Below are 44578 nucleotides of genomic sequence, written 5' to 3' on the forward strand. Positions count from 1 at the left end.
GTCTCCTGGCTTCCCGTCTACCACGACATGGGACTCATCGGTTCGGTCATGGGCACCGTGCGACGTGGCGGCACCATGGCCCTGATGTCACCCGTCACCTTCATCCGCGACCCCTACCGCTGGCTCGAAGCCATCAGCGAAGACAGGGCCGTGGTCAGCGGAGCCCCCAACTTCGCCTACGACCTGTGCGTGGAGAAGGTCACCGACGAGCAGGCCGCCCGGCTCGACCTCAGCAGTTGGGAGGTGGCCTTCAACGGCGCCGAGCCCGTACGCGAGGACACGATGCGGGCCTTCGCCGACAAGTTCGCCGTCTCCGGGTTCCGATCCTCCTCGCTCCTGCCCTGCTACGGCCTGGCCGAAGCGTCCCTCATGGTCACGGCCGGACCCCACGGTTCCGGTATCCGGGTCTCGGCCCCGCCCATGGAAGGGGCCGGGGGCGGGGCCGCCTCCGACGTGGTGGCCGGCGGCGCGGTCCCCGCCGCGCATCGGGTCGAGGTCGTCGAACCGGCCACACGAACCTCGTTGCCCGAGGGCGAGGTCGGGGAGATCTGGGTCCACGGGGCCAGTGTCGCCCAGGGCTACTGGAACCGTCCCGACACCGAGGACGACCCCTTCGGGCTCACCCTGGCCGACGAACCCACGGTTCCCTTCCTTCGCACCGGAGACCTGGGTTTCCTTCGGGACGGCCAGCTGTACGTCACCGGACGCAGCAAGGACTTGATCATCGTCCGCGGACGCAACCACTATCCGCAGGACATCGAACTCACCGCCCAACGCTCTTCGCCCGCGCTTCAGCCCAACGGTGGCGCGGCCTTCGCCCTGGACGAGGAGGACGGCCGGGAGCGGGTCGTCGTCGTGCAGGAGGTCCGGAGCGGTCAGGACGTGGACCTGGACGAGGTGACCCGGAGCGTCCGTGCCGCGGTCGTCGAGGAGCATGAGGTGCGCGTGGACTCCGTGGTCCTCGTCCGCTCGCTGACCATCCCGCGTACCACCAGTGGCAAGATCGCCCGGCGCGCCTGTCGCAAGGCCCTGCACGAGGGCACGTTGACGGTGCTCGCCGAACTGCGTTCCCAGGAAGGGGAACGGCTCCTCCCCGAGGGCGAGGAGTCCGACGGCGACGCCGATGGCCTCGCCGTCTTCCTGCGCGAGTCGATCGCGGCGGTGCTCGACGTGTCCGCGACGCGGATCCCTCTGGACCGCCCCCTGGTGGAGCTGGGCATGGACTCCCTGGACACCGTCCGACTCCGACACCGCGTGGAGACCCAGCTGCAGGTGGACCTGGATCCGGAGGACGTACTCGCCCTCACCATCGACGAACTCGTGCTCCGGGCCTCGACCGCTTCGCGTGTCCCCCCGGAGGAGGTGATGACCGACGGACCCACCGACCACCCCCTCTCGCACAATCAGCGAGCGATGTGGTTCCTGCACCAGTTCGCGCCGGCCAGTTCGGCGCACAACATCGGCATGGCGGCCGAGGTCTCCGGACGGGTGGACGCGTCCGCGATGCGCCGGGCCCTGGCCCTGTTGTCGGAACGTCATACCGCCCTGCGCACCTCCTTCCCCGTGGTCGACGGCGAGCCCGTCCAGAGGGTGCACGCGGAACTCGAACCCGAGTTCACCGAGAGCGACGTGCGCGACCTGGACCGTGACCGGATCGAAGCTGAGGCCCGACGGCTCGCCTACGCTCCCTTCGACGTGGCCTCCGGTCCGTTGGTCCGGGTCTGCCTGCTCCTGGGTCCGGACCACGACAGGCTGGTGTTCATGCTGCACCACCTGGTGTCCGACCTCTGGTCGATGGAGGTGATGCTCGACGAACTGGGCCGCCTCTACCGCGCCATCACGACCGGGGGCCCGCTCCCCGACTGGGGGCCCGCGCCCAGCCACCTGCGTCCGGTTCGCCACGAGAGCGCACGGTTGGAGGACGATGGTGCCCGGCTCATCGACTTCTGGAAGGAGGAGCTCCAAGGCGCACCCACCGAACTCGAACTGCCCACCAGCCACCCCCGCCCCGCCGAGCAGGGCTTCCGTTCCGGCACCGTCCGGTTCCGACTCGACCCTGAGCTGACCAGAAGCCTCAAGGAATGCGCGGCGAAGACCGGGACCACCCTCTATTCGGTCCTGCTCGGCGCCTACCAGGTGTTCCTGTCCCGTTACTCCGGGCGGGACGATGTCCTGGTCGGTACCCCGGTCCACGGACGTGGGCGGGCCGAGACGGCCGGGATCGTCGGCAACCTGGTGAACACCGCGGTGATGCGCGGCCGGATCGCACCGGACCTGAGTTTCGCCGACCACACGCGTGCCGTCGACCGTGGCGTTCGGGCCGCACTCCACCAGGACGTCCCCCTGCCCCTGCTCGTCGAGCGGTTGAGGGTGGATCGCAACCTCGGGCGCCAGCCCCTCGTGCAGAGCCTCTTCACGTTCCAGCGCCCGATCGGTGCTCAGCCGCAAGGGATGAGTTCGCTCATCCTCGGTGACCGGGACGGCCGTTTGGAGCTGGGCGGGCTCGACCTGCGGCCCCTCCCGCTCGACCCACCGCACGGGATCTTGGACCTCTCGGTGACGTTCGCCGAGTCCGAGGAGGGATTGGGCGGACTGCTTCAGTACGACACCGCCCTGTTCACCCCGGAGGCCGTCGAGGGCATGGTGCGGCACCTGAGCACACTTCTCGCCGGAGCGGGGGCCGATCCCGAGCAGCGAGTGGGGGAACTGCCCCTGCTCGACGAGACCGAGCGTGCCCGCGTCCTCGACCGATTGACCGGTACCGGGTTCGCCCATCGCCCGGACGACTACGTCTTCCAGCGGTTCGCCGAACGGGCCGCGGCCGATCCGGACGCTCCCGCGATCGCCTTCGACTCCCGAGACCTGCCGATCGACGAGCCGGTCGACCCCGCGACCATCGTGGACGTGCCCACGCTCGGCTACGCGGAACTGGACGATCGGTCCGACCGGCTGGCCACCTATCTGGTCGGTCGGGGCGTGGGCCCCGAACAGGTCGTCGGACTGTACCTGCCGAGGTCGGTGGACGCGGTCGTGGCCATGCTCGCCGTCCTCAAGGCGGGCGGCACCTACCTGCCCATCGACTCCGAACTGCCCGCGGAGCGGGTCGAGTTCATGCTCACCGACTCCGGGGCCCGAGCGGTCGTCACCGCGACCACGCCCGAGTCCTCTCCGGCCGAGGGTGTCGAGATCGTGGCCCTGGACACCCTGGCACGCACCCTGGAAGAGCAGCCGCCGGGGCCGCCCCCCTGCCGACTGACCCCGGACAACACCGCCTACGTCATCTACACCTCGGGATCGACCGGTCGCCCCAAGGGGGTCCAGATCCCGCATCGTGCCATGGCCCACCTCATGGACGCGATGGCCGTGCCCCACACGCCCGGCCGCGGAGACCGTGTCCTGGCACTGGCCAGCTTCTCCTTCGACATCTCCGTCATGGAGGTGTTCCTGCCCCTGGTCACCGGGGGCGTCGTGCACATCGCCGACACATCGGTCAAGACCGACGGTGCCCAGCTCCGCGCCCGTCTGGACAGTGGTGCGTTCGCCTTCGCCATGGCCACACCCGCCACTTGGCAGCTCCTGGGCGACGCGCACTGGGAGGGCCATCCCGACCTGGTCGTCTCCAGTGGGGGAGAAGCGCTGTCGGAGGCTCTCGCCGACCGGCTCATCGGCCGGGGAAAACGGCTGTGGAACCTCTATGGGCCCACCGAGACCACGGTGTGGTCGGCGGCGGCAAGGATCGACGAGACCGGGCGAGGACCCGTACCGATCGGCGCTCCGCTCGGTGAGACCAGCCTCTACGTCCTCGGCCCCGAGATGGAACCGGTACCGGCGGGGGTCATCGGCGAGGTCGTGATCGGTGGCGCGGGGGTCGCCCGCGGCTACCTGGGTCGCCCCGGACTGACCGCCGACAGGTTCGTGCCCGATCCGCATGGAGGGACCCCCGGTGCTCGAATGTATCGGACCGGTGACCTGGCGCGCTTCGGCGCCGATGGGCGCCTGGAATTCCTGGGGCGGGCGGACCAACAGGTCAAGTTCAACGGTCATCGGATCGAACTCGGCGAGATCGAGAGCGCGCTCGACCGACACCCGACCGTGCGCCGTTCCGCGGTGGTGGTCCACCAGACCGCGTCGGTGTCCACGCTGGTGGCCTACGTCGAGGCCCGAAACCGTGTGGGTACGGCCGCCTTCGACCGCCAGTCCGCCGATCGCGCGCTGCGTGAGGCCCTGAGCGAGCGACTTCCCGTCTACATGGTGCCCACGCACTTCGTGTGGCTCTCCGAGCTGCCCCTGAACTCCAGCAACAAGATCGACCGAAGGAAGCTGCCCGAACCGGAGGTCACGGCGGTGGCCTCCTCGGAGGCTCCCGCCACCGACACCGAACGGGAGCTGCACCGGATCGTCGTCGAACTGCTCGGAGGCGCCCGGCTGGGACGCGACGACAACTGGTTCGAGTTGGGGGCCCACTCGCTCCTGCTGTCCAGGCTCGTCCTGCGCGTGCGGGACGTCTTCGGGGTGCGGCTGCAACTACACCGTCTGTTCGAGCGGCCGACCCTGCGAGGGGTCGCCGCCCTGGTGGACGAGTCGACCGCGACGGCACCGGCACCGGTCGTCACCCGGGTGGACCGGCGCGGTTTCGCCGGAGTCTCGGGAACGGGCCGCGCCGACGTATTGCGCAGGCTCCGCGCCTCGCGGAGCGACCAGACAGGAATGGACTCATGAGTCACCAGGAGGAGAGGACCATGCAGAGCACCGAGGAACCCCTGGCGTTCCCCGTGACGTTCGCTCAGCAACGGCTGATGATCATCGAGCAGCTCTTCCCGGGGACGGCCGCCTACCACGTCCCGTTCGCCCTGCGACTGCGGGGACCGATGGATCGGGAGGCACTGCTCGCCTCGATCGGGCATGTCATGGGTCGGCACGAGTCGTTGCGTACGGTGTTCACCACCATCGACGGCGAGTCCGCGCAGGTGGTCCTGCCCGAGTCCCCGCTGGACGTTCACGAGGAGGACCTCACCGGTACCCCCGAGGCCGGGTCCGAGGAGCTGCTCGCCGCGCGGTTGGGGGCCGACGCACGCGCGCCTTTCGCGATCGACGAGGGTCTCGTTCGGATCACCCTGTTGCGTCTGGCCCCAGAGGAACACGTGCTCGCGGTCACCATGCACCACCTGGTCTCGGACATGTGGTCGTGCGGCATCTTCGTTCGGGAGATCGCCGAGGGGTACCCGGCCTTCCTCAGTGGGCGTTCGCCACGCGGTCCCGAGCTCCCGGTGCAGTACGTGGACTACACGGCCTGGCAGCGTGAGAACCTCACCGAGGAGGTGATCGGCGACTTCCTGAGCTTCTGGCGAGGTGAGCTCGGGGGTGCGCCGCCGGTCTTGGACTTGCCCGCGGACCGCCCTCGCCCCCCGGCGCAGAGCTTCCACGGGAACATGCTGCCCTTGAGCCTGTCCCCGGAGGTGTCCAGACGCGTCCGTGAGCTGAGCGGTGAACTCGGGGCGACACCGTACATGACCATCCTGGCGGCGTTCCAGGCGGCGATCGGTCTGTGGGCGCGCACCCGCGACGTGGTGGTGAGCACCGGGGTCGCCACGCGTACCGCCGAGACCGAGGACCTCATCGGCTGCTTCATCAACATCGTGCTCTTCCGGACCTCCCTGGAGGGCGACCCCGCCTTCTCCGAGCTCGTGGGTCGTGTGCGCCGGACCGTGCTGGCGGGTTTCGAACACCAAGATCTTCCCTTCGACCGCCTGGTCGAAGAGATCGCGCCCCACCGGGACCTCAGCCATCAGCCGCTGACCCAGGTCATGTTCGTCATGCAGAACGCGCCGATGCCCAACCCCGCGGTGGGGAACCTGGAGATCTCGGCGGTGCACGTGCCCCGGAACGCCACCCAGGTCGATCTGGACCTGCAGATGTGGGACGCGGGAGACCGCTACGAGGGCTTCTTCGAGTACAGCACCGACATGTTCGACGAGGGCACCATCGCACGGCTATGGGCCCAGTTCGAGAGGCTGTTGGCCGCAGCGGTGGAGAAGCCGGAACGGAGACTCTCCGACCTTCCCCTGCTCTCCCCGAACGAGGTCGAGACCGCGGTCTCGACGTGGAACTCCACAGGTTCGGACATCCAGGATCGCTGTCTGCACGAGCTGTTCGAGGAGAGGGCCCGGCTCACCCCGAACGCCACCGCTCTCGTGTACCCGGGCGGATCGTCGACCTACGCCGAGCTGGACGCCTGGGCGGAGCGGATCGCCTCCGGCCTGACCCACCTCGGAGTGGGACCGGAGGTGCTGGTCGGCTCCTTCCTGAGCGCCGCCGCGCCGGTGCGGTTGCCGGTCTTCCTCGGCATCCTCAAGGCGGGCGGGGGCCACCTCCCGCTGGATCCGGAATACCCGTCGGATCGCCTGGCCTTCATGATCGAGGACGCGCGTCCCCGGGTACTGCTCACCGAGGACGGTCTGGCCGAGCGGTTGCCAGAGCACACCGGGGCCGCCCGGGTCATCGGGGTCGCGGACCTACAGACGGTCGAGGTTCCGGGTAGGAAGGATCGGGAGCACGATCGGGCCCGGCCCGACAACCTCGCCTACGTCATCTACACGTCTGGTTCCACCGGGCGACCCAAGGGCATCGCGGTCCCCCACCGGGGCGTGGTCAACAACATCCTCGACCTCAACCGAGTGGGCGGGGTGGGAACCACGGACACGTTGTTGGCGCTGTCCTCGGCCAGTTTCGACATGTCCGTCTACGACATGTTGGGGATGCTCGCCGCGGGCGGGACCGTCGTCCTACCCGAGGCGCACCGGGCCCAGGACCCCCGGCACTGGGCCGATCTGGTCCGGGAACACCGGATCACCGTGTGGAACTCCGCCCCCGCGCTGCTGGAGACGTTCGTCGAGGAGGTCGACGAGCGCGGCGCCGGGAGCGCTTCCTCCATACGTCTGGCTTACCTGGGGGGAGACTGGGTCGGGCTCGGCCTGCCTGAACGGTTGCGTTCGTGCGCTCCGGGCGCGCGAGTCGTGGTGATGGGCGGCGCCACCGAGGCGTCCATCCACTCCACGATCCACGAGGTGGTCACCGTGGACCCGGAGTGGTCCGCCATCCCGTACGGCGTCGCCATGGAGAACCAACAGGTCCTCGTGCTCGACGAGTACGGCCGGCCCGCCCCGATCGGGGTACCCGGTGAGCTGTACCTGGGCGGGGTCGGGTTGACCCGCGGTTACCTGGATCGCCCCGGACTGACCGCGGAGCGCTTCGTCCCACACCCCTTCGCCGGGCGTTACGGCAACGTGCCCGCGGGGGCTCGCCTATATCGGACGGGCGACCTGGTGCGCTATCGCTCCGACGGGGTCCTCGAACTCATCGGCCGTATCGATCACCAGACCAAGATCCGTGGTCTTCGAGTGGAACCGGGTGAGGTCACGGCCTCCCTGCTGACACACCCCGGGGTGGCCGAGGGAGTGGTGGTCGCGCGCGAAGACGGCGGCCGGACCCGGTTGGTCGCCTACCACGTACCGGAGGAGGGGATCGAGCCATCGATCGCTTCCTTGCGGGAGCACATCGGCGCCACCCTGCCCGAGTACATGGTGCCCTCGTCCTTCGTCGAACTGCGACGGCTGCCGCTGTCGCCCAATGGGAAGGTCGATCGGGCCGCGCTCCCCGAGCCCGGGAGTGCCCGGCCGAACCTGGACAACGCGTACACCGGCCCGCGCACCCCGGTGGAGAGCGTCCTGGTCGAACTGTGGGAGTCGGTCCTGGACGTCGATCGAGTCGGTGTCCACGACTCCTTCTTCGAACTCGGCGGGTATTCGATGGCCGCCACTCGCATCGCCGTTCTGGCCGGGGAGGTCTTCGGGATCGATCTTCCGCTGCGTGCCGTGTTCGACGCGAGGACCGTCGAACGGCAGGCCACGGTCGTGCGAGACCTGGGGCGTGAGCAGGGGGTCGACGTCGACGCGGCGGCGCAGTTGACGCTCGACGTCGGTCAGATGAGCGAGGAAGAGGTCATGGCCATGCTGGCGGAGGAGACCGGTGGTGTCCGATGAACGGTGATGTGATGGTCGACGGACCGCTGGCCGCCACCGCGACGGATGGTCTGCGGCGGCTGAGCTCGCAGGACCCGGCGCTCTTCTCGATGCTCGAACGGGACCAGATTCGTCAGGAGGAGACACTGGCCATGGTGGCCTCGGCCAGCGCGGCGGACAGCTCGGTGCTCGCCTGCGAGGGAAGCGCGGTCGGCAACGTCACCACCGAGGGTTACCCCGGACGGCGGTACCACGCGGGCTGCGTGGTGGTGGACGAGATCGAGCGGCTCGCCGTGGACAGGGCCAAGGACGTGTTCGGCGCTCGATACGCCAACGTCCAACCACATTCGGGCAGCACCGCCAACCAGGTGGTGATGACCTCCCTGCTGGATCCCGGGGACACGATCATGGGGATGGAGCTCAGCGCGGGCGGCCATCTGACGCACGGGGCACCGGTGTCCTTCTCCGGACGCTACTTCCGCCCGGTCTCCTACGGTGTGGGCCCCGACGGAAGGCTCGACCATGGCGAGATCGCCGAACTCGCTCGAAGGCACCGGCCACGTCTGATCGTGTGCGGAGCCAGCTCCTATCCACGCGAGATCGACTTCGCCCGGTTCCGTGAGATCGCCGACGAGGTGGGCGCCTACCTGCTCGCCGACATCTCGCACATCGCCGGGTTGGTCGCGGCCGGGCTGCACCCCAGCCCGATCGACGCCGCGCACTTCACCACGACCAGCACCTACAAACAGTTGTACGGACCTCGCGGTGGGCTCATCCTCATGGGCGCGGACGCCGACACCCCCGGGCCGGGCGGTCGCAGGCTCTCCTCCGTGATCCAGCAGGGGGTCTTCCCGTACTTCCAGGGAACACCTCGGGTCAACGGGATCGCCGCGAAGGCCCGGGCGCTGGGGATCGTGGGATCGGCGGGCTTCCACCGGTTGGCGGAGCGCGTCCTCGACGACGCCCGCGCCTTGGCGTCCGCGCTGGCCGAACTGGGTTGGCGCGTGCAGACCGGCGGCACCGACAACCACATGGTCCTGGTGGACACGGGAGGCTCCGGGCTGACCGGGGCCAACGCCGAGCGATCCCTCGAATCCTGCGGGATCATCGTCAACCGCAACAAGATCCCTGGTGACGGCTACCCGGCCCGGATCTCGGGCGGGGTCCGGTTCGGCACGAACTCGCTGGCCCTGCGTGGGATGGGATCCGAAGCCATGGTCGAATGCGCGACGCTGGTCGATCGTGTGTGGCGTTCGCTGCGGAGCACCGGGGATGACGAGTTCGTCCTGTCCGAAGCGGTGCGCGAGGGGGTGCGGGCCGAGGTGGCCGAGCTCTGCCGGCGTTTCCCGGTACGGGCCGGGGTCGGTGAGGAGCTCGTGTCCTCGACCCCCTGATCCCCGCCTCCGGCAGGAGGACTTCAAGGAAGGGCCCGGCCATCGTCGGGCCCTTCCGCGTTCCTCCAAGGACGCGAGGGGCGCGGCCCGATGGAGTCCTCCCTGCTCAGAGAGGGAGCGCGGCGGGGAGATTGTTGTCATGCAACTTCATGAACCCGGTGAAATCTGGTCTGGAGTGGCCTTCTCGTGAAGACTATGAAGTGCCGGGCAAGGAGTTAGCGAAAACCCGGGAGTTCGGCAAAACATAAGCTTTCATCGAGAGGGTCCACCATGAAGAAAATTGCTATTGCCTTCGGTTTCTCGTTCGGTCTCGCTTTGGCTGCGGTCCCCGCTCTCGGTGCCGAGTCCTTCGAGGTTTCGGTGGTCGCGGGGGGCACGGACTGGCCGAACTCCGGGGCGCAGATGGCCGATGGCGGGACGGACTGGCCGAACTCCACCGATGGCGGGACGGACTGGCCGAACTAGGCTTTAGGCTTCGCAAAGCCCTTTGACCAGGTCAGGAGCGAGCTCGCCCGGTCGGTGCCGGGGAATGGTCTCGTCCGAAGAAGACTTCCGCAGCCGGAGTGGCGTTGACCGGACCCGCGGTGTCGGGCACTCCGATTCTCAGAAAGAATAATGCTCTCTGCGATTCTTCAACGCATCGAGGGCGAACGGAATCCCGGGCAGGGATCCTGCATTCATCACCATTCGCTGGAAGGCCACTATAGATATGACCACCCCTGGTTTTTCGATCCCATATCTCGGGACAATGAGCGGGTCCTCTTCCATCGTCGCTCCCCAGGACTTTCTCTGGGACGGGGGGCTCCGCGACCTCGTGTCCCAGGAGAGCTCCCGCAGGGCCGGGACCCTGACGATGTCGCTCTCCGACGGGTACGTTCCGCCCGCCGTCCGCGCGCTCATGTCCGATCACCTGCCCGTGCGCTTCGACCGTTCCCCGAGCGCCCTGGAGGACATGACGATCGACCGAGCCCAGCACCTGTTCGGCGCCGAGTACGCCGACGTCCGTCCCACCTCGCCCGCCGACGCCCTCCAGCTCGTCTGCCTGGCCCTGCTCGAACCCGAGGACGTGGTGCTGCGTATCCACACCACCGGGATCGATCCTCTGGGACCCACGTTCCCGGGCTTCCACCAGCGGGTGGACCTCGACATCCCACCGGACGGGGACCTCGACCGGGCCGGTTTCATCGAGGCCGTGCGGCACCACCGACCCACGGCGATCATCTATGACGCCGTCAACCGACTGCGCAGCACCGACTTCGCCCTGCTACGGCGCGTCGCCGACGAAGCCGACAGTTTGCTCATCGCCGACATCACCGGGATCACCGGAATCATCTCCGCGGGTCTCCTGCCCAACCCGATCAACGACGCCCACATCGTGATCGCCGGTACCCACGGCCAGCTCGGCGGGCCGCCCGGGGGACTGATCCTGTGCGGACGCGACGCGAACACCGAATACCGGGGGCGTGGCATCGCCCAGCGTCTGAGGCGGGTGAGCCATCGGAACTCCCAGGGCCGGGTGGACACCTTTCTCGCCGCGCAGGCGCACACCCTGGCGGCCGCCGTGACCCCGTGGTGGCGCGAGGTCGCCGAGCGCACCATCGACAACGCCCGCACCCTCGCCGATGAACTCAGCCTGTACGGGTACCGTCCGGTGACCGGAGGTACCGACACCCACATGGTCCTCATCGACCTGGACGGTTCGGGCCTGAGCGGCACCATGGCCGAGTCGGCCCTGGCCGAGGTCGGGATCGAGGCCACCGGCAGCAGGTTCCATAGCGCCGAGCGCGACGACGAACACCACGGCCTGTCCCTCTCGTTGACCAGTCTGACCATGCGGGGTTTCGAGACCGCGCAGATTCAACGCTGTGCCGAGTTGACGCACACCGCCCTTCAAGCCACCCGCCCCGTCGGAAGCCGTGGTCACGTACTCGACCCCGCCGTCCGGGACGCCCTCCTCGACGCCATCGCCGAGCTGACGGCCCCTTCCTGAACCGGTTCCGAGGACCCGGCGGGAACGTCCGGGGCCTCACCCTCCAGACCGGATCCATGTCAGAAGAGCACGAATCCAACCCGACGATCAGGAGAAGACCCATGCAGGACACCTCGGAGAACAACATCCGCTACAGCGTCGTGGTCAACGACGAGGAACAGTACTCCGTCTGGCCCGAGTCCCGGAAGCTCCCGCACGGATGGCGGCACGAGGGCACCACCGGCACCAAGGAGGAGTGCCTGGCACACATCAACCGGACCTGGACCGACATGCGACCCCTGAGCCTGCGCCTGGCCATGGGAGACGCCTAGGTTCCGCCGGCCCCTCCATACGACCGCGGCCCGAAACCGGAGTGACCACCCGACCCTTGAGGGGTAGACAAGATGAGAATCCAGACCGAGCTCGGCCATCAGACGTTCACCGGTCGAACCAGGGAGCTCATGTCCCTTTGCCGGGAATTGGACTCCGTGGACGGACCACCGCGGCTCATCGAGGTCGTCGGTGAACCCGGTATCGGCAAGACCCGGCTGTTGACGGAAGCCCTGGCCGGCGTCGATGGAGATCGGAACACCGTCGTCGCGGGCACCGCCGACACCCAGGGGTGCGGAACGTTCGCCCCCCTGCCCGCCGGTCTCCCCGGGGTCGCGCGCCAGGAGGTGGACGGGGGTCTCGGCCTGGTCCTCGTGGTGGACGACGCCCACCTGGCCTCGCCGGAGATGGAAACGGAGATCATTCGGATCCTGCACCATCCGCCGGCCCGGCGGATGTCCTTGGTGGTGGCGCATCGTCCACGCCAGTGCTCGACCCGGCTGCTCGCCGCCATCGGTGGTTCACAAGGTCGATGGCGGCACGTGCGGCTCCAGGTAGGCCCCCTCGACAGGGAGGAGAGCCTGTCGATCACCGCCGAGGAGGTGTGTGTCCGCCACCGTTCCACCATTCATGAGAAGAGCGGGGGCAACCCCCGGTACCTGAGGGCCCTGATCGCCCTGTGCGGGGGGAGCGACTGCGTGGACGGCTCCGACATCGTCCCCGATCCTGACGCCCTGGCGCCCTTGAGCATGGAGATCGAAGCACTGCCCGGGCCGATTCGAGCGGTCGCGTACGCCGCGTCGGTGTTCGATGGGCATTTCCCACCCGAACGCCTCGCCAGGGTCGCCGACCTCGACATCGCCGAGACGCTCACGGCGGTGGGTGCGCTGGTGGACGCCGACGTACTCCGCGCCAACGCCGGACGGCGTGGATTCGTCTACCGTCACCAGGTGCTGCGCTGGGCCGCCTACTACGCGGCCCCCCTCACGACCAGGCTCGTCGCGCATCGACGGGCCGCGCACACGCTCCGTGAGGAGGGTCGTCCGGTCACCGACTACGCGGATCACCTGTGTCGGTCGGAGGATGGGGACGATGCCCGTGCCCTACTGATCGAAGCGGCCAAGGCCGTCGAGGTGTCCGACCCGGTCAAGGCCGTTCGCTGGTACGAGAGCGTTCTCGCCCACATGGGGGAGGACGATCCGCGCTCAAGGCTGGAGATCATGCTCGGCCTGGCCCGGGTGTGCGTGTCCAGTGGACGAATCGACCGGGGTCGCACGCTCATGGCCGAGGTCGATTCGCTCCTGGACCACACCGATCCGCGCACACCGGAGACCGGGGAGGTGATCGAGCTCAGGGCCTGGTTGGCGCAGATCGATGGCCACTACACCCAGGCTCGTGCCCTCCTGCACACGGGTATCGCCGGAAGGGGCGTTCACGACGCGCACCGGTTGCGTACCGCACTGGCGGCCACGTCCCTGTGGGACACCGGATGGGACTGGTCCGATGGCGCGGTCCTGTCCGTCATGGGCAGTGAGGACCCCGTGGCCCAGGCGGTCGTCCTAGGGATCCACGCCACGACCCGTCTGTCACGTGGAGACACCGAGGTCGCGCGGCACAGCGCCGTCGAGGCCGCCAAAATGATCGAACGGCGATCCGACGGTCAGCTCGCCCGCCGCCCCGAAGCACTGACCCACCTCGCCTGGGTGGAGGCCCACCTGGACACGTGCGATGTCGCGATCCGCCACTTCACGCGTGGCCTGTCCATCGTCCGGCGCGGCGGGTGTCCCCCGGCCGTGGTACCGATGCTCGTCGGTCTCGGACTCTGCCAACTGCGCCAGGGCCGGGTCGTGGAGGCCCTGGCCCGGGTCGAAGAGGCGGTCCGACTCGCCGAACTGATGGGCGCGGCGGACCTGATCGCCATGGCCTTGAACGCCCGCGCGCAGGTGTGGCTCGTCGAAGGCGCGGTCCTCGCCGCGCTCGCGGACGCCCAGAACGCCATTAACGCGGTCTCCCCGGACAGCCCCTGGTGGCGGCGGGCACGTATCTCCCAAGGTGGGGCGCACCTGCTCGCGGGCGACGTCTCGGAGGCGATCCATGCCCTGTTGGACGGCGCCGGCGATCATCTCTCCGAGCTTCCGGTCTGGGAGCGTCCCGCCGTCGCCGAGTCGCTTTGTCGGGCGGAGGCCGCCCGAGGCGATCACGACGAGGCCCTGAGTTGGGCCGCGCGGGCTACGGCCGCGGCGGAGGCCCTGGGAACCGCGCAGAGTCGCTGCCTGGCCGATCTGGCGCTGAGCGCGGCGGCTCGGCGTCCCAGCGAAGCCCTGGCCCACGCACTGGACGCCATAGTCGCCGGGGGGTCCTCGTTGACCTGCTCGTTCGAAATGGGTCGGGCGCACGCCGCGGCGGCCCGCGCCCTCCTGGCCTTGGGCGACGCCGGTTCGGCGGGCAGGCACATGGAACGGTTGGCCCTGTCCGCCGAACGCACCGGTGCGGGCGCCCTCGCGGCCTTGGTGCCGACCCTGAGGGCCGAGATCGAGCGTTTCGAGGGCGCCCCGCCACTCGTCGAGGAGAGCCGGCACAAGCTCAGCCGACGTGAGTTCGAGATCGCCGGTCTGGTCAGCGAGGGACACACCAACCGGCAGATCGCTCGACGGCTGGAGATGAGCCACAAGACCGTGGAGACCCATCTCGGTCGTATCTTCGGGAAGCTGGAAGTGGCCTCCCGGGCCGAGATCGCCGCGATGATGGGCAGAGGGGAGATCGGGGTACGTCCGCAACGAAGCAAGGCCGGGGCGGGCACCGTCACCGAGTGAGGTGGCCCCGACCGGGACCAACGGCGTGGGCCGGTCAGTTGACCAGCCCACGTTTGTGGGCCAGGACACCGGCCTGAAACCGGCTCTCCGCCTTCAGTTCGGTCATGATCTCGGCGATGTGGCGCCGACAGCTGCGAACGGAGATGCCCAGTTTTCGGGAGACCATCTCGTCCTTGGCCCCCGTGACCAAGCCCTCCAGGATGGCTTCGCGGATCTCCTCCTTGGCCACGGGCTGTTCGTTCAACGTGTCCACGGGGAATGAACGCCCGTTCTGCCACATGAGGTCGAAGAAGGAGCAGAGGTTGTCCACCACGGACGGTTCGCGCAACAGCACCGCGCCCTGGGTGACCTCGCCCCCCTCCATGGGGATGAAGGCCACCCGGCGGTCGAAGACGATCATCCGTCGAGGGACCACCGGAATGGTACGGACCTGCGCACCCAGTTTGCTGACCTCGTTGACGTAGTGCCTGGTGGGCGCGTGGTGTCGGGTCGCGTGTTGGAGGACCGAGCGCATCACCACCCCACGTTCCAACATGAGGCGGTCCAAGGAGATGCTGCGCGAGAGACCCTTCTCGCTCATGCCTCCGCCGGAGTGAGCGATGCACAACTCCTTCTCGGCCCTTTGTGCCTCGTTGGACAGGATCAGACGGACCAGGTCGACGTCCTCCACCACATCGAACGCCTCGGAGTTGCGGCGGGACTGACGAGCACTGAAGTAGGTGGCTTGGAGGGAGAGGAGCTCGTCGCGGACACGGTCCATCCGGATCTGTTCGTCTTGCAGACGTCTGCGGTCCGCCTCCAGCAGTTCGACCGCCGCGGACTCCGGCCCACTGGCCTGGTACCGATAGCGGGAGTCTTGGGAAGGACGCAACAGTCGGTAACCGATCAACAGGTCGATGAGTTCGAGGAGCCGGTCCTCGTCCAGACCCAGAAGCTCCCGAGCCTGTTCCGGTGTCCATGAGGGATCCTCGATGGTCAACCGGTAAAGCTCCACCGCTTCAGGGGGTATCGGTCCTTCGAGCTCGGTCGGTCCTTCTATCAACTTCTAACCGTTCTGGGAGGGGCGATCTCGGATCTCATGAGGCCCGGGACAAGGGCGTACCACCGTGGGTCGACCTGCGGTGGACGGGCTTCACCGCGCAACGGAATCGGCTTATCGATGGTAGGTGAGCTTGGGTCGGTAAGACATGTCGTGTCCGGAACCGGCCGTTTCGCATGATGGGTCCGGTGAGCCCCTCGACCGATGACGCCTCGACGAAGAGGCGGTCGACAGTGGTGGCGGGCGTTCTCGTGGTGTCGGGGGGTTGAAGGTCGACGATGGTGTGTTCGAGGGCCCCGTCCCACTTGGAGTTCCAGGTGGGCCCGGATCGGCGTGTTCTTCACCATCTCTTTCGACGGCGTTCTCCGGTCCTCGATGAAAATAACCAACGAATCTCCCCGTGTAAATGTGGGAAATATTCTCGACTCGCCTTCCTTGTGTCCGTTTATGTTACTTGTGTTCTCGGTTGAAAGGATAAGAATTCTCTCTGGTCGTCCATGTGAGGTCTTTTGTGTAATACTCTCACCTGGCGATGAATGAGGGTTTTTCGGGCAAGTCGTCCATTGGTCTCTTTCCGGGTGAAGATTGAGGTCAGGGGTCTGCGGTGGATCGAGTGACAGCCTCTCTGAGCTGCTTTTCTGCCGTCGAGGTGGGCTGTAGTCTCTCTTCTTCAACCGACCGTGGGTCGACTGACAGGCGCACGAAAACAATCTTCTGGCCGCTTCAACCCCGCTGTCGCCCGCGTATTGAATCTGTCGGCGTAGATCTATTTCATCAGCCCACAGAGCGTGGAGAGTGTCCGTGAGTCCCGACACCGAACAAAGTAATCCTGGTGCCACTACCGATGAGAGGAAGTTCCTGTATGCCCGTTCCGCCCTGCTCGGATATTTCTTCCTGACCGGAGCATTGCTGCCGGTGTGGGCGTCCCGCATCCCGGCGGTCAAGGAACAGGCCGGCGTCGGCGCCGACCAACTGGGCCTCGCCCTCCTGTGCATGGGCCTGGGGGCGGTGCTCACGGCGCGCACGGGCGGAGCCCTGCTCGATCGGTGCGCGCCCCGGTTCGTCATCGTCCCGGCCGGGGTGGTCGCGCCCCTCTGCCTGATGCTGCCGGGCATGGCCGAGGGTCCCGTCCGGTTGGCCATCGCCCTGTTCGTGTTGGGCGTCGCCCACTCCTTGCTCAACATCAGCGTCAACACCCACGCGGCCCTGCTCCAGAGGCCCCTGGGACGTTCGTTGATGTCCTCCTGCCACGCCTTCGTCTCACTGGGATCGTGCTTCGGGGCGCTGTGCGGATTCGTCACCGCCTACGCGGGCGTCAGCCCGCTCGCCGCGTTCCAGATGGTGGGGGTGCTCCTGGCCCTGGCCGCGTTGCTCCCGATGGGAGCCCTGTTGCGGTTCGCGCCTCCGCCGGTGGAGAAACCGAGCCGAGACCGTGAGACCGGCCGGCGGCCCGTGCTCTCACCACATCTGCTCCTCCTGGGAGCGATGGTCCTGACGGCCATGCTCACCGAGAGCGCCGTTCAGGACTGGAGCGCGCTCTACGCGCAGGAGAGCGTGAACGCCTCCGGGGCGTTCGCGGCCTCGGTCTTCGCCACGTTCACGATCACCATGACCATCGGCCGCCTGTTCGGGGACCGCCTGGCCCGGGTGCTGGGCCGCGTGAAACTGCTGCGGTCCAGTGCCCTGGTCGTGGTCTGCGGGTTCTTCATCGCCCTCGTCGTGCCCTGGGCCTGGGCCCTGCCGGTGGGGTTCGCCCTGGTCGGTCTGGGCCTGTCGTGCACGGTGCCGCAGCTCTTCAGCGCCGCGTCGGAGATCGATCCCCACCGGGTCGGAAGGAACCTGGGGACGGTGGCGGCGATCGGTTACCTGGGTCCTCTGGTGGGGGCGCCCGTGATCGGTGCCCTCGCGGAGCAGGAGGGCGTCGGCACGGGCCTGTTGCTGCCCGCGCTCCTGGTGTGCGGCCTGGCCCTGGGCGCCGGCGTGGCCGACCCGCGACGCGCGGCGCGGGTGACCCACCGCCAGGCCCGGTGAGGCGTCGCACGTGGACACCGGTCGGATTCGCGAAGAGACCTGGACGGAACACGAGGACTTCGAGGCCCGTGGCCCCGGCGCCGTGAGACGCCGCCTTCTCGGTCGACCTGGAGACGGTTCCAACGCCTCATGCGTGCCGGAGAGGAGTTCATCCTCCTCCGCGTCGAGGGCGCCGTCCTCGTTTGGGGGACGTGGCCGTCGACTACGGGGAGGGGCCGGAACGAGACGGTCCCATGGGTCTGCGCCGAGTGCCCTGGGAAAGCGGAAGGCCAGGTCACCGGGGGATCGGTTTGACCTGGCCGTTTGTACGTATGGAGCGGATGACGGGAATCGAACCCGCGTTATCAGCTTGGGAAGCTGAAGTTCTACCATTGAACTACATCCGCGTGAGCGCGCCGGTTGCGGCTGCCAACGGTGGTTATCCTAGCCCAACTCCGGGTCGGTTCGGCAAGTCGGCGTGGTGATGACGCCCTCACGGGAGGACCGTAGGGCTGTTCTCGCAGGCGGTGGGTTCGACCGGTAGGTTCGACACCGTGTTGCTCTCCGATCGTGACCTCAACAAGCAGATCGAGTCCGGGCGGGTCCGGATCGATCCCTTCGACCCCTCTCTCGTGCAGCCGTCCAGCATCGACGTGCGTCTGGACCGCTTCTTCCGGGTCTTCGAGAACCACAAGTACCCCCACATCGACCCGTCGGTGGAACAACCGGACCTGACCCGGTTGGTGGAGACCGACGGGGAAGAGGCCTTCATCCTGCATCCCGGCGAGTTCGTGCTGGCTTCGACCTACGAGATCGTGACCCTGCCGGACGACGTCGCGAGCCGGTTGGAGGGCAAGAGCTCTCTCGGTCGGCTCGGTCTGCTCACGCATTCGACCGCCGGGTTCATCGATCCGGGGTTCTCCGGTCACGTGACCTTGGAGTTGTCCAACGTGGCGACGCTGCCGATCAAGCTCTACCCCGGCATGAAGATCGGGCAGCTGTGCATGTTCCAACTGACCTCACCGTCGGAGCGCCCGTACGGTTCGGCCGCCTACGGCTCGCGCTACCAGGGACAACGCGGCCCGACTCCGTCGCGTTCGCACCAGAACTTCGTTCGGACCCGGGTCGTGGAGGAGGAGCGTTAAAGCGAGGGGTCGCTTCGAAGCCTCAAATCGTCCTTACGGTACGGTCATGTTTTGACACGTTCCGTTGTTTCATGTGCCTGACATGGAACTGTGACCCTTGTCGCCCTAAAATGTGCAGTGGTATAGATCACATTCGGGCGCCCTGTGGGATCTGCATCCGGCGCTACAGGTCGGCGGACGTGTTTTATGGCGGTTAAACATGTTATCTGGTAGTGACATGCCGCCTGAACTGTGCGTTCACATCTCGGTAAGGTGGCGCCCCGACGTGACCAGGTGATGGTTTCGCCCTTTGACGGGCGCGCACGGGGGGCTCTGCGCGGACCACTCACCTGTGGAAACCGCAGGTTCGCGGTGAGGACCGACATCCTCGGCGAGCCTTCGCGACAGGGACAGCCCCGTGAGGAGACCGTGCCAGCAGTACGCGCAGACCACCTGTACAAGGTGTTCGGTAAGCAATCGAAGGCAGCCGTCGAACGGCTGTCCGACGGTAGCCACCGTGACACCATCGCCGACCTCGACGTGACCGCCGCCGTCATCGACGTGTCCTTCGAGGTCCAACCGGGCGAGATCTTCGTCGTCATGGGCCTGTCCGGCTCGGGTAAGTCGACGCTGATCCGGATGCTCAACGGCCTCCTCGACCCGACCGCGGGGTCGGTCGAGGTCGACGGCGTGAACATCACCGCCCTCAACCAGAAGGACCTGCTCAAGCTTCGGGGCGAGAAGATCAGCATGGTCTTCCAACACTTCGCCCTGCTCCCGCACCGCACCGTGCTGGAGAACGCGGCCTACGGCCTTGAGCTGCGCGGAATCCCGCGCGCCGAGCGCTTCGAGAAGGCCAAGGAGACCCTCGCCCTGGTCGGGCTGGAGGGATGGGAGGACAAGCTCCCGCAGCAGCTCTCCGGTGGCATGCAGCAGCGCGTGGGCCTGGCCCGCGCCCTCGCCGCCGACACCGACATCATCCTCATGGACGAGGCGTTCAGCGCGCTGGACCCGCTGATCCGCCGCGACATGCAGACGCAGCTCATCGAGCTCCAGGCGAGCCTGGGCAAGACGATCATCTTCATCACGCACGACCTCAACGAGGCCATGCGCCTTGGTGACCGGATCTGCGTGCTCCGGGACGGTCGTGTCGCCCAGATCGGGGAAGCCGCCGAGATCCTCAACTCCCCGGCCAACGACTACGTGGAACGTTTCATCGAGGACGTCGACCGCTCCCGGGTGCTCACCGCGTCCGCGGTCATCGACGCCTCCGTGGCCAAGGACGACTCCGTTCCTCAGGTCGACGCCGACACCGCCGTCGCCGACCTGTTCTCAAGTGTGTCGACCTCGGACCGTCTGCGTGTGGTCTCCGACCAGGGTGAGGTGCTCGGCATGGTTACCCGTGAGTCCGTGCTCGCCTCGCTCAACACCAACGCGAGCGGGGAGAAGAGCAAGTGACACCCGTCGACTTTCCGCCCTCCCTGCCTCTCGGTGAGGGGTTCGAGGCGTTCAACAGCTGGTTGAAGGCCAACTTCGGTTGGTTCTTCGACCTGAGCGGTGAGTTCATCCGCTGGGCGGTCGCCGTCCTGTCCGGGTTCTTCGTCGAACCCGCGGCCGGGCAGCTGGCCTTCATCGCCGCGGTGATCATCGCCGCGCCGTTGGTGCGTTGGCGTCGGCTTCCGCTGCTCGGCATCGTCATCGGCGTCTCGTTGCTGTACGTCCTCGAAGCACTGTTCGGTGTCGTGACGGCCATCGTCAACGCCGTCCCGGGGCTCTTCATCTGGGCGATGAACCTGTTCGACACGGTCGTGGAGCCCTACTTCGTGGTCTCCCTCGTGTTCCTGATCGCGGTCACCGCGCTGGGACTCGTCGAGAAGCGGACCCGGTTCCGCGCCGGGGTCGTCGCCGGCGGCTGGTTGCTCGTGGTGCTGCTCGGCTGGCTGTTGCTGCCGATGTTCGTCACCCGGCCGATGGCGCTGATGATGATCCTGCTGCTGAGCCTGCTCGCGCTCTCGGTGGCCGGTTGGCGCATGGGGCTGTTCGCGCTGATCGCCCTGACCATCGTGGCCTCCGTCGGACAGTGGACCAACGCCATGGACACGCTCGGTCTGGTCCTGGTGGCCAGTCTCGTGGCCGTGGTCATCGCGATTCCGATCGGCATCCTGGCCGCCTACAACGACACGCTCAGCAAGATCGTCAAGCCGATCCTGGACCTGATGCAGACGCTGCCCGCGTTCGTCTACCTGATCCCGGCGATCTTCTTCTTCTCGATCGGCGCCGTACCCGGTGTGGTCGCGACCATCGTGTTCGCGATGCCGCCCGGCGTACGCCTGACCGAACTCGGCATCCGCGGCATCGACAAGGAACTCGTGGAGGCGGGTGAGGCCTTCGGTGCTCCCCGGAGCAAGATCCTCACCGGTATCCAGCTTCCCCTCGCCCTGCCCACGATCATGGCCGGTGTCAACCAGGTCATCATGCTGGGCCTTTCCATGGTCGTCATCGCCGGCATGGTCGGTGCCGGTGGTCTGGGCAGCCAGGTCTACCAGGGCATCACCCGTAACGACGGTGCGCTCGGTTTCGAGGCCGGTATCGCCGTGGTGATCCTGGCGATCTTCCTGGACCGCCTCACCGCCGCCGTCACCAAGAACAGCCCGCAGGCCCGTGTCGCTTCCTGACATCGGCCGGTCCACGCAAGTCACTAGGGAAGGGAATCCCGAAGATGTACAGCCGTAAGCGCATGACGGGTCTGGCCGCCGCCGGTATGAGCGGAGTGCTCCTGCTGTCCGCCTGTGGGAACGGCGGCGAGGACCTGACCGGTGGTTCGGACTCCGAAGAGGGCGGTCAGGACATCAGCATCGCGCTGATCGCCTGGGAGGAGGCCATCGCCACCACCGCCATGTGGGAGGTCATCCTGCAGGAGAAGGGCTACAACGTCGAGGTCACCGACGTCGACGTCGCTCCGGCCTTCCAGGGCGTTGCCAACGGCGACGTGGACCTGTACCTGGACACCTGGCTCCCGGCCACGCACGAGCAGTACTGGAACGACTACGGCGACCAGATCGAGGACCTCGGTTCCTGGTACGACAACGCCATCCTGACCCTCACGGTTCCCACGTACATGGAGGACGTGAACAGCATCCCGGACCTGCTCGACCACGCGGACGAGTTGGACAACCGCATCGTCGGTATCGACCCGGGCGCCGGCCTGACCGACACCACGCAGAACAGCGCGATGCCCGGCTACGGCCTGGACGACGAGTTCGAGCTCGTGACCTCCTCGGGCGCGGCCATGCTCGCCGAGCTGGACTCCGCGATCGCCGAGGAGGAGCCCATCGTCGTGACGCTGTGGCGTCCGCACCCGGCCTACGCCGAGCACGACCTCAAGGACCTTGAGGACCCCGAGGGCCTGATGGGCGAGGCGGAGTCCATCCACGCCATCGGTCGCGAGGGCTTCGGAGAGGACTTCTCGGAGGTCGCCGGCTGGATCGAGGGCTGGACGATGGACGACGACGAGCTGTCCACGCTGGAGGTTCTCACGCTCGACGAGTACGAGGACGAGCCGCAGGAGGGCGCTCGCGTCTGGCTGTCGGAGAACCCCGAGTTCCTGGAGCGCACCCTGGGCGAGGACGCCGAGGGCCTGGAGTTCTAAGGACCTCCACGCGGACCCGTTCGACGGGTACACGCTCATGGGGGCCGTTCCACCGCCAGGACCCGAGCCACCGGTGGGGCGGCCCTTCGTCGTGAACGGGGTTCTCCGGAGCCGTGGCGATGATCCGTGGCCGGTCACGGAACCGACCACGGCGGGCCGGAGTTTCAGCGGTCGTTCTCACACGTAAACTGGTGGTTCAAGTACATTTGAGACGGTCGTTCCCATGCTGGGGACGGCCGTTTCCGTGTGTCGTCACAGAGCCCGCGTCGATGGTCGACCCTCCACGGCGTGCGGGCGCACAGAAGGACTTCGAGGGCGGGAGACCCCAAGGATGTACAGCCACAAGGGCCTGAAGAGTCTGGTCGCGGGCGGGATGGGCGGGGCACTCCTGCTGACCGGATGCGCGGCCGAAGAGGGTGGCGAGGACCTCAAGGACGTCGAGATCGCGCTGATCGGCTGGGAGGAGGCGATCGCGGTCACCCACCTGTGGGAGGTGATCCTGGAGGAGAAGGGCTACGACGTCACGGTCACCGAGACCGATCTGACGTCCGCCTTCGAGGGGGTGGCCGCCGGCGATCTCGACCTGTACCTGGACATGTGGCTCCCGGTCACGCACCACGAGTACATGGACGAGCACAGGGGTCGGGTCGAGACCCTGGGTTCCTGGTACGACAACGCCTCCCTCACCCTGACGGTTCCCGAGTACATGGAGGACCTGGTCTCGATCGACGACCTGCCTCGACATTCCGACGCCCTGGGCGGGAAGATCGTCGGTATCGAACCGGACGCGGGTCTGACCAGGGTCACCCGGGACCAGGCGATGCCCGGCTACCTGCTCGACGAGGATTTCGAGCTGGAGACGTCGTCGGGTGCCTCGATGATGGCCGAGTTGGGTGAGGCGTACGAGGCGCGGGAACCCATCGTCGTGACGCTGTGGCGTCCGCACCCGGCCTACGCCCAGTACGGCCTCAAGGACCTTGAGGACCCGCAGGGGTTGATGGGCGAGGCCGAGAACATCCACTCCGTTGGTCGAGACGGCTTCGGCGAGGACTACCCGGAACTGACCGAGTGGATCCAGAACTGGACCATGAACGACGACGAACTGGCGGAACTGGAGGTGCTCACGGTGGCCCCCGGCGTGGAGGACGCCACCGCGGGGGCCCGCGAGTGGCTGTCGAAGAACCCCATGTTCCTGGAGCGCACCATGGGTGAAGCGGCGCAGGGCCTGGAGTTCTGACCCATGTGACCGTGCGCACGAACGGGTGGCGACCCCTCGCGCCGAGGGGGAGCACGAGAAGCGGGGGCCGTCATCCCATCTGGGAGGACGGCCCCCGCCGTGTGTTCGTTCGCGTTGCTCCGGTCCCGCGGTTCAGGGGGCGTAGTAGCCGCCCTGCGCACCGCCGCCGGGGCTGATCCGACGATCGGCCTCACGCCTGGGCAACATGTAGGCGGCGAGGAGCCCACCGATGAAACCGAACAGGTGTGCTTGCCACGAGACTCCGGGGTGTTGGGGCAGAACCCCCCAGATCATGGTCCCGTAGAAGATGACCACGCAGATCATGATGACGATGTCGACGGTCTTGCGCTCGATGATGCCGCGTAGGACGGTGTAGCCGAAGTAGCCGAACACGAGTCCGCTGGCGCCCACCGTGGGGACGCCCGGGACGGAGAACAGCCACACGCCCACACCGCTCACCACGGCCACGATCAGGGTGGTGAGCAGGAAGCGGCCTTGGCCGCTGAAGGCGACCAGGGACCCCAACACCAGGAACGGCAGCGAGTTACCGATCAGGTGGGGGAAGTTGGCGTGCATGAACGGGGCGGTCAATATCGTCCAGGGGGCGCTCGTGTCCCAGGCACGCAGCCCGAACTCTTGGTCGAGCCGCATGCCGGGGACGGTGTCGACGATCTCGAACACCCACATGGCCGCGAGCATCCCCGCTACGGTCAGGATGGCGGTGATTCTGGACTGCTTCACACTTTGAGCGTAAAGGAACAGGCCTTGTGGCGGTATGTCCGTCGCGGTGTGTGTGATGAATAGAGAGGAATGTCTGACTGATCCTCGGGGTGGAACGGTGCGGCTCGGTCCGAGGCGGGGCCGGTATGGTGCCCCGGTCAGGAGGTCAGGGAGCGCTTGCGGGGCGGGATGCCGGCGACGGCCATGAAGGCCTCGACCCTGGCGGGCTGGATCATCCCGGTCAACGGCAGGTGGCTGCGCGCGGTGCGGCGACCGGACAGGGACGGGAAGCGCTTGGCTCGCCCGGTGGTGTCGTACAGGCCCAGGGAACGGATGCGCCCGGGCAGCAGGTGGTAGGAGCCGATCTCCTCGAAGGGGACGCTCACGACGTAGGACCCGCGCTCGTAGCGGAACTCGTCCTTGGAGATCTCCAGCACGGGCTTCCTGATCAGGTGGCCGTGGACGGCGCAGGCCGCGCCGCCGAGTACGAGCAGGACCCCGAGGGTGACGCCGGCCCAGTGGCCGGAGCCGATCAGTGCCGTGATCAAGCCCAGGATCACCAGAACGTAACCGGCCCAAGTCTCTACGTACTTACGACCTACAGGGCAGACCAGGCGGACCGATTCGGACACGGCGGATGCCTCTCTCGCTGGGCGGGGCGCTGAGGATGACGGAGGTCGTCACACGGAACCTTATCCGCTTCGTGTGCGAGGGGTCCTCGGTTTCGGACATTTAGGTGGCGGGGTTCAGGACATATCCGTGTCCATTTTCGAGTGTCGTGCGGATACAAGAGTCGATGATTGGTTCATCCTATGTTTTCTAGGATAGAAATCGCCTCGGTGAACTGTCCTATTTTGGTGCGACTTGAGGTGAATGGTTCTCTGTGTCCACTTCTCTTTTGGTAGTGATTCGGGTCCTCGCCGTAGTTAAACATTGTTGACTTATGTGTCGAGGCTGTTCGAGCTAACCGATTAACCGCAAACCTTTAGTCGGTCGTCCGAATCCCCGGTGATTGGCGGGTTTTCCCGTGGGTCCTCTGGCCTGCGGAGATGTGAAGTGACACGGTGCGTTGTCGGGGTATTGAGAAAACATGACCAGGGCTTGGTCCGATGGGCGCGAACCGGTTGCGGATGGGTCACGAATCCGGCATTGGGGCTATACAGATTTTTCGCTAAATGGTCTTCTGATCGACTAATCGCCTAGTTTTGTCGGGGCGTGCCCTTGGGGCATCTCCCCCGTGTCCTGTCGCTTCAGTGATCAAGGGTGTGACTATGTTCAAGCGTCGAAAGACGCTGGCGCTCGCCGCGGCGGCGTCGTCAGCAATGTTGGTGGCCAGTGGTTGTAGCGGTGGCGGAGAGGAGGACGATGGCGTCAGGGAAGCCACCTGGGTCATCGAGACCCTTCCCGGCGCATGGCAGTCCATCAGCGCGGCCGGTGGCAGCGTCTACGTCATCCAGATGCTCTCCGGCATCCTTCCGAGCACCGGCGGGTGGCTGGCCGACGCCGAGACCTACGAGTACGACATGGACGTCCTCGCCGAAGAGCCCACCCTGATCAACGACGACCCCGACGAGGGACCCTTCGAGTTCAGCTTCACGCTCGCCGACGACGCCGTGTGGAGCGACGGCGAGCCGATGACCGGCGAGGACCTGCGGGTCACCTGGATGATGTCCGCCGGGCCGGAGGAGGGGCACTGCAACGGTTGTGACTCCCGTTCCAGCACCAACCCCGACCAGGTCGAGGCCATCGAGGTCGACGGCAAGACCGCCACGGTCACTCTGAAGGAGGGCCAGGCCAACGCCGAGTGGATGGGCCTGTTCGACTCGCACAGCGTCGCCGGTGGTTTCCTCCCCTCCCACCTGGCCGAGGAGAACGGCTGGGACGTCGACGATCCGGACCAGTTGGGCGAGTTCTTCGCCTGGCTGCACGCCGAGCGCCCCGAGTGGTCCGGCGGCCCGTTCCAGATCGTCGAGGGAGACCTGGAGAACGAGGTCGTCAAGGAACCGAACCCCGAATGGTTCGGCGACGAGCCCGGCCTGGACCGCGTCACCTTCATGTTCAACACCGACGAGGGCACCTTCGTCAACGCCTTCAGCAACGATGAGATCCACGGCGGAAACCCCTTCTCCTACAACGAGGACGTCTACACCCAGCTTCAGGATCTGCCCAACGCCAAGACCTCGATCGGTGAGGGCGCGTCCTGGGAGCACGTGGACATCAACCTCAACAACGAGTTCCTCCAGGACGTCGAGCTGCGACGCGCCATCTTCACCGCCATCGACCGTGACGAGATCGCCTCGCGCAACTACGAAGCCGGCTACCCCGAGTACCAGCTGAAGAACAACCACATCTTCGGCAACGACAGCCCCTACTTCGTCGACCACTACGAGGGCGAGACGCAGGGCACCGGCGACATCGACGCCGCCACCGAGATCCTTGAGGAGGCCGGCTACGAGGTCGGCGACACCCTCACCCTCGACGGTGAGGAGGTCGGTCCCTTCCGTCTGCGCAGCACCGACTCCGTCGTGCGCAACACCTCGCTCCAGCTCATCCAGGCGCAACTGGCCGAGATCGGCGTCACCGCCAACATCGAGGTGACCGACGACCTGGGCGGCACGCTCGCCGAGAACGACTACGACATCATGCAGTTCGGTTGGCAGGGCACGCCGTACTTCGTGACGTCGGGTGCCCAGTACTGGCGCAGCGACAGTGACAGCAACTTCGGTGGCTTCGACAACGAGGAAGTCGACGAGTTGGTCGACGAGGCGGCCAACGCCCCCGACCTCGACACCGCCGCCGGTCACCTGAACGAGGCCATGGAGATCCTGGTCCCGGAGGCCTACGTCCTCCCGATCATGCACGAGCCGAACTACTCCTTCGTGAACAGTGACCGGCTCGCGGGAGTCGAGGACAACCTCCAGTCCAGCTACCGCTCCACCCACAACGTCGGTGAATGGACCATCGCCGACTAGGGCGGACCGAGTGCCCAGGCCCGGCTCCGGGACACCCTCCCGGGGCCGGGCCGATCCTCGCCCATCCCTGAAGGATCACTTCCATGCTCGTTTACACGATGCGACGCGTTCTGGGTGCGATACCCGTCCTGGTCCTCGCATCCATCCTCACCTTCGTGATGATCGACGTCTCCGGTGACCCCCTGGCCGACATCCGGATGCAACAGCCACCGCCCACGGAGGAAGTCATCCAGCAGGCGGAGGCGCGCCTCTACCTGGACCGCTCCATGCCTGAGCGGTACTGGCTGTGGATGACCGGAATCGGTGGCAACGGCGACATCGGCCTGCTCCAAGGTGAGTTCGGCCCGTCCACCCAGGGGCCGCAGTACGAGATCGGCCCCGCCATCGCCGAACGTCTATGGACCACCCTGCGCCTGGTGGGCGCCGCCATGGTCTTCGCGTTGGGCCTGGCGATCATCACCGGTGTCATCAGCGCTCTGCGCCAGTACTCCAAACTCGACTACACGCTCACCTTCGTCGGCTTCCTGGCCTTGGCGATGCCGACCTTCTGGCTCGCGGGCATCATGCAGGCGGCCGGGGTCAAGTTCAACCAGTTGGTGGATGAACAGGTCTTCGCCACCATCGGTGACGGACGCTTCCGAGCCCAGGGCGAACCGTTGGGAGACCAATTCCTCAACGCCTTCGCCCACATGGCATTGCCGACACTCGTGCTCATGCTGATCAGCTTCGCCTCGTGGAGTCGCTACCAACGCACCTCCATGTTGGAGGTGATGAACAGCGACTACGTGCGTCTGGCCCGGGCCAAGGGGTTGCGCCATCACGTGGTCATCCGACGCCACGCCCTGCGTACCGCGTTGATCCCGCTGACGACCGTCGTCGCCATCAGCGTCGCGGGCGTGATCGACGGGGCCATCCTGACCGAGGTGGTCTTCCAATGGCGCGGTCTCGGCGACTTCTTCATCACGGCGGTCGACAACAACGATTCCTACGCGCTGATGGGCTGGCTGCTTCTCAGCGGCGTCATCGTGATCGTGGCCAACCTCGTGGCCGACCTCCTGTACGCCGTGCTCGACCCAAGGATCCGCTATGAGTGAGAACGGCATGTTCGGGAGCGCCCGCAAGGGGGCGAAGAAGAAGGACAGTGCCGACCGGACCCAGCTGCAGACGATCCTGATCCGGTTCACGCGGCACCGTCCCGCGATGATCAGCCTGGTCATGTTGATCCTGATCATCCTGTTCGCGTTCGTGGGGCCCTTCTTCTGGGTGTGGGACCACACCGTCTACAAGGAGATCCCCAGCAACCTGCCGCCGGGCGGCGAACACCCCCTGGGAAGCTCGGCCGCCGGAAACGACGTCCTCGCCCAGCTCATGCGCGGGGCCCAGCAGACCCTGAAGGTCGCCTTCACCGTCTCGCTGGTCTCCACCGTCGTCGGCTCCATGTGGGGCGCCACGGCGGGGTACTACGGTGGTCGTGTCGACGCGTTGATGATGCGGATCGTCGACATCTTCCTCATCGTCCCGCTGCTGGTCGCGGCCGCGGCGATCGCGGGCAACACCGGTGCGGGGGCCTCCTGGTCCGCCATCGCCCTGATCATCGCGATCTTCTCGTGGGCGACCATCGCGCGTGTGGTCCGCGGCGTCGTCCTGTCCCTTCGGGAACAGGAGTTTGTGGAGGCGGCCCGGGCATCGGGGGCCTCCGCGCCGTGGATCATCGTCCGGCACCTGTTGCCCAACGCGGCCGGACCGATCATCGTCGCCGCCACCCTGTTGGTGGCCGTGGCGATCCTCGCCGAGGCGGGCATGTCCTTCCTGGGGCTCGGCATCCAGCTCCCGGACATCTCGCTCGGCCAGATGATCGGCAGCGCGCGCACGGCGGTGACCACGCGTCCCTGGCTGTTCTATCCGCCGGGTGTGCTGCTGGTGCTGATCTGTCTGACGATCAACTTCATCGGTGACGGCCTCCGGGACGCCCTCGACCCACGACAGACCAGGGTGCGGCGATGACGACTGAGTACATGAACGAAGAACACGCCACCGCCGAGACCGGTGACGACGTGGTGCTAGAGGTATCCGATCTGAGCGTCACCTTCCCCTCCGACGACGGCCCGCTTCCCGCGGTCCGCGAGGTCTCCTACGTGCTGCGCCGGGGCGAGGCCCTGGGCATCGTGGGGGAGTCGGGGTCGGGCAAGTCCGTGACCTCCATGGCGATCATGGGCCTGCTGCCCAAGAACGCACAGGTGGAGGGTTCCGCCAGGGTCCTCGGCCAGGAGGTCATCGGGCTCAACGACAAGGCGATCAGCAAGGTCCGCGGGAAGAAGATCGCGATGATCTTCCAGGACCCGCTGACCTCGCTCAACCCCGTCTACACGATCGGCTACCAGATCGCCGAGGCGGTGCTCGCGCACCGGAAGGTGAGCAAGCAGACCGCCATGGAGCGGGCGCTGGAACTGCTGGAGATCGTGGGCATCCCGTCGCCCGAGCAGCGGCTCAGGCAGTACCCGCACGAGCTCTCCGGCGGTATGCGCCAGCGCGTGGTCATCGCGATCGCCATGGCCAACGAGCCGGACGTGATCATCGCCGACGAACCCACCACGGCGCTCGACGTGACCGTCCAGGCGCAGGTCCTGGACGCGCTCCAGCGGGCCCGTCGGGAGACCGGCGCCGCCCTGGTGCTCATCACCCACGACCTCGGTGTCGTCGCCGGTCAGGTCGACCGGGTCGGGGTGATGTACGCGGGCCGCATCGTGGAGATGGGTCCGGTGGAGGAGGTCTTCTACCGGCCGCGCATGCCCTACGCGTTGGGGCTGCTCGGCTCGCTGCCCCGACTGGACGGTGACCGCTCCGACCGGCTCACACCCATCCTCGGAAGCCCGCCCTCCCTGCGGGATCTGCCCCCGGGCTGCGGGTTCGCGCCGCGCTGCCCGATGGCGCGCGAACGGTGCCACCAGGAAGAGCCGCGGCTGCTGCTCACCAACGGTGACACCGGCCGGGAGCCCTCCGAGACGGGCGACCCCGCCGTCCACACGGCGGCCTGCCACTTCAGCGACGAACTGGTGGGAGTGGGGGCGGCCGACCTGTTCCGGCCCGGTGACGAGGACTCGCAGGAGAGCGGGGACGAAGCCGAACCGGGGAACCCCGTGGAACCAGAGGTGCTGCTCAGCGCCACCGACCTGGTCAAGCACTTCCCGATCCGCTCCAAGGGCATCCTGCGCCGCAAGGTCGGAGAGGTGCAGGCGGTCTCGGGTATCTCGCTGGACCTGCGGGAGAAGGAGACGCTCGCGCTGGTGGGGGAGTCGGGCTGTGGCAAGTCCACCACGGCGCGGTTGCTGCTCAACCTCATCCGGCTCACCTCGGGCGAGGTGACGTACATGGGGCAACCCCTGCAAGGGCTCTCCGACCGCCGGATGCGTCCACTCCGCAAGGACCTGCAATTGGTCTTCCAGGACCCCTTCGCGTCCCTGGACCCGCGCATGACGGTCTCGGACATCATCGGCGAACCCATGCGCATCCACGGGGACGGACACCGCGACGCGCGCAAGCGGGTCAAGGAGCTCCTGGAGCTGGTGGGGCTCAACCCCGAGCACGGTTCGCGGTACCCGCACGAGTTCTCGGGTGGCCAGCGACAGCGCATCGGCGTGGCCCGAGCCCTGTCGCTCAACCCCCGGGTGCTGGTCCTGGACGAGCCGGTCTCGGCCCTGGACGTGTCCATCCAGGCGGGTGTGATCAACCTGCTGGAGGACCTCCAGGACGAGCTGGGGCTGTCGTACCTGTTCGTCTCGCACGACCTGTCGGTGGTCAAGCACATCGCCGACCGGGTGGCCGTGATGTACCTCGGCAAGATGGTGGAGACGGCCACGACGGAGCAGCTGTTCAGCTCTCCCTCGCACCCGTACACCCAGGCGTTGATCTCCGCGATCCCGCTGCCCGACCCGATCAAGGAGCGGACCAGGGAACGGATCATGGTCACGGGCGACATCCCGAGCCCGGCGAACCCGCCCTCGGGGTGCCGTTTCCGCACCCGGTGCCCGAAGTTCGCGAACGAACTCTCCGACGCCGAACGGACCAAGTGCGTCGAGGAACCGCCGGAGCTGCTGGACCGCGGCAGCGGACACCGGGACGCCTGCCACTACTCCCAGGTGGTGGAGCTCATCTGAGGTGGTCCGGCGGTGCGCCGTCGGTAGCGATGGGATCTGACCGGCGCCGTGGAGAATGTCCCCTCCGCGGCGCCGGTTCCTCGTTCCGGGTTCCTTCACCACCTTCGACGACACGCGAGATGACGAAAGTGCCTGGTTTCGGGTGCGGGGCTCCGCTAGTTTCGACGTTCACGTTGTCTCTGACCGGTTTCCCCCGAAGGAGAATCCTTGACTCCCGCCACCCCCCGACGGCCCACGCCGTTCCGACGACACGGAGGGTGGTCGGCCGCCACCCTTCTCACCCTCTCCCTCGCGTTGGCGACCACACCGGCGCTGGCCGACACCGCGGATCCCGATGAGCGGGCGGACGAGCTGCGGTCCGACATCGACGCGATCCTGGAGGACCCCGCGCTGGAGGGCGCGACCTCCGGTGTGGTGGTCACCGACGCCGACAGCGGCGAGGAGCTCTACTCGGCGCACGGTGACACCTCGCTGCTGCCCGCCTCCAACATGAAGAACTTCGCCACGGCGGCGGCCCTGCAGACGCTCGGCCCCGACCACACCTTCACCACGCGGGCCGTCGTCGAGGACGACACCGCCGCAGGAGAGGTGCCCGGGCTGTACCTGGTCGGCGGCGGCGACCCGACGCTGAGCGCGGACGACATCGACGCCATGGCCGCGGACGTGGCCGCCGCCGGGATCACCTCGGTGGGCGAGGTGTACGCCGACGACACCTGGTTCGACGATCAGCGCCTGGTGGACGACTGGTGGCCCGAGGACGAGCCCTACGCCTACTCCGCGCAGATCTCGGCGCTCACCGTGGCCCACGGAGACCGCTACGACACCGGAGTGACGGAGGTGACCGTCACCGCCACCGACGACGGTGAGGCGGTGAGCGTGGACCCCGGCGCCGCCGAGGGCCACGTGGAGGTCGACAACCAGGCCGTCACCGGACCGGCCGAGGGCGAGAACACCCTGGTGGTCGACCGTCCGGTCGGCACCAACACCATCGAGGTGACCGGGAGCCTGCCCGCCGACACCGAGCCGTCGGTACAGCTGCGCACGGTCGACGAGCCCGCCGGGATGGCCGGGCACGTGTTCGCCCGGGCCCTGGAGGAGAACGGGGTCGAGGTCGAGGGGGACATCGCTCAGGGCGAGGTCCCCGAGGACTGGGCGGAGCCCCACGCCGTCGCCGAGAACACCTCCATGACCTTGGAGGAGATCCTCGTTCCGCTGATGAAGTTCAGCAACAACGGTCACACGGAGATGCTGGTCAAGAGCGTCGGCCAGGAGACCGCGGGCGAGGGCTCGTGGGAAGCCGGCCTGGCCGGGGTGGAGGAGGCTCTCCAGGAACTCGGTGTGGACACCTCCGACCTGGTCCTCAACGACGGTTCGGGGCTCTCCCGGACCGACCGGATCACCGCGAACAGCATGATCGACCTGCTGACTCGGGTGCAGGACGCCCCCTGGTACGAGGTCTGGCACGACTCCCTGCCGGTGGCCGGCGACAGCGACCCGTTCGTCGGCGGCACCCTGGCCTCGCGCATGGACGGCACGGCGGCCGACGGCGTCGCGCAGGCCAAGACCGGCACCATGTCCGGGGTGAGCGCCCTGTCCGGCTACGTACAGGGGCCGGACGGCTCGGAGGTCCACTTCAGCGTCGTCAACAACGACCACGCCGGTGCGGCGCCCCTGCACGTGCAGGACGCCATCGTGGTCCGGCTCGCCGAGTACCTGGGCAACCAGGCGCCGGAGGGGACCGTGTCCCTGCGCAGTGAGCCCGCGGTGAGCGGGGAGCTGGAATGCTCCTGGGAGCTGACCTGCTGAGACCGATAGCGCCGATGCCGTCGTCCTGAAAGGGCGTGGCACGGGCGGTGACGAGGGCCTGTCGAGGGATCGGCGGGCCCTCGTCCGTGTTCGAGGAGGTCGGCGCGGTTCGATGGGGTTGTCCACAGTCCGAGGACGTGGGCTGTCGCGGGTCGGCCGAAGCCGGCAATGTTGAACACGGCGGGGTTCTCCCGCCACCCCGTTCCTCCCACAGCGCGGCTCCCCGCCGCGCCGTGCCGTAGAAGGGCCTTCCGTGTGGAATCGCTGACCGTCACATCTGTGCTGGGCATGATCATCGGTCAGGTCTTCTCCCTGGTCGTGATGATCCTGGTCCTGTTGGGCCTGGGCAAACTCGCCAGCCGGCTCATGGACGTGCCCTTCAACCTGCCACGTCTGGCGCTGGCCGCGATGTTCGGCGCACCGATCGGATCGGTGGGTGCGGTCCTGGCCCACTACGGCTCCTTCGACGCGTTGAACACCGCGGAGCCGGCCCGGATGGACCAACCGGGCTTCTTGGCGTTGATGTTGTTCGCGATGGCGGTGGGCTCGATGCTCGCGTTCGTCGCCCTCGAACTCCTCATGCCGCGAGGTACCGGGGTCCGTCCGGTCGCCCTGCTCCGCGAGACCACCGACCTGTTCGGAAGACTGGGCCGGTACCGCGGGATCCTGTGGATCCTGGTCCGGCACGGCCTGGGCGGATACGTCATAGGTCGACGGGAGGGGGTGGACGACACCTCGGTACAGCGCAGGCTCGCCCGCTCCCTGGCCCGGTCCATGGAAGAGGCGGGGGTGGTGTTCGTCAAGCTCGGCCAGGTGTTGGCCACCCGCCGCGACCTGCTGCCACCGGTGTTCGTCGAGGAACTGGGCCGACTGCACAGTGAGGTGGCCCGGGTCCCCTACGACGACATCCGCGACTGCGTGGCCGCCGAACTGGGACGCGGGGTCGACGAGGTGTTCGCCGACTTCACCCCCGAACCCCTGGCCGCCGCGTCCATCGCCCAGGCGCATCCGGCGCGGCTGCTCGGTGGTGAGGAGGTCGTGGTCAAGGTGCAACGACCGGGAATCGGTCCGGTGGTCCGACGCGACCTCGACATCATCAGACGCCTCGCCAAGCGGGTGGACGAGCACACCGAGTGGGGGCCCGCGATCGGGGTGCGCGGCCTCGCCGAGAGGTTCGCCGACGCCCTTCTGGAGGAGTTGGACTTCGAGGTGGAGGCGGCCAACATCGCCGCCGTCGCGGAGGCGTCCGTCGACTCGCCGGTGCGCATCCCGCGGGTCCACGAGGCCTACACCAGCCGTCGGGTGCTGGTGATGGAACGACTGCACGGGCACCAGATCGGCGGGACCGAGCTGCCGGAGCGGCGTGGGGAGGAGATCGCCAAGACCCTGCTGGACTGCTTGCTGGAGCAGGTGCTCGTCGGCGGGATCTTCCACGCCGACCCGCACCCGGGCAACATCCTGCTGCTCGACGACGGAGGGGTGGGTCTGCTCGACTACGGGTCGGTGGGCCGATTGGACGCCCGGACCCGTGAGGCGTTGCAGATGATGCTGCTGGCCATCGACCGGGGTGACGCGGTCCTGCTCACCGACACGCTTTTGGACGTGGTGGACGATCCGGGGGAGATCGACCCGGAGCGGCTGCGCCGGTCGCTCGGTCGGTTCATGGCGCGCTACCTGCATGGTGGGGCCACGGCCAGTATGCGGATGTTCACCGAGCTGCTCATACTGGTCACCCGGTTCGGGCTGGTCCTGCCGGCCGAACTGGCGGCGGTGTTCCGGGCGCTGGCCACCCTGGAGGGAACGTTGATGTTCCTCGCCCCGGGGTTCGACACGGTGTCCGAGGCCAAGCGGTACGCGGGGGCGCGGATGTCGGAGCGGTTGGACGGCGGAAACCTGCGAGAGCTGGCGACCGGAGAGCTGTTGGCCCTGCTGCCGACCCTGCGCCGACTGCCACGTCGGCTCGACCGGATCACCGACCAGCTCCACAAGGGCCGGTTCACGGTGCAGGCGCGGCTCTTCGCCCACCCGCAGGACCGAAGACTCCTGCGCTCGGTGGTCCGCCGCGCGGTCATGACCGTCCTGGCGGTGGTCACCGGGTTCATGTCGGTGGGACTGTTCAACGTGACCGAACAGCCCGGGGTGGCCTGGTCGGACCTGGCCACGCACACCCAAGCGCTCAACCTGTTGGCGTGGGTCCTGCTGGCGGCCACCGTGATGTTCGTCCTGCGATTGCTGGTGGACATGGTCCGGGACGGGTCGAAGGGCGAACGGGGTTGAGGGGGACCGGCGCCGACCGTTCGAGGTCGGTCGGGTGGCCTGGTCCGCCAAGCGGAGTGAACGGTCAGCCGGCCTGGTCGATCAGACGGCGCAGGGACCGGTACACCTGGTCCGCCGAGGGCGGTGGTTCCAGGACACAGCAGCGCAGGAAATAGCCGTCGCAGGCGGCGGCCACCCCGGCGCGGGCCTCGGGGTCCGGCAGGTAGGGGGAGAGGAAGGCGTCCACCGCGTCGTGCCAACGCGTGACCTGATCCCGCAGGCTGGGGCGTCGGGCGGCGATGAGGAACAGTTCCATCTCCGCCAGAGCGTGGGCTCGGTCGTGCCCGGTGCCCTCGGCGATGAGCGCCGCGAACCCGCGCAGCGCGCCGTCCGGGTCGTCGGGGAGGGCCTCCGCCACCGCCACGTAGGCGTCGTTGGCCCGGGTGAGCGTGTCGACGAGGAGGTCGTCGATGGTCGCGTAGTAGTAGGTGACGGTGCTGGGCGGGACCGCTGCCTCGGTCGCCACACGACGCTGGCTGACCGCGGTGACACCCTCCCGGGCGATGACCGCCATGGTGGCGTCCAGTAGGAGCCGGCGTCGCTGTTCGCCCTTGCGGCGGCGGCCGTCGCTGATGTTGTCCGGGTCCTCGGTGGTCTTCGCGGTACTCATGGTGTTCCTCCCGTTCGATGGCCGGTCGGTGCGCACGTGTTCAATGCCGTCCGCCCATCTCCAGGGCCATGACCCCGGCCATGACCAGGGCGATGCCGCCGATCTGCGTCCAGGTGAGGGATTCTCCCAGCAGGACCGCTCCGATGATGGCGACCAGGGCGACCCCGATGGCGGCCCAGGCCCCGTAGGCGACACCGAGCGGCAGGCCTCTGGCGAGCGCTTGGGAGAGCGCGTAGAACGCGCCGCCGTAGCCGATGACCACGACGATGGAGGGGAACAGACGGGTGAATCCCTCGGAGAACTTCAGTGAGGTGGTCGCGATCACCTCCAGGACGATCGCTCCGGCCAACCACATCCACGGCATGGCACAGCTCCTTCGTGTCCTTCGGCCTCCCAGGGGAAACCTGCTCGAATGCTCAGTTTTCGTTCGCCAAAGAACCTGGGCGAATGAACAAGATTCTACGCGGTGCATGATGGGGGGACAAGGTGGGCGTGATTCGGATCGGCCGGAAACCCACCCCCTGGCGGACCGGCCACGTACCCCCTGGGTGTATTCTCGACGATTCCGGACGAGGTGGGTCGGACACCATCAGATAACCGCTCCATACCGATACGCGGGAGTTCAGAACCTTTTCCGGATCGGAGCGTCCTACTACGTAGGCCGGTTATCGAGATGTTCTATGGAGGTCCAGACGTGACGGGCAAGACCCAGTCGGCGGTGAAGCGCCGGTTCGGCATCGGACTCGTGGCGCTCGCGCTCGTCGCGACCGCGTGCAGTTCAGGCGACGCCGAGACGCAGAGTAACTCCGACCCCGCCGCGGACGCGGAACCGGCCGAGCTGAGCATCACCCCGGAAGAGGGCGGCGAGGAGATCGCACCCAACACCCCGGTCCGGGTCACCGCCGAGCACGGAACCATCAGTGACGTCCAGATCGACCAGACCGTGGTCGGCGAAGCGGCCGTCCCCGACGGCGGCGAGGCCGAGGGTGAGGACGACGAGGCCGAGCTGTACGAGATGACCGGCACCCTCAACGAGGACGGCACCGAGTGGATCAGTGACTGGAACCTGCGTCCGGGCTCGGAGATCGTGGTCACCGCGACCGCGGAGAACGAGGCCGGTGAGGAGACCGAGGCCACCAGCGAGTTCAGCACCCTGGAGGCGGTCGCCGGGCAGCGCCTGGAGTTGGCCTCCAACTTCCCGAGCTCCGGCGACACCGTCGGTGTCGGCATGCCCGTCGTGATCAACTTCGACATGCCGGTCAGCAACAAGGGCCAGGTCGAGAACTCCATGAACGTGGTCGCCGAGCAGGAGATCGCCGGCGCCTGGAACTGGGTGACCGACCAGATGGCGGTCTTCCGGCCCGAGGAGTACTGGGAGCCGCACCAGAACGTCACCGTCGACCTGAACCTGTCCGGGGTCGAGGCCTCCGAGGGTGTCTACGGTGTGCGTGACTACCAGATCGACTTCGAGATCGGCCGCGAGCTCATCGCCACGATGCACGTGCCCGACCACGAGATGAAGATCGAGATCGATGGCGAGCACGAGCGCACCATCGACGTGAGCAACGGTGCGGCCAACCGTCGGTTCGACACCACGACCACCGGCGTGCACGTGCTCATGGAGCGCTACGACACCATCACCATGGACTCCAGCACCGTGGGCATCCCCGAGGACTCCCCGGGTTCCTACCGCGTGGACGTGAACTACGCGGTCCGCACCTCCAACAGCGGCGAGTTCGTGCACGAGATGTCCAGCAATGGCGCGATCGGTTCGGCCAACACCTCCAACGGCTGCACCAACCTGCGCATGGACGACGCGGTGTGGTTCTACGAGAACACCCTGATGGGCGACATCCTCGACACCACCGGCACCGACCGTGAGTTCGAGTGGGACAACGGCTGGGGTTACTGGCAGAAGTCCTGGGACGAGTGGCTTGAGGGCAGCGAGACCGACGAGGCACAGATGACCACCGACGGGACCCCGGGTTCCGTCCACGGTGAGGACCTGTAGGAAGCGCGGTCATCACCGCCCCAGGGGCGGGACAGGACCACGAGGGGCGTTCGCGGTGCACGGCACCGCGGGCGCCCCTTCGTCTGCCCGCTCGCGAGGCCGTCGAGTGCGTTCAGGTCTGGACGGGCCCCGAAGGCCCCCCGCCCTCCGTCGTGCGCAACCGGGCGACCAGGGCATCGATCACCAGCTCGGTGACCGTGGCCATGTCCACCGACTCCGGGTCCAGCAGCCACTGCACCTGAAGGCCGTCCATCGCGGCCAGGATCGCGGTGGCCGCGGAGTGGGCGGGGGTGTGACCATCGGGTCCGGGGGTGTTCGCCATCTCGCGGTACTCCGGGCCGATCCGGTCCAGGACCGCCTCCTCCACCTCCCGACGCAGCACGGTGTACCGGTCTCGGAACCAGTCCTGGGCGGGATGTCGGGCGGTGGCGCTCTCGGCGGAGAGCACCGCGTAGAGCCGGGTCGTGCCGGGGCGCGCGGCGTTGCGCTCGGCGGTGGTGACCAGGTGGTCCAGCATGCCCGCGCCGGAGGGCGCGGGGTCGTTGGTGTCGCGCAGCTCCAGCACCGCGGTGAGCAGTTCGGTCTTGGAGCCGAAATGGTGCAGGACCCCCGCGGGGGTGATGTCGAGGGTCGCCGCGATGTCGGCCAGCGACGTGTTGTTGAACCCCTGCGCGGCGAATACCTCGGCCGCGGTGCGCAGGATCCGCTCGCGGCGATTGACCCGTTTGCGCGGGACCGGTGAGGGCGGATCGCCCCCGGACGAAGGCGTGCCGGTGGGGGTCGTCTCGCTCATGGTCCGCTCTCCACTTCCTCGTACCGCGGGGGTACTTCGGGCCGATGGCCGGGGGGTTCGGGGGCCCGATCCCGTCCACGCTATCGATGTTCCCCGCCCCTCTTGCTGAATGAACATTAAGTAAGTAATGTCTCGCTTTACGAGACGTGGATCAGGGGGCTAGGGGCTCATGACCGCAGACCTTCACCAGCGCGTGGGCCGCCTGTCCCTGGAGGACAAGGCGCGCCTGCTCACCGGCCGGACCGGCTGGGTCCTGCACGCCGCCGCCGAGATCGGCCTGCTCCCGATCACCGTCTCCGACGGTCCCGCCGGGGTACGCGGGACCGAGGTGACCCAGGACGAGCACTCCGCGAGCCTGCCCGGTCCCACGGCGGTCGCCGCGGCCTGGGACACCGAACTCATGGAACGCGTGGGCCGCTTCTTCGCCGCCGAGGCCCGCCGCAAGGACGTCGACGTGATCCTGGCCCCGGTGCTCAACCTGCAACGATCCCCGGCAGGTGGACGCCACTTCGAATGTCTCTCCGAAGACCCCCACCTGACCGCCGAACTCGGCGCGGCCTTCGTCCGCGCCGTCCAGGGGCAGGGCCTGGGCACCTGTCCCAAGCACTTCATCGGCAACGAGACCGAACAAGAACGCACCGGTTACGTTTCCCGCATCGACGAGCGGACCCTTCGCGAGGTCTACCTTCCACCCTTCGAAGCCGTGATCGCCGCCGGCGCCTGGACCGTCATGGCCGCCTACAACGGCGTCGACGACGAGGTCGAATCGTCCACCATGACCGAGCACCGCCGGTTGCTCACCGACCTCCTCAAGGACGAGCTCGGATTCGACGGCGTCGTGTTCAGTGACTGGGCCGCCACTCGGAGCGGCGCCCGCTCCGCCGACGCCGGACTCGACATCGTCATGCCGGGCCCCGATGGTCCCTGGGGCCGAGCGCTGGTGGACGCGGTCCGTGCCGGTGAGGTCGAGGAGTCCGTCGTCGACGACAAGGTGGTCCGACTGCTCCGCCTGGCCGAACGGGTCGGCAGACTCGATCGGGACACCACCTCGGCCGTGGCGGGCGAGGACGAACGCGTCATCCTGCGGGAGGTCGGCTCACGCGGCCACGTCCTGCTCCGTAACGAGGGCGACGTCCTTCCCCTGCCGGACTCCGTGCGGACGGTGGCCCTCATCGGGCCCAACGCCGTGGACGCACACACCCAGGGCGGCGGTAGCGCCCACGTCAACACCGGGTACCTGGTCGACCCGGCGGAGGGGCTACGGGAGGTGTTGCCCGAACACGTCGAGGTCACCCTCGTCCGCGGCGGCGACCCCCGACGTCTCCTTCCGATCGTCGCCACCGAACACCTGACCGAGGCCGACCTCACCCTCTACGACGGACACGGCGAGGCCATCGACGCCCCCGAGGTGCCGGGCGGCGCCTTCCACATCCACGTTCAGGAGAGCGCGGAACGGGCCGGGTTCCTCGCCACCCTCACCCTCGCCGAGCCCGGGACCCACCGGATCGAGGTCGCGGCCGTGGGCGCGCACACCATCCGCGTCGACGACGAGACCGTCTCCGAGAGCGACCGAAGCGCCTCCGTCGACGACATCCTCCAATCGCGGCACGCCCACCCCGATGGGCCCAGGGCGGAGATCGAGGTCCCCGAAGGATCCGAGCCCCGCACCGTGTCGATCGACGTCGACATGGAGGTCGGGGACTTCGGCGGGTTCGGCCGTGGTGTCATCGTCCAGGTTCGCCACGCGCCGCCCGGCCCCACCGTGGAGGAGGAGATTCAGGAGGCCGTCCGCGTCGCGGAAACGGCCGACGTCGCCATCGTCGTGGTCGGCACCAACGACGAGGTCGAGTCCGAGGGCTACGACCGCCCCACCCTCGACCTGCCGGGCGGCCAGAACGAACTCGTCCGACGGGTCTACGCCGCCAACCCGAACACCGTGGTGGTGGTCAACGCCGGCGCGCCCGTCCTCCTGCCCTGGCTCGACCAGGTGCCCGCCGTCCTGTGGTCCTGGTTCGGGGGCCAGGAGTACGGCCACGCCCTCGCCGACACCCTCACCGGCCGTGCCGAACCCACCGGCCGGCTGCCCTGGACCCTGCCGCGCGACCACGAGGACGTGCCCATCCTGGACACCCGTCCCGTCGACGGAATCCACGACTACGCCGAGGGGGTCTTCGTCGGTCACCGCGCCTACGACCGGGACGGGATCGAACCGCACCGCCCGTTCGGGTTCGGTCTGGGCTACACCACCTGGCGGATCGACGACGCGGCGCTGTCCACGCCGGTTACCACCCCGGGTACCGACGGCCTGGTCACCGATGCGCCCACGGTCACCGTCACCCTCACCAACACGGGTCGGCGTCCCGGACACCACGTCGTGCAGGTCTACCTGGAACCGCCCACCGAGGCCGGAATCCCGCGCCCTCTACGTTCCCTGGCGGCCTTCGCCTCGGTGCGCGTCGCGCCGGGCCGGACCGTCACGGTCGACCTCGACGTCCCACCGCGCGCCCTCGCGATCTGGGACCCCGTCGAGCACGCACGGCGCACCCCGGAGGGGGTCTATCACCTGGCGGTGGGCTCCTCCAGTCGCGCCATCGCGCACCGTCTCGCCTTCAAGGTGCGCTGATTCGGTACCGGGCCGCCGTGGGATCACCAGGCGCGCACGCCGCCCACGGGGGCGGGCAGCCGTTCCTGGAGCCAGGTCCAGGTGCCGTCGTTCTCGGTGAACCGGCGCTGGACGCGCTCGACCTCGGTGATGGGGTTGCTGAAGACCTCGCGCCAGTCGCCCGCCTCGCGCTCCTCCAAGTAGAAGCTGCCGGCGTCGGTTCGCATGCGTACTGCCTGGAGGGTGTGACTGGTGCCGTCGTTGAGTTGGATTCGGTAATAGGCCATGGGAATCCCCTGGGTGTGGTCCTGGACGAGGCGAGGACGGTGGCCCGGGGACGGTCGACACGCCGTGGTGCCGGGGCACCGTGATGTTCGCGTGTGCGGACTCTACGCCGGTGGACAGGGCCGAGGAGGGTGATCGGCCGGACCCGGGGTGAAATCGGGGAGAACAGCCGATCGGGATGGGGCCTAAGGGACGAAACGGGCCCGGAGGTGGTCCCTCCGGGCCCCGCGTGGGCGAATGGCGATGGGTCAGGCGGCTTGTTCGGCGGTCAGTCGGGCACGGGTCTCCATCAGCGCGAAGCCCAGCAGGTTGCGTCCGCGCCAGTACTTGGGACGTTCGGCGTTCTCGTTCTCCCGTCCCATCCCGATCCCCCACACGCGGTCGCGGGGGCTGGCCTCGACCAGGACCCGTTCCTTCGTGCCCAGGAGATACTCCAGCAGGTCCTCGTTCTGACCGAACTTGGCGAGGTTGCCTCGGACGACGATCCCGAAGCGTTCGCGCTCCCAGGTCTCCTCGTCGAAGTCCCCGACCTCGCGTCCGATCTCCTTGGCCCGCTTGGGGTGTTCGGCGGCGACGATCCGTTCGGCGGCCTCGGGGTCACCGAAGAGTCGCGCCTTCTCGGCCATCATGAAGTGCTCGGCGGTGCGGTAGGTGACGCCGTCGACGGTGAAGTCGGCCGGCCACCATTGGGAGAGGCAGGTGGCCGTGAGCCCATCCGGTGATGGCTCATGGCCCCAGAAGTGCACGTACTTGATCCGTCCGTCGATGCGGAGCAGATCCTCCACGGTCCTCGCGTCGGCAGGGTTGTGTGTGCCCGTCATGTTGGGGAGTCTCGCAGAACCGGGCCGAGGTCGGTAGACCTTTTCGTGTGTTTGATGGCTTTGTGCGCTGGGAAGACGCCCATCCGATCGGGGGCGAATCGGCCACTCGGCGGACTTGTGCCGAAACCCGAGAGTGCGCGGCCGTCGGCGGGCCGAGGCACCTGTACCGGTCACTGGTTCCCGTACGAGCGGGACGGGTTCGCGCGTGCTCGGGCCGGCGTACGTTACGGCGTAGTAGCGTTGCGGAAAGCCCCGAAACCATAGGTCGGCGGGGTGTGAGCGGCCGCGGATCCGAGGTCGAGAGGAGCGTCCCCCCATGTGCCGGGACGATGGGGATCGCCTCGATTCGGACCAGACCAGTGGGCTCGGTCGGCGGCCGGCGACGTGATCGAGTGTTCGAGTGGTTCGGAGGGTTCGGGTCCGATGACCGAGACACGGTGGCTCGATGATGACGAGCAGCGGACCTGGCGCATCTTCCTCATGGCCGTGCACCTGCTGGACGGGGCCCTGGATCGTCAGCTCAGGCATGATTCCGGGATGCCGCACGCCTACTACCAGATCCTGGCGATGCTCTCCGAGGCCCCGAAGCGGGAACTGACGATGACGCGTCTGGCCCGCCTGCTGCGCTCCTCGCCCAGCCGGTTGTCGCACGCGGCGGCGCGCCTGGAGGCGGAGGAGATGATCCGCCGCTTCAAGCGTCCGGGGGACCGGCGCACGACCCTCGTCGAACTCACCGACAAGGGGATGGAGACGCTGCGCGAGGCGGCCGCCGGGCACGTCCAGGAGGTGCGACGCCTGGTGTTCGACACGCTCACCCGGGAGCAGGTCGGACAGCTGCGCGAGATCTCCGAGGCGATGTTGGGTTCGTTGGACCCCCACGACGAGCAGCCGCGGTACCCGGACCCGAAGGGGCCTGGAGTCCGGAACTGAGCCGGATTCTGTTATCCATCCTGAGCAGGGCGGTCGTGTGGGGATCGTAACTTCTCCGCCCGGCACGCTATGTACGCGAGCGGATACGCATTATCCTGTTGTTTCCCGGAAAAAGGTTGTGGTCTCAAGTGTTGGAACCGGACGCCGACCCCGACCACCGGGACACCCGCTCACAGAACAGGAACGCACCATGACCGAACAGACACCCAAAACCATGATCAGCGACCTGACCGCCCTGATCGCTCGCGTCGTCGTCGGTGTCGTCTTCATCGCCCACGGGCTGCCCAAGGCCACCGACCTCCAGGGCACCGCCGGCGGTTTCGAGGCGATGGGCATCCCCTTCCCGCAGTTCGCCGCCCTGCTGGGCGTGGGCATCGAGGTCGGCGCCGGGGTGGCGCTCATCGTCGGGTTCGCCCTGCCCGTCGCCGGGGTGCTGCTCGCCCTCATGATGGGCGGCGCCTACTTCTTCGCCCACGTCGGAGACCCGCTGGTCGGCGGCTTCGAATTGCCTCTCGTCATGGCCGCCGCCGCGCTGGCCCTGGGCTTCGCCGGTGGCCGCTTCGCCGTCGACAGCGTGATGCCGTGGGGTCGCCGCCGTGTCCGCTCGGAGGACAGGTCCGCGGTGCACGCCGCCTGATCCTCCTTTCGACACGGCCGCCCACCAACGATGCTGGGCGGCCGTTGTTGTTTCCTCGGATCCATTCTCCCGAAGGGCTTTCTCTTCTAGCCTCGTGCGGTACCCCGCTGATCGGTGGGTGGAGAGTCGATGCTTCTTTGGAGCAGACCGCGGAGTGGTTTCGGGGGCCGGGATACGAGGTTCCCGGTGTCGGGCGGAGGGTGCGGGAGGCCGCTCCGTACATCCCGCTGCGGGAACCTCGGCGGGGGTGAGGGCGTGGAGTGGGGCCGCCCGCCGTGAACACTGCCTACTATGGCTAGCCATGCGTATTCTCGTGGTCGAGGACGATGACCGGGTGG

The 44578-nt window shown here is 67.7% G+C and carries 30 protein-coding genes and 1 tRNA gene (1 of these 31 running past the window's edge); 22 read left to right on the forward strand and 9 right to left on the reverse strand.

The annotated features are described in order from the left end of the window. The 6 genes from ACWGKS_RS23800 to ACWGKS_RS23825 all read left to right on the forward strand — a co-directional run. A protein-coding gene (locus ACWGKS_RS23800; RefSeq protein ID WP_452524101.1) for an amino acid adenylation domain-containing protein crosses the window boundary here: on the forward strand, positions 1-4719 show its 3' portion. 636 nt of this gene lie to the left of the window's left edge; only the last 4719 of its 5355 coding nucleotides appear in the window; its start codon lies beyond the left edge, outside the window; the stop codon is at positions 4717-4719. Then, positions 4716-8039 carry a non-ribosomal peptide synthetase gene (locus ACWGKS_RS23805; RefSeq protein WP_452524103.1) on the forward strand — a complete coding sequence of 1108 codons (3324 nt, stop codon included), beginning with the start codon at positions 4716-4718 and terminating at the stop codon, positions 8037-8039. The genes ACWGKS_RS23800 and ACWGKS_RS23805 overlap by 4 nt, the downstream gene beginning before the upstream one ends. Continuing rightward, a complete protein-coding gene (locus tag ACWGKS_RS23810; protein WP_358511835.1) occupies positions 8036-9412 on the forward strand; it encodes a serine hydroxymethyltransferase in 1377 nt (458 codons plus the stop codon). Before ACWGKS_RS23805 ends, ACWGKS_RS23810 begins: the two co-directional genes overlap by 4 nt. A 748-nt stretch (positions 9413-10160) precedes the next feature. Next, positions 10161-11402, forward strand: coding sequence for a hypothetical protein (locus ACWGKS_RS23815; protein ID WP_358509901.1), 1242 nt, complete (start codon positions 10161-10163; stop codon positions 11400-11402). A gap of 101 nt (positions 11403-11503) precedes the next feature. Further along, the gene (locus tag ACWGKS_RS23820) at positions 11504-11713 is read left to right on the forward strand and encodes an MbtH family protein (RefSeq protein ID WP_358509898.1); all 210 of its coding nucleotides are present in this window, start codon (positions 11504-11506) and stop codon (positions 11711-11713) included. A 72-nt stretch (positions 11714-11785) separates the two neighbouring features. Then, positions 11786-14524, forward strand: coding sequence for a LuxR C-terminal-related transcriptional regulator (locus ACWGKS_RS23825; protein ID WP_452524106.1), 2739 nt, complete (start codon positions 11786-11788; stop codon positions 14522-14524). Between the two features lie 34 nt (positions 14525-14558). On the opposite strand, the gene ACWGKS_RS23830 is transcribed toward ACWGKS_RS23825, so the two are convergent. Further along, complete coding sequence (locus tag ACWGKS_RS23830) at positions 14559-15503, reverse strand: LuxR C-terminal-related transcriptional regulator (protein WP_452524108.1); 945 nt, start codon at positions 15501-15503, stop codon at positions 14559-14561. Between the two features lie 861 nt (positions 15504-16364). Here ACWGKS_RS23830 and ACWGKS_RS23835 point away from each other — a divergent pair. Next, entirely contained in the window at positions 16365-17594 is a 1230-nt protein-coding gene (locus ACWGKS_RS23835) for an MFS transporter (protein WP_358509890.1), read from the forward strand. A 312-nt stretch (positions 17595-17906) separates the two neighbouring features. Here ACWGKS_RS23835 and ACWGKS_RS23840 read toward each other — a convergent pair. After that, a tRNA-Gly gene (locus tag ACWGKS_RS23840) sits at positions 17907-17980 on the reverse strand. A 147-nt stretch (positions 17981-18127) separates the two neighbouring features. Between ACWGKS_RS23840 and dcd the strand changes: the two genes are divergently transcribed. The 5 genes from dcd (at position 18128) to ACWGKS_RS23865 (ending at position 23583) form a co-directional block, all read left to right on the forward strand. Beyond that, positions 18128-18718, forward strand: coding sequence for a dCTP deaminase (gene dcd / locus ACWGKS_RS23845; RefSeq protein WP_358509888.1), 591 nt, complete (start codon positions 18128-18130; stop codon positions 18716-18718). A 408-nt stretch (positions 18719-19126) separates the two neighbouring features. Continuing rightward, positions 19127-20155: a quaternary amine ABC transporter ATP-binding protein gene (locus tag ACWGKS_RS23850; RefSeq protein WP_358509885.1), complete on the forward strand. Its 1029-nt coding sequence runs from the start codon at positions 19127-19129 to the stop codon at positions 20153-20155. After that, a complete protein-coding gene (locus ACWGKS_RS23855) occupies positions 20152-21372 on the forward strand; it encodes an ABC transporter permease (RefSeq protein WP_358509882.1) in 1221 nt (406 codons plus the stop codon). Before ACWGKS_RS23850 ends, ACWGKS_RS23855 begins: the two co-directional genes overlap by 4 nt. Before the next feature lie 44 nt (positions 21373-21416). Continuing rightward, positions 21417-22346, forward strand: a complete 930-nt coding sequence (locus ACWGKS_RS23860; protein WP_358509879.1) for a glycine betaine ABC transporter substrate-binding protein — start codon at positions 21417-21419, stop codon at positions 22344-22346. 331 nt (positions 22347-22677) lie between these two features. Then, on the forward strand, positions 22678-23583 hold the full coding sequence (locus tag ACWGKS_RS23865) for a glycine betaine ABC transporter substrate-binding protein (protein ID WP_358509876.1): 906 nt from the start codon (positions 22678-22680) through the stop codon (positions 23581-23583). 132 nt (positions 23584-23715) lie between these two features. Here the strand turns inward: ACWGKS_RS23865 and ACWGKS_RS23870 are convergent, their stop codons facing one another. Both ACWGKS_RS23870 and ACWGKS_RS23875 read right to left on the reverse strand, forming a co-directional pair. Next, complete coding sequence (locus tag ACWGKS_RS23870) at positions 23716-24324, reverse strand: rhomboid family intramembrane serine protease (RefSeq protein WP_452524111.1); 609 nt, start codon at positions 24322-24324, stop codon at positions 23716-23718. Between the two features lie 137 nt (positions 24325-24461). After that, positions 24462-24935, reverse strand: a complete 474-nt coding sequence (locus tag ACWGKS_RS23875) for a hypothetical protein (protein ID WP_358509870.1) — start codon at positions 24933-24935, stop codon at positions 24462-24464. Between the two features lie 639 nt (positions 24936-25574). Between ACWGKS_RS23875 and ACWGKS_RS23880 the strand changes: the two genes are divergently transcribed. The 6 genes from ACWGKS_RS23880 to ACWGKS_RS23905 all read left to right on the forward strand — a co-directional run bounded on the left by ACWGKS_RS23880 (position 25575) and on the right by ACWGKS_RS23905 (position 35512). After that, positions 25575-27275 carry an ABC transporter family substrate-binding protein gene (locus ACWGKS_RS23880; RefSeq protein ID WP_358509867.1) on the forward strand — a complete coding sequence of 567 codons (1701 nt, stop codon included), beginning with the start codon at positions 25575-25577 and terminating at the stop codon, positions 27273-27275. Positions 27276-27358: 83 nt separating this feature from the next. Next, positions 27359-28369, forward strand: a complete 1011-nt coding sequence (locus ACWGKS_RS23885) for an ABC transporter permease (RefSeq protein WP_358509864.1) — start codon at positions 27359-27361, stop codon at positions 28367-28369. Continuing rightward, entirely contained in the window at positions 28362-29279 is a 918-nt protein-coding gene (locus tag ACWGKS_RS23890) for an ABC transporter permease (protein WP_358509861.1), read from the forward strand. The genes ACWGKS_RS23885 and ACWGKS_RS23890 overlap by 8 nt, the downstream gene beginning before the upstream one ends. Beyond that, positions 29276-31429, forward strand: coding sequence for an ABC transporter ATP-binding protein (locus ACWGKS_RS23895; protein WP_358509858.1), 2154 nt, complete (start codon positions 29276-29278; stop codon positions 31427-31429). Before ACWGKS_RS23890 ends, ACWGKS_RS23895 begins: the two co-directional genes overlap by 4 nt. 207 nt (positions 31430-31636) lie before the next feature. Next, positions 31637-33235 carry a D-alanyl-D-alanine carboxypeptidase/D-alanyl-D-alanine endopeptidase gene (gene dacB / locus ACWGKS_RS23900; protein WP_452524115.1) on the forward strand — a complete coding sequence of 533 codons (1599 nt, stop codon included), beginning with the start codon at positions 31637-31639 and terminating at the stop codon, positions 33233-33235. Positions 33236-33490: 255 nt separating this feature from the next. Next, positions 33491-35512 (forward strand): ABC1 kinase family protein, encoded by a 2022-nt coding sequence (locus ACWGKS_RS23905; RefSeq protein WP_452524117.1) that lies wholly within the window; start codon positions 33491-33493, stop codon positions 35510-35512. Between the two features lie 64 nt (positions 35513-35576). Here ACWGKS_RS23905 and ACWGKS_RS23910 read toward each other — a convergent pair whose 3' ends face one another. Both ACWGKS_RS23910 and ACWGKS_RS23915 read right to left on the reverse strand, forming a co-directional pair. Further along, complete coding sequence (locus ACWGKS_RS23910) at positions 35577-36161, reverse strand: TetR/AcrR family transcriptional regulator (protein ID WP_358509855.1); 585 nt, start codon at positions 36159-36161, stop codon at positions 35577-35579. 40 nt (positions 36162-36201) lie between these two features. Beyond that, positions 36202-36525 carry a DMT family transporter gene (locus ACWGKS_RS23915; protein WP_358509852.1) on the reverse strand — a complete coding sequence of 108 codons (324 nt, stop codon included), beginning with the start codon at positions 36523-36525 and terminating at the stop codon, positions 36202-36204. Between the two features lie 330 nt (positions 36526-36855). On the opposite strand from ACWGKS_RS23915, the gene ACWGKS_RS23920 reads away from it, so the two are divergent. Beyond that, positions 36856-38172: an Ig-like domain-containing protein gene (locus ACWGKS_RS23920; protein WP_452524119.1), complete on the forward strand. Its 1317-nt coding sequence runs from the start codon at positions 36856-36858 to the stop codon at positions 38170-38172. Between the two features lie 112 nt (positions 38173-38284). Here ACWGKS_RS23920 and ACWGKS_RS23925 read toward each other — a convergent pair whose 3' ends face one another. Further along, the gene (locus ACWGKS_RS23925; protein ID WP_452524121.1) at positions 38285-38965 is read right to left on the reverse strand and encodes a TetR/AcrR family transcriptional regulator; all 681 of its coding nucleotides are present in this window, start codon (positions 38963-38965) and stop codon (positions 38285-38287) included. Between the two features lie 169 nt (positions 38966-39134). On the opposite strand from ACWGKS_RS23925, the gene ACWGKS_RS23930 reads away from it, so the two are divergent. Beyond that, a complete protein-coding gene (locus ACWGKS_RS23930; protein WP_452524122.1) occupies positions 39135-41588 on the forward strand; it encodes a beta-glucosidase in 2454 nt (817 codons plus the stop codon). A 23-nt stretch (positions 41589-41611) separates the two neighbouring features. Here the strand turns inward: ACWGKS_RS23930 and ACWGKS_RS23935 are convergent, their stop codons facing one another. Both ACWGKS_RS23935 and ACWGKS_RS23940 read right to left on the reverse strand, forming a co-directional pair. Then, complete coding sequence (locus ACWGKS_RS23935) at positions 41612-41854, reverse strand: hypothetical protein (RefSeq protein ID WP_452456241.1); 243 nt, start codon at positions 41852-41854, stop codon at positions 41612-41614. Positions 41855-42100: 246 nt separating this feature from the next. Continuing rightward, a complete protein-coding gene (locus ACWGKS_RS23940) occupies positions 42101-42673 on the reverse strand; it encodes an NADAR family protein (protein WP_452524124.1) in 573 nt (190 codons plus the stop codon). A gap of 423 nt (positions 42674-43096) precedes the next feature. Between ACWGKS_RS23940 and ACWGKS_RS23945 the strand changes: the two genes are divergently transcribed. Together ACWGKS_RS23945 and ACWGKS_RS23950 are read left to right on the forward strand one after the other, a co-directional pair. Continuing rightward, the gene (locus tag ACWGKS_RS23945) at positions 43097-43603 is read left to right on the forward strand and encodes a MarR family winged helix-turn-helix transcriptional regulator (RefSeq protein ID WP_452456243.1); all 507 of its coding nucleotides are present in this window, start codon (positions 43097-43099) and stop codon (positions 43601-43603) included. A gap of 190 nt (positions 43604-43793) precedes the next feature. Next, on the forward strand, positions 43794-44240 hold the full coding sequence (locus tag ACWGKS_RS23950; protein WP_358509831.1) for a DoxX family protein: 447 nt from the start codon (positions 43794-43796) through the stop codon (positions 44238-44240). Positions 44241-44578 lie beyond the last annotated feature (338 nt).

Source organism: Nocardiopsis sp. NPDC055879, assembly GCF_053615935.1.

Excerpts from the sequence above, each read along its gene's own strand:
- ACWGKS_RS23805 (WP_452524103.1), top strand. The coding sequence starts at position 4,716 with ATGAGTCACCAGGAGGAGAGGACCATGCAGAGCACCGAGGAACCCCTG.
- ACWGKS_RS23810 (WP_358511835.1), top strand. The coding sequence starts at position 8,036 with ATGAACGGTGATGTGATGGTCGACGGACCGCTGGCCGCCACCGCGACG.
- ACWGKS_RS23815 (WP_358509901.1), top strand. The coding sequence starts at position 10,161 with ATGAGCGGGTCCTCTTCCATCGTCGCTCCCCAGGACTTTCTCTGGGAC.
- ACWGKS_RS23820 (WP_358509898.1), top strand. The coding sequence starts at position 11,504 with ATGCAGGACACCTCGGAGAACAACATCCGCTACAGCGTCGTGGTCAAC.
- ACWGKS_RS23825 (WP_452524106.1), top strand. The coding sequence starts at position 11,786 with ATGAGAATCCAGACCGAGCTCGGCCATCAGACGTTCACCGGTCGAACC.
- ACWGKS_RS23860 (WP_358509879.1), top strand. The coding sequence starts at position 21,417 with ATGTACAGCCGTAAGCGCATGACGGGTCTGGCCGCCGCCGGTATGAGC.
- ACWGKS_RS23865 (WP_358509876.1), top strand. The coding sequence starts at position 22,678 with ATGTACAGCCACAAGGGCCTGAAGAGTCTGGTCGCGGGCGGGATGGGC.
- ACWGKS_RS23880 (WP_358509867.1), top strand. The coding sequence starts at position 25,575 with ATGTTCAAGCGTCGAAAGACGCTGGCGCTCGCCGCGGCGGCGTCGTCA.
- ACWGKS_RS23885 (WP_358509864.1), top strand. The coding sequence starts at position 27,359 with ATGCTCGTTTACACGATGCGACGCGTTCTGGGTGCGATACCCGTCCTG.
- ACWGKS_RS23890 (WP_358509861.1), top strand. The coding sequence starts at position 28,362 with ATGAGTGAGAACGGCATGTTCGGGAGCGCCCGCAAGGGGGCGAAGAAG.
- ACWGKS_RS23895 (WP_358509858.1), top strand. The coding sequence starts at position 29,276 with ATGACGACTGAGTACATGAACGAAGAACACGCCACCGCCGAGACCGGT.
- ACWGKS_RS23910 (WP_358509855.1), bottom strand. The coding sequence starts at position 36,161 with ATGAGTACCGCGAAGACCACCGAGGACCCGGACAACATCAGCGACGGC.
- ACWGKS_RS23915 (WP_358509852.1), bottom strand. The coding sequence starts at position 36,525 with ATGCCGTGGATGTGGTTGGCCGGAGCGATCGTCCTGGAGGTGATCGCG.
- ACWGKS_RS23925 (WP_452524121.1), bottom strand. The coding sequence starts at position 38,965 with ATGAGCGAGACGACCCCCACCGGCACGCCTTCGTCCGGGGGCGATCCG.
- ACWGKS_RS23930 (WP_452524122.1), top strand. The coding sequence starts at position 39,135 with ATGACCGCAGACCTTCACCAGCGCGTGGGCCGCCTGTCCCTGGAGGAC.
- ACWGKS_RS23935 (WP_452456241.1), bottom strand. The coding sequence starts at position 41,854 with ATGGCCTATTACCGAATCCAACTCAACGACGGCACCAGTCACACCCTC.
- ACWGKS_RS23940 (WP_452524124.1), bottom strand. The coding sequence starts at position 42,673 with ATGACGGGCACACACAACCCTGCCGACGCGAGGACCGTGGAGGATCTG.
- ACWGKS_RS23945 (WP_452456243.1), top strand. The coding sequence starts at position 43,097 with ATGACCGAGACACGGTGGCTCGATGATGACGAGCAGCGGACCTGGCGC.
- ACWGKS_RS23950 (WP_358509831.1), top strand. The coding sequence starts at position 43,794 with ATGACCGAACAGACACCCAAAACCATGATCAGCGACCTGACCGCCCTG.